The sequence below is a fragment of the Hymenobacter sp. FMD4 genome (genome assembly GCF_058932745.1).
Genome location: NZ_JBZYWH010000009.1, coordinates 57,672 through 114,410, shown reverse-complemented (window position 1 = coordinate 114,410; position 56,739 = coordinate 57,672). Strand labels below are relative to the sequence as shown.

The window sequence follows — 56,739 nt, the reverse complement described above, 5'->3', positions numbered from 1 at the left end:
ACCGCCGCCGACTTCGCGGGCGACTTTCGCAACCATCCGAACGAGGCTATGCTGCTCGGGGCACTGGCCATGGTAGCGGAAATGGAGGACGATGAGCTCATCGACGCCAATGATGCCAGCGAAGCACTGGCGGCGGCGGAAATTGTGGCAGCTATCCTGGGCAAACCCACGCGGGACTTCCCGGCCGACGTCATTCCGGTAATCGTGAAAATGAACCCCGGCGAAAGCGAAGACCTGCGCGAGCTGGCGCAGCAAGCCGTGACGGCCGTGCTGCGCAAATCGGCGCTACAAGAGCTGTGGGCCAAGAAGGGCGAAGCAGCCGAAGGTTGGCAGCAGGTGCAGCAGGAACTGCTGGAGCGACTGAAAGAACAGGAGTAGTTATGCATTGGCTTGCACTGGCGCTGCTGACGGCTTTCGCACTGGCACTGTACAACTTCTTTATCAAGCTGGCCTCGGAACACGTACCCGCGGCCGTAGGCGCTGTGGTTCTGCAACTCGTGGCTGCTGCCCTGGGAGCAATGTGGCTGCTGAAACTAAAGCTGCAGGGGCAGCCATTGCCGATGTCCAGCAAGGGGCTGTGGCTAGCGGCGCTGGCGGGACTGGGCGTTGGCCTGGCCGAAATTTTGACGTTCGTTGTGTTCAGCCGCGGCGTGCCGTCGTCGGTGGGTACACCCGTGATTGTGGGCGGCTCGGTACTGCTCACCGCGCTGCTGGGGCTGGTAATACTGCGCGAAGCCCTGACGGTGCCTCAGGTGCTCGGGCTGCTGCTGATTGTGGGCGGTATTGCACTGCTGGCGCGCGGGCACTAGGTCGCGCCTTCCGGTCCTGTGCAACTGCTGGTAACCTCAGACCCCATGTAAGCAGGTGAAAAGGATGAGTCTATCCAGCTTTTCAAGGCCACTTGCACTATTCCTGTTCGACCGTCAACTTGCGGTGCAGGCGGATGACGGTGATGATTTCAAAGAAGCCAGTGGAAATGGCCCACAAAGTAATTAGGTACAGCAGCAGGAGCGAGGTTAGGCCCGACCATGCCATCGCTGCAACACCGGCCACGATACTGATTACTTGCTAGATGAATAGAATCTACTCTGCGCGTGGTATTTGAATCGTAGGCTTGCGTCCAGAATGGAGCCGAGCATCAAAGTAGAATTTTAGCATAGGCATAAAAAATAACCAGATTTGGATTGGAAAGGCGAATCGGTTATAAAAGCACTGTGTAGCGTTTTTCTTTCAAAGTCATGAGTGTCAGGTATCGATGCTGAGCGCCTCATCAATAACCCGTTACAGGCCTAGGCCGTACCTTCGCCGCACCGCTCCTTTCTTTCCCACCCACAAAGCTCCGGCGCCGTTGGGCGCTTTTGTCTTCAGCCTTTGACTGGGTAATTGCATATGCTTTCGTTGACTTTACCAGGGCAGCTTGCCCCGCGCACGCACCGCTTAGCGGTAGCGGCTTGGTTTTTTTTGCAAGGCCTCATTTTTGCCAGTTGGGCATCCCGTATCCCAACTATTCAGCAGCGCATGGGCATCACAGATGCCGCGCTCGGGCTTATGCTGTTGTCGTTGCCGCTGGGGCAGTTGCCTTCGCTGCCGTTTTCGGGTTGGCTGATCCATAAGTTTGGCAGCCGCCGTACCGCGATTGTGGGGGCACTGCTATACAGCACTTGCTTGGTGGGCTTGGGATGGGCTCAGCAGCCATGGCAGCTAGCGGCTTTCCTAGTGATATTCGGCTTCACGAGCAACCTGATGAACATCTCCATTAACACCCAAGCGGTGGGAGTGGAGGCTTTGTACCAACGGCCCATCATGGGCTCATTTCACGGTATGTGGAGCCTCGCCGGCTTTACGGGGGCAGCCATCGGTACAGCCATGATTGGCTGGGGCATTGTGCCGCAATATCACTTTCTGCTAATTCTGGGGCTGATTCTGCTTGGGGTGGTGTTGAGTGCGGGGGCCTTGCTGCCGCCCGCGGAAAGCGACGACGCGGAGGAACAACCTTTGTTCGTGCTGCCCGACCGCACTTTGCTCGGCCTAGGGGCACTGGCTTTTTGCGCGCTTATCTGCGAAGGTGCTATGTTCGACTGGAGCGGCGTGTACTTCAAGAAAGTAGTGCAGGCCGAAAAGGCTTGGGTAGGAGCCGGCTATACGGCCTTCATGAGCACCATGGCCCTCGGCCGCTTCGGTTCTGATTGGCTTACGGCGCAGCTCGGGGCCAAACGAGTGGTGCAGCTGAGCGGGCTGCTTATAGCGGCGGGCCTGCTGATTGCAGTGTTGTTTCCGTCGCTGTGGCCGGCACTGCTGGGCTTTATGCTGGTGGGATTTGGTACCTCGTCGGTAGTGCCGCTGGTGTTCAGCGCGGCAGGCCGCTCCCAGGTGATGTCGCCGGGAATGGCGTTGGCGGCGGTGTCTACCATTGGCTTTCTAGGCTTCTTGGTCGGCCCGCCCATCATCGGGCTGGTGGCAGGGGCTACCAGCCTGCGCATTTCCTACACTCTCATCGCGGTAATGGGCCTTTGCGTGGCCTTAGTAGCCTCGCGGGCGAAGCTTTGAGAATATAACATTGTCGTAATCAAGGCGTATGAAAGGTCGGGTTGGTAGCCCAGCTTTAACGCTTCTACCGGTTCTTTCGGAGAATTATTCTCCGAAAGCTCAAACCGGATAGGGGCTTTATGGGTATACATTAGGCAACCTTAACCAGGACGCCAATGGCTACCAACCAAACATCACCCCAAGAAAATGGCCACAAGGGCCCCCAGAACGGTAATGGGCACACGCCCGCCGACGGCACCGGCACCGCTGTGACGGGCACTGGCTCCTCGCACGATCAGCGTACGACGGAGGGCGAAAATGCCCAGACGCTGACCACCCGTCAAGGCCACCCGCTCACCAACAACCAGAACATCCGGACCCTGGGAAACCGTGGACCGGCCACGCTTGAAAACTACGCCTTCATTGAAAAAATCAGCCACTTCGACCGGGAACGGATTCCCGAGCGCGTAGTGCATGCCCGTGGAGCCGGCGCCCACGGCGTATTTGAAGCTTATGGTACCGTAGGCAGTGAGCCGGTTGCAAAGTATACCCGTGCCAAGCTGTTTCAGGAAAAAGGCAAGCAGACGCCCGTTTTTGTGCGCTTTTCCACGGTAGGTCACGGTGGCCACTCGCCCGAAACCCTGCGCGACCCGCGCGGCTTTGCGGTAAAATTCTACACCGAAGACGGCAACTGGGACTTGGTGGGCAACAACCTTAAGGTGTTCTTCATCCGCGACGCGATGAAGTTTCCGGACCTGATTCACTCGCAGAAACCTGACCCGGTAACTAACCGTCAAAGCGGCGAGCGGATTTTTGACTTTATCTGCAACACCCCGGAAGCCATGCACATGGTGGCTTTCCTGTTTTCGCCCTGGGGCATTCCGGCTAACTACCGCCAGATGCAGGGCTCGGGCGTGAATACCTACAAGTGGGTAAACGCACAGGGCGAGGCCGTGCTGGTAAAATACCACTGGGAGCCGCTGCAAGGCATCAAGAATCTCACGGCTGCTGAAGCCGAAGCCATCCAGGCCAAAAACTTCAACCACGCCACCCAGGACCTGTTCGAGGCCATTGAGCGCGGCGATTTCCCGCAGTGGGAACTGTGCGTGCAGATCATGTCTGACGACGAGCACCCGGAGCTTGACTTCGACCCGCTCGACGATACTAAGATCTGGCCCCAGGATCAGTTCCCTTTCCTGCCCGTGGGTAAAATGACGCTGAACCGCAACCCCGAAAACTACTTCGCCGAAGTGGAGCAATCAGCGTTTGGTACCGGCGTGCTAGTCGATGGCCTCGATTTCTCCGATGACAAAATGCTGCAGGGGCGCACCTTCTCGTACTCCGATACGCAGCGCTACCGCGTGGGCACTAACTATCTGCAGCTGCCCATCAACGCTCCGAAAAAACACGTGGCTACCAACCAGCGCGACGGTCAGATGGCTTATCACGTGGACGCAGCGCCAGGGCAGAACAACCACGTCAACTACGAACCTAGCTCACTGAACGGCCTAAAGGAGGCGCCCCGCAGCGCCCCCGACCACATGCCGCAGTACAGCGGCCGCGTGATGAAGCAAACCATCGACCGGCAGAACAACTTCAAGCAAGCCGGCGAGCGGTACCGCTTACACGAAGACTGGGAACGTGACGACCTGATCAATAATATGGTGGGGGCCTTGGCCGATGCCAACAAAGTAATTCAGGACAAGATGATCGAGCTGTGCACCAACTGCGACCCTGATTGGGGTAAGCGCCTCGCCGACGGCATCAAGCAGGCCAGCAGCGGCAAACAAGCACAAGGCGGTAATCAATACAACGAAGGCCAGCAACTGCAGGCTGTGGAGCAAGCCGAGGTGCAAGGCCACGAAGCCAAGCCGTACTAACGGTTAGCTATTTTTTTCCACGAGTAGAAAAGGCCGGACAGAAGTCCGGCTTTTTTTATGTTGACAGGTCAAAGGAGCCTCTCCCTGATAACCAAACTTAAAAGGGGTTGCATCACGCCTATCACATAAAAAAGTGGGCTGAATGCTGAACACAGGTGCGTGCATACATGCATGTGCGATTGTGGCTCGTGTGGTTTTGGCGGTCCTTTGGTATGGTCTTCGCCCAAGGTGTAAGAGCCTTGATTCCACTCCTCCTCGTACCGCACTGCCATGAACCAGGTCGCACTGATTTTACTGCTGCTGTTCTTCGCTAGCCTTCCTTATCAGCAGTCATCGGCTCAAACCGGCTCGGCTGGAAGCCAACACGCCACATGCGTCCTGCTTGCGGCTGAAGCCGAGCCCTCACCACTAGCGGTGGCGCTTGGGTCCATTGCGCGGCGCATCCCCGGTAGTGCGCGGGCGTCTGCTGTGCGGGCACTAGCTCGCTTGCTGCGGGCTTACACCGAGACTCCCCAGCCGCTGATCGTCAACACGCAGATTGCAGCCATCGGACCACGCCCTGGAGGGTATAGCGCTTAGGGTTTGCAGTTGAGTAAATAAAACGTCAAGCTGTTCCCCGGCGATGAAAGAAACTTTCATTTGGATACGAGCAGCTGCAGCCAAGCTGGCTATAGGCTAGCCAAAGGAACAGCGCGTCAAAAGCACCCCAGACGAGTTACTCTTTTCACTGATTTCGCTTATCAGCCCTGCACCCCAAAGCCAAGTTTCTCCAACTCTTCATACACCCGGTGCACCGGTAGGCCCATTACATTAAAGTAAGAGCCTTCCAGCCGCGTCACGGCTACCAGACCTATCCAATCCTGCGCTCCATACGCACCAGCTTTATCAAGCGGGCGGTAGTTGCGCACGTAATAGCAAATTTCAGTTTCGCTGAGCGGACGAAAATGTACACGGGTCTGATCGGAGAAAATTACTTCCTGGCCTTCGCCGGTGAGCAGGCACACGCCGGTGTATACATCGTGGGCGCGGCCTTGCAACAGCGAGAGCATTCGGATGGCTTCGTCCTCGTCGGCGGGCTTGTTCAGCACTTGCTCATCGAGGCACACAATGGTGTCGGCGGTCAGCAGCACGTCGCCGGGTTGAAGCTCGTCGCGGTAAGCACTGGCTTTGTGAGCGGCTAAAAACTCAGCTATTTCGGCTCGCTGCAGGTGCGCCGGAAAGCTTTCGTCGACGTCCTTCAAGCGCACTTCGTAAGCGAGACCCAAATCGGTGAGCAACTGGCGCCGACGCGGGGAGTTAGAGGCTAGGAGTAAACGGGGCATAGGGCACGGGCTCGTTGTCGTGGATGCTGGTGAAGAGCAGGCCACCGAGGGTTTTGGGATAGAAGAAGGTGGATTTGGGCGGCATCACGGCGCCGGAATGGCACACGCGTTCCACTTCATCCATGGTCACTTCATTGGTGATAAGCGCGGCGCGGGCCTCACCGGTGTCTACGCGCTTCAGGCATTCCGCAAAGTTGCGCACGTATACCACGCCCGACCAATGGCGTTGAGCCTCGGGGCCAACTATGCCCAGTGCCCGCTCCAGCACGAAGTAATGCATTACCGTCAGGTCAAGAGCTTTGACCTCCGGAGTGGTGTCCCAAGCGAGCAGGGCGTGCGCTTCGGGGCGCAGCCGTAGCTTGTACGGTTGCCCGTTCAGGTACAGGCCAAAGGCCCATTGCTTGCCCGCAATCAGTTCGGGTAAGGCGAAGGCATCTTCCCGCTCCGTCACCACAAAGTAGGGGACTAGGCGCTCCAGAAACTCCCCATCGGTCAGGCCCGCGGGAAAGTCCAGCAGCAGTCGGTGCGTGGGCAGAATGCGCAGGTCGTCGGACGCCGCGTTGGTGAGGTACATGAGATGGTAGTGCCAGGGCTCGTGGCCGTTGTGATGCGGATCGGCGCTCATGCGCGACTGGCGGTATACCAAGGAGCCTTCGTAGCGGTGATGCCCATCGGCCAAGATTATCTGCTTCTCGGCGAGCACCTGCTGAAAGCGCCGAATAACCGCGGCATCCTGAATGACGGCCAGCACGTCGCGGGCGCCTTGATAATCTTCTTCCGTTTGGCAGAGCGGGTCCTGAACTGCCTCGTCGAGGTAGCGTTCCAACTCGAAGGTTTCGTCGCGGTACAGGCCGTGGGTAGCGCTGGTCTGAAACTGCGTGCGGGCCAGCAACTCCGCGCGGTCGTTCACGGCACCGGGTAGGGTATTTTCGTGGCGTAGCACCACATTATCGGCCCAATCATAAGCCCGGATGTGGCACATAAAGCCTTTCCGACAAAACTCGCGGGTGCTCCCGGGCAAACGGAAATACTGATAATACACATAGATACCCGGCAGCGCATCCTGCTCCACCACACCACTCTGTTGCCACTCGGTAAGGCGGCGTAACGCTTCCCCGGTCGGGTCGGCGCCTTCACGCGGCACCGAAAGATGAATGCTGTTCAGCGGGTTACGGTACAGCGCCTCCCGCTGCTTCGCCGATACCACGTCAAACAGCGGCGAGACATAATCATCAATGCGTTGGCTTAACTCGGGATTGTAGCGCCAAGCCCGTACGGGTTGTATTTCGGCCATTTATTCTATTGGAAAGGAGAAATCAAAAATTTAAAAATGAAGCAAGGTTGACCCTAACTGGGCTGGCTCGACCTTTTTAACTGCTCACTTTTGAATTTTTAGATTGACTCAGGGAGCTAAGCGGCTGCGCTGCCAGCCGTCATCGGTGCGTTCGTACAGCAGTCGGTCGTGCAGGCGGGAGGGGCGGCCCTGCCAGAATTCCACGCGCGTTGGACGTAGCACGTAGCCACCCCAGTGGGGCGGGCGGGGCAGTGGTTCCTGATCGGCGAAGCGTTCGGTGATTTCCAGTTCGCGCTGCTCCAGTTCTTCCCGGCTGCTGATGGGCTGGCTTTGCGGCGAGGCCCAGGCCCCAATTTGACTGCCGCGCGGTCGGCTTTGGAAATATTCCGTCGACAAGGCTTCCGAAGCCTTTTCTACTAGGCCCTCTACCCGAACCTGCCGTTCCAAGCCAGGCCAGAAAAAGGTTAGGGCGGCATTGGGCGCCTGCGCCAAGTCCTGGCCTTTGCGCGAGTCGTAGTTGGTGTAGAACAAAAAGCCTGCATCGTCGGGCAGGCCTTTAAGTAGCACCACCCGGGCAGAGGGCTGGCCCGCAGTACTCACGGTGCTGAGTACCATGGCTGTCGGCTCGTCCACTTGCGCTTGTAAGGCTTCGTCGAGCCAACGGCGAAACTGCCGGAGGGCATCGGTATCGGCAGCGACTTCGCTCAGAGCTTGTTGGGCGTAGGTTTTGCGCAAATCGGCCAAGTGTTGGTCTTGCATAGTGCAGGTGGGGATGGACGTGCAAAAGTAGCGGCAAAATCCGGCCTGGCACATTCGGCATTGCGTCACCGAGGGCAGCAATTTTGAGGAAATTTTTTTCGCCCCTGACAGAACATTCAAGTGGTAAAGCCGGTCACAGTTGGAACCTGCAGCACCCTTGCCAACGTAAGTCAAAAACGGCTGGGACTTGCGGGACATGGTTCTTCGTTCATCTTTGCGGTGCACCCAGGCGCCAGTGCCTTTCTTTGTTTCACTTCAAACCCTGCCCCGACATGTCTACTCTGCGCAGCGGCAGCCTCCTGATTTCGCAACCCTTTCTGGGCGACCCCAACTTTGAGCGGTCGGTGGTATTGCTGTGCCGCCACGACGAGGAGGAAGGGTCTTTCGGCCTGATGCTCAACCGGCCTACTACCGTCAACCTGGGTGATGCCATGAGCTTGCCCGGCGAAGACGAACACCCCGCTGCTGGCTTGACCTTGCACGTGGGCGGGCCCGTGCAGCCCGATACATTGCATTATCTGCACCGCCGAGCTGATATTCCCGGCGCCGAGCCGCTGGGCCCGGATGTCTACTGGGGCGGGGACTTTGAGGTATTCCTGGGCCTGATAGCGTCAGGGGAGTTGACCGAAAATGATTTGCGCCTGTACGTGGGTTATTCCGGCTGGACTGCAGGTCAGCTAGCCGGCGAAGTGCAGGAAAATACTTGGATTGTCCATCCAAATGCTGCCGGGAAAGTGTTTACTTTGACTACTGATGCTTTCTGGCAGGCTATCTTGCGCGAAAAAGGCGGGCGCTACCGCGTCTTGTCCAACTATCCCGTTGATCCGCGCCTAAACTAACCGACCCCACGCCTGCCCGGCCCGATCCAATTGCGGTCAGCCGGGCTGCTTTGTTGAGAGAAACATGCTACCTGAGAACGAGAATACCGCCCCCAACCGCCCCGATGAGAATTCAGATTCGCCCATGAGCATTCTGGAACGTCGGCTGGCCGAAATCGCGCAGACGCGTCAACAACCTGACGCTTCCGCTGCCGATGCTGCTTCGCAACAACCCGCTACCACGCCGCCCGCCGCTGCTGAGCCCTTAGTGCCCCAACCCGCTGAGGTAGGCATGGCGGTGCCCTCGGCTGCCGATGTTCCTGTACCGAGCATAGCCAACCCCGATATTGAAGCCGATGCCTCGCCTTCGGCCCAGCCCGCTGTGGCCTCGGTAGGAGGCTCCGAAGTTCCGGCCGAGCCATCGGCCCCTGTCGAAACGTCGGCGCCCAGTGCCGCGGAGCCTACAGCGCCTGCCGGTACCATCTACACCGAATCTACTCCCGTGCTGCCTGCCCCCGGCGCTGGCTTGGAAGCTTCCCTTGAGGCTACCACCCCAGAGGCCCATTCGTCGGCCTCGCAGCAGCGCGCCGAAGCGCATTACGGCCACGAAGGCCCTGGAGCGGTAGCACATGCTACGGAGTCAACTGAAGCTCAACCGGAACCTGTCGCGGTAACTTTACCGGCTCAACCCTTGGCCTCTGCAGAGGATTTGGAAACCAATCCGGCTCCGCTGGCGGCTTTACCGACTTCGAACAACGAATCGGCTTCGCAAGCGGCGGCATCTGCTGCGCACGAAGACGAAGAAGAGTACGTTCCCGAAACCCCGGCTCCGGATTTTGCCACGCTAGATATTGCGGCTCAAGGAACGTACATCCTGGAATTGCTGCGCCGGCCCGATGCCCGTCAGAACCGCAAGCAGATCCACGACTTGCACCGGCAATATGAGCAAGGCGTAAACACCGAGCGTACAGCTGCCCGGCAGCGTTTTGCGGAGGCTGGCAACGAGGCAGATACGTTTGACTTCAGTGGGCCGGAGGGCTACGCCGAGGTAAACAAGGCCATGCAGGATTACCGCGAAGCCCGCGTACGCGACGCCAAGCAGGAAGACGAGCAGCGCGTCCAAAACCTCGTGCACAAGCAGAACCTGCTGACACAGCTGCGGCAGCTCGTGGAATCGGCAGAAACCAAAGACAGCTCTGCTCGCATCAAAACGCTGCAGGCCGAGTGGAAATCCACCGGCCCCGTGCCGCAGCAGCAAGCACAGGAATTGTGGAACAGTTACCACGCCCTGCTGGACATCTATTACAACAACCGCGGGCTGTTCTTCGAAATGAAGGAGCTGGACCGTCGGCGCAACCAGGAAGCCAAGGAAGCCCTGATTCAGCGCGCCGAAGCTCTTTCGCAGCAGCCCAGCATCAACAAAGCCCTAACAGAGCTGCGGCAGCTGCACGAAGACTGGAAGATCGTCGGCCCAGTGCCCAACGAGATGCGTGAGCCGCTGTGGCAGCGTTTCTTGCAGGCTTCCGAAAAGGTGCATGAGCGGAAGCGTTCCTTTATGGATGCGCGCTCGGCTCAGGAGAATGCCAACCTCCAGCGCAAGCAGGAACTGCTAGCGCAGATCATCCCGTATGGCGACTTCAAGACGGAGCGAGTAAACGAGTGGCGCGCCAAAACCGACGAGCTGCAAGCGCTGAAGGAGCAATGGGATGCCGCCGGCCTTGTGCCGCGCAGCCAGGCCGAAACCATGAACAAGCAGTTCTGGGGCGCCTACAAAGGCTTCTTCCAGCACAAGAACCAGTTTTTCAAAGCTCTCGACGAGGAAAAAGCTCGCAACCTGAAAGCCAAAATCGCGCTGTGTGAGCAGGCCGAAGCGGCGCTCGAAAACCCGAACTGGGAAGAAGGCCGCGAAACGGTGATTCGGGTGCAAAAGGAGTGGAAAGGCATTGGCCGAGTGCCTGAAAAGCAATCAGACAAGATCTGGCACCGCTTCCGCACTGCCTGCGACGCGTTCTTTGAACGCAAGCAGCAGGAGTCACGTCAGCGCGAACAGCACATCCAGCAGTTGTCGCAGGAGCAGACGGCCCGTCTGGACCGCATTGCCTCCCACGTAGGCTCGCTTACGGCCGACAACCCCGGTACCCTGGAAGGGCTGCAAGCCTTGGTAAGCGAATGGAGCGAGGGCGATACGCAGCAAGGCGGCCGTCGTGGCAGCGCACAGGCCGAGGAGAAATTCCTCGATCTGATGGGCAAGTACATGAGCACCATTCCCGGGCTGTCTTACCAGGAGCGCGAAGATCAGCTGTTCCAGTTGCAGGTGCAACGCATGAAGTCGAATCCCGACGCGCAGCAACTGCTGTACCGGAAGGAGCAGGGCCTACGCCGCGAAATCAACGAGCTCGAAAATGATGTGGCTACGTTGCAGACCAATCTCGACTTCTTCGCTCGCTCGAAAAACGCCGGGCAGTTGCGCGAGGAGTACCAAGGTCGCATCGACGAGACCAAGCAGCGCATCGAGCGGCTAAAGCGCCAGCTGCGCGTGGTACGCAGCTAGTCTGGCCAGTCCGAAAACGACAAATGCCCAGCCATGAGCTGGGCATTTGTCGTTTTCGGACTGGCGATTTGCAAGCGGCTTGAAACATGAAAAAGCTCCGCAGTTTAGCTGCGGAGCTTTTTCGGTTGCTGAATCTAGGCAGCGCTACTGCTTCACGATCATGCGGGTAGAAGTGTGCTGGCCATCCGTGGCGCGCAGAACATAAGTGCCAGCGGTAAGACCTTGCATATCCACAGTAGTGCGACGGCCGGGCTGCAGCTTGGCTTGGCGCACCGGGCGGCCCAGCAGATCGTACAGCGTGGCTTCGGCGGCGGCGTCAGCCTGCACAGTGAGTTCTTCGCGGACAGGGTTGGGGTAAGCTGTCAGACCTGGTAGGGCCGTTTGCGCCGATTCTTTTGCTGCGGTTATCACCCGTTGTCCCTGGGCATACCATATGCCCCATTTGGCATCAGGAATGAGCACGGTGGCAGTGCCCGAAGGGGTTAGTTTATCGGAGTTCAGGTTGGTCACCGCAACCACCGTGTCGCCGCTGCTATTGAACGCTGTAAACAGCATTTTGTCGTCGAGCTTGCTGTAGTTAGGCGTGCCCGGAATGGCTGAATTGCTAAAGATGGTGCCTTCGTCGCCGGTTTCCAGGTTTACTGCCAGTACTGAGAAGGGGTGAGTGCCTGCACTTATGTCAAGCATGTCGAGCGCCATGATGTTGGGCGAATTCTTGGACAAGACCGGGTTGCCGATGCTGATGCCCGTGGGCAGATTCTGCACCAGCTTCTGAATCTGGCCATCGCCCCAAGTATTGCCGGTGCGGTTCCAAGCCCGCAGGAAGCCGATGTCCCAGAAGTCGATGGACTGGCCTTGCGAGTTGCGAATCACATTGTAGGAGTCATACAACAGGTATTCGCCAGAGTAATCCCATTCCAGGGCATCGGCGTACAAAACGCCGGTGCCGCGCGTACCGGCCGAGGTGGGGTTGTACAGTTGGTACTTTACACTTTGGCCATTGACGAGGTTGAACACGTAGATGGCCGTATCTTGGGCCGTGGTTACCGCCGCTAGCTTGGTGCCGTCTTTGGAAATGGCCACGTTGTGCCACACGGGCTGATTTTGTAGCACCGTTTCGCTAACGTTCGGGCTGAGCTGCAGCAGCCGCAAGCGGTTTTGCGCATCCACGAACACGGCTTTATCACCGGCATCGGTTACGCTGGGTTTGGACTTCGCTTCGGTATTTGACAACCGCAGGAAGTTCTGGCCCGCGGTGTTGCTGCGGTAGAACGTGCCGGGTACGGTGGGGCTGGTGTCGTAGGAAAGAATGTAATCCTGGCCGGGATTGGTGGGCAGCGTGTTAGTGGGGGGCTGCGAGGTGCCGGCCGTGATGCCCACCGCATCAAAGGCAGCTTGCAGCGCGGCTACATCGGCCGAGCTGGCGCCGTAGAGGTCGGTAGCGGCCTGAATGGTGCCCAAGCGCAGATCCAGAAACTGCGACGAACGCGTGAGGTAAGTAGTGAGGGCTCGGTACCAGACTTGCTCGGCATGCTCGCGGCCCATGGCCGTGGCAAACTTATAGAACGCCCAGTTCACGATGCCGCTGTTGATGTGCACCCCGCCGTTGTCCTGGGTGCCGGTGTACAGCTCACTCATATGGCGGGGCTGGTAGCCATTGTCTGCCAAGCTGCTGCCGCCGTTGTGCGGGTCTTGCATGGAGCGCAGGGCACCGCTGCGGAAATACGAACTACGCACCACATCTTCGCCGATCAGCCAGTCGCTGCGGTCCAGCATCGAACCGAACACATCGGCCATGCTTTCGTTGAGCGCCCCGCTTTGGCCCTGGTATACCAGATTGGCCGTTTTTTCCACCACGCCGTGGGTCATTTCGTGGCCGGCCACGTCAAGGCTGCCAGCTAGCGGGGTAAAAGCAAGGTTGCCCTCACCGTAGGCAATAAAACGTCCGTTCCAGAAAGCGTTGTCGAGACCCGTGCCGTCGTCGTCGGCCAAACGCACGATGCTGATCATGGTGCCACCGTTGCCGTCGAGGGAATTGCGGTTGAAGGTGGTGCGGAAGTAATTGTAAGCTACCGAGGCGTTGTAGTGAGCCGACACGGCCGAGCGGTTATTCCAGCTGTTGTTGGTACTGCCGACGTGGGTAATGTTTGGGCTTGTGGGGCGAGAGTTGTTGGCATCCAGCGTGAACAGAGCGCCTACTGGCTCATCGGGCATGGTTGAGCGCCCGAGGTTGAACATCGGCTGGGCCCCATCGATAAAGTAAAACCGGTTGTTCCACTCGTAAGTGTTGATGGTGCGCGTCGTGCCGCTCAGGTCCTGGGCCTGGGCCGTGTGGGGGCCGTTGGCAGAGCAAGACGTTTCGTGCTGCCGCAGCACAGTGCCGGTACGAGCATCAACCAGCGTTTCCCAGCGTTCCAGCAGCGTCGGGCGGGTGGTTACGTGCCAAGCTAGAATGGGGGCTGCGTAAGGCTCGGGATGGTACACTACCAGATCCGTGATGGGAGCCGAATAGTCGAGCAGGCGTTTTGCATCGGCGGAAAGCTGCACGACGTGCGTTTTGCTTCGCAGCGCTGTTTCAGCATGTGCTGCCGCACTGGTGTTGCTTATGGCAGGAGTGAGGTCGGTAAGCGAAGAGGGAGAACGATAATGCCGGCCCGAAAACCGCACCGGCTGGCCGTTGGCATCCAGGTGAACCACTACTTCGGAGCCGTAAACGGGTACTCCCCGCCAATTCTGGCTTAGGCGAATGTGGGTTTGGCCCAGCTGGTCGCGCTCCACATGACTTACCCGAAACTCCTGGTCAGGCTGCTGCACCTGCAATTCGGCTTTCAAGTCAGTCAGAAAGGCTAGGCTACTGGCCTCCGGCGTTTGACTGTTGCGCTGCTGAGAGTTACTGGCTTGGGCAGTAGCACTGATAAAAACAGGCAGCCCCGACTCCAAGTCGCGCCACAGCCGAATGGGGCCGAGGGCGCTGCCAGAGGCGGTAGGCCGGGCCAGCGAGTGCAGCCGGGCCGACACATCAGCCCGCGGACCGGTACTGCGTTCCAGCTGCGCTGCGCTGGCCCCATTTAGTTTGCCGGTGGTACGCAGCACAGCCGTGGGCGTAAGTGTTCGGTTGGTTGCTTTCAGACGGGCAGCGGATGTTTGGCCATAGGCCACACCGAGCACGCTGCTGGCCGACAGCAAGCCGGCCAACGCTAAGGTTGGTTTCATAGGTAGTAGGATTGGGAGTAGAAAAAACGCTATGGATGCGGCGTTAGGGCTGTTTTTCGGGTAACAAGGCCTGTAGGTCGCGGTAGAGTAGGCGTGCCTGCTTTGGAGCTACGAAGCCTGCCTGACCCCAGGCAATGTGCACCTGACGCCCCGCGGCTGTACTGCTTTCGATGAAGGAGTAGTAGTTGCCCGGTTGCACGAATTCCAGGCTGTCGGCCGGCAGGCTATCTAAGCGGCTGAAACAAGCCCGAACCTGATCGGCTGTGGGTGCGGGCAAATTCCGCTCAGGTTGGGTGGTATCCGATAGCACCGTCACACGCCGCGTCAGCTGACCCTTGCTGGTGAGCATGTAAGTAGTAACTGCGCCTGTAATGCCGCCGCCCTTGCCGAAGCGCAGCGTGCGAATACTCGTCGGCGGAGTAGCTACCGGTCTCTGTCTCGTAGTTTGGGGAAGTTGCTTGCAGCTGCAAGCAATGAGTAGGAGCGTAGCCCCAATCGGCAACAGGAGTGATGATTTCATCCGGACGCGAAGCAAAGAATGGGTATGACAAAGATTCGCGGTTAACCGGCGGCTCACAATCGCACGATGATGTGAGCAATCGATGTGGCTGGCAAAGTCAACCTTTGGTCAGCGGGAAGTCTGCTGCGCCAGGGTTCCGGCTTTTTCCTGGATTGGCACCAGATCTTGCAGCTGCTGGTAAAGTATGCGCACACTGTGCGCAGCCGTAGAATCGCGCCCGCCCCATACCAAGCGCACTCGTTCTCCACCGGAGTTGTACCCTTCCAGGAAATAGTAATGACCACCTGGGTTGAAGAAGCGTAGGCTGTCCGAAGGCAGTTTATCAATGCGACGAAAGACTGCTCGTGCTTGCCGTAATCGTGCTTTGGGCAGCTCGGTTTCGGCCGTATGTTGTGAGGCTAGCCCGGAGCGTTGCAACAGGTTACCCTCGGAATCGAGCGAATAAATGACCCGGTGAGTTGTGTACGAGTTGCCGCTACCGAAACGTAGCGTACGGGTATCGGGCCCCTTGGCTACCCGAGCTTCTGAAGGGGGTGTCGGGCCCGTAAAAGCACGCTGACAACTAGCGGAGGTGCTTAAGCATGCGCAAAACAAGCTGAGGAGTACGAAACGGGTTTTCATAGCGCAGAAAGGTCGGGAGCAGGTTTGCCGCTATGATTTGCGGACGGTACAAAGCTCTGGCGCTCATTCAGCTATTGCAATACCATGATAATGTGCTGATTATGTCTATAATATATAACTCTTCCCAGTGCTGTGTCAGTAGCGGCTGTATTAAAAATGAAGGCCCGCCTCTAAACGTTGGCTTTCAGGAGGCAAGTGTCTTACAATTTTTGAACTGACAAGCGTTACTGAAGATCAGCAGCGTAACGAATAGTGGTTAAGGTCTTTATAAGCCTAAAATGCACAGGATAGGCCCTATTTAGCCCGTTCGAAAGCAACAATCACCAATAAAAAACACGTGCGGGAGTTGCGCTTTTAACTGTGATGCATTAGGTTTGCGCCACAATTAAGGCCTCCTTAGCTCAGCTGGTAGAGCAACTGACTTGTAATCAGTAGGTCGCTGGTTCGATCCCGGCAGGGGGCTCACGCTTTCTAAACGCCCTTGTAAATCAACGATTTGCAAGGGCGTTTTGCTTGGTGTGCCTATCGGTCGTTTTTCTCCCGCGTTTGGCCGTATTTTCGTGCCTATGGCCAACATCAACCGCGTCGAGTTCACCGCTACTTCCATCTACGTGCACCTGTCGGACGGCACCATGCGTTCCGCCCTCTTCACGCAGGCCAACGTGGCATTCCTCTACCACGCCACGCCGCCGCAGCGGGAAAACTGGTCGCTGGAAAATCGAGACAAGGCCATTGCGTGGCCAAGCCTGGGCGAGACGCTGCTGCTGGGCGACAAAAGCGGCCTGGTGCGCTACGTTCCCGAGCGTGTGGCAGCAGCCATCGCCGAAACGGAACTGGTGTAACAGCTGACTTGCTGTTTCCTATTCACATTGCTTTGCCAGCTACACTAAGCCCCTTAACCGCGTTTTGGGCTTGGTGCACCTTCCTGTTTCTACTACGTTCTAACCCGGCTTATGCCTGCTTCTTCCACGCCCCGCCTGTATTTCGAAAACGCCACCGGCCGCTTGCTTGAGCACCCGGCTGGCTACTTGGTAGTCGAGTATAAAGCCGGCCTGCGCAGCCTCCCCGATTTGCAGGCGTTCCTGCGCCACGCCACAAACTTCGTGCAGTTGCGCGGCCTGACCAAGATGCTCAGCGACCAGCGGTACATGACGCCCTTCACGGAGGCAGAGTCGCAGTGGATCGTTGAGTTCTGGTTGGATGCCTACCAAAAGCAAGGGGTGAGTCTATACGGCGCCGTGCTACTGCCGCACGATGTCTTCGCCCGGCTGGCGGTGAACGCGCTGATGAACGACGCCAAAGCCGCGTCCTTGACCTACCGCATGTTCGACAACGAAGCGGCCGCAGTAGCTTGGCTGCAGCAATATTAAGCGCCGAATACAACACTAGAACGGGCTCCTTCGGCCTATGCGTGAATTCGTTCGCCGGCTGCTATGGGGTTGCTGCTACTTGCATCGACCAGCGTAGCCGATAGGCGTTGGCGGGGTGAGCGGCTCACGTCTCGCGGGGGCAATAGCTTAGCACGGGAAATACACTCGGAAGCAGGAGCCTACCCCAATTTCGGTGTCGACTTCGATTTTGCCGCCGGCGTTTTCCACCATTTTCTTCACCATGTGGAGGCCCACGCCCGAACCTTCGACGTGGGAGTGGAAGCGGCGAAACATGGTGAAGAGCGCTGCCTTTTGGTCAAGCGTCAGGCCCAAGCCGTTGTCTTGCACCGCGAGTACGTAGTAGCCGGGCGTAGCTTGGCAGTTGATGCGCACGTGAGGCGGGCGGTCAGGATGGTGATACTTGAGGGCGTTGCTGAGTAGGTTATACACCACTGAGCGAAGGTTCTTGAGCGAGAAGCGGACGGCAGGGCAAGTGGCCAGGTCCACTTCCAGCTGCGCACCCGTCGATTCAATCTGCGGCGCCAAATCCAGGCGTACGTCCTGCACCACATCGGCCAGATTGACCCTTATGGCTTCGCCTTCGAGTTCCTGCTGGAGCTTGGCCACGTCGGTAAGGGTAGCAATGGTTTGGGTAAACCGCCCCGCTGCCTGCAACATCAAGTCCAAGATAAGCAACACCTGCTCACTGGCTAGTGCGTTGGCGGGCAGCTCGTGCCGCAGCGCATGCAGCAGGCCTTCAATGTTGGCGATGGGCGCTTTTAAATCGTGCGAGGCGGTGTAGACGAAGTTGTCCAGATCGACGTTGGTACGGCGCAACTGCTCGTTGGTGGCTTGCAGCTCCGCGTTCAATGATTCAGCCTGGTCTCGGGCCACGCGCAGTTTTTGAGTTAGGCGCTGTAAGGCTTGCTCGGCTAGCTGCCGATCGTGTATGTCGAGCACGGTGCCCACCAAACCCTCGTACTCGCCGGCGGCGTTGAAGCGCGGCAGCGCCGCATCAAGGGCCCAGCGGTACCGGCCGTCATGGCGGCGCAGGCGGTACACGCTCCGGAACGGCACCCGATGGGTGTTGGCGTTGTGAAAGGTGGCGCCAACGGTTTCTGAATCGGAGGGATGCACGGCGTCGAGCCAGCCCAAGCCGAGGGCATCGGCTTCCGTCTGTCCCGTGAACTCATACCATTGCTGGTTAAGGTAGGTGCACTGGCCCTGCGGGTCGGTAACCCAGAGCATAGCCGGTACGTGGTCGGCCATTTGGCGAAAGTACTGCTCGCTTTCCAGCAGGGTTTGCTGCAGGTGCTTGAGCTCGTGAATGTCGATGGCCGCGCCCACCCACTGCGTAATCTGCCCGTCGGTGTCGCGCACGGGTACGGCTCGGTCGAGGTGCCAGCGGTACTCGCCGGTAGCGGCCACGCGCAGGCGCATGTCGGCCTCGAATGGCTGCCCAGTGCTGACGGCAGTAAGCCAAGTCTGCAAGAAGGACGCTTGGTCGTCGGGGTGCACAAACTCCTGCCAGCCCAGGCCCTGGCCGTTGGCCGCGGTGGTGAACCGCTCCCAGTTAGGACTCAAGTACGTGGTGAGACCGGCGGCATCCGCTTCCCAGACCACCATGGGCGTGGTTTCGGCCAGGCGGCGGAAGCGGGCTTCGCTTTGTTGTGCCTGCTGGCGGGTCCGCACTTGCTCCGTCACGTCGGTGGCGAAGTACACCAGCCCGTCAATTTCCCCGCGTGAGTTGCGGCGGGCCTGGCACGTAAAGGAACCGTAGATTTCTTCCGGGGCTTCGTTCTCGTGACGGGCCATGAACAGGGGCATTTCCTGGGCCGAAAACGTTTCGCCGGTGCGGTACACTTGCTCTAGAATGGCAGGCAGGGGCGAGCCGGCCAGCTCGGGCATGGCTTCGAGCAGCGGCTTGCCTAGCAGCTCCCGTCCCGGAAAGACGCGCTGGTACGCCGTGTTGACTAGCTGGTATTTCCAGTCAGGGCCGTCGAAAACGGCAATGGGCAAGGGCGCTTCGGTGTAAAGCGTGTGCAGGAGTTGTCGCTGTTGCTCAGCGGCTTGGTAAGCCCGCACTTGCTCGGTGACTTCGACGGTAAAGGTGATGACGCCGTCGACGCGGCCTTGGGCGTCGAGGCGGGCTTGCTGGATGTAGTTGAAGTATCGGTCTTCAGGTGCTCCTTCCGGGTGGTAAGGCAGCGAAATGCAAACTTCGGACTCCTGGTGAGGTTGGCCGGTGTCGTACACGCGGCGCAGGGTGCGGTAAGCATCGAGGTGGGCTAGCTCGGGCAGGGCCTCCAGCAGCGGTCTGCCCAGCAACTCCCGACCGGGAAACAGGCGCTGGTAGCTGGGGTTGGCCAACTCGTAAACCAGTTCAGGTCCGTCGAGAATGCAGATGGCAATGGGCGCCGCCTGGTAGAGCTGGTGTAGCTGCTGGCGCTGGCGCTCGGCCTGACGACGGTTGCGAACGGCCTCCGTCACGTCGTAGGCAAAGACAGAAATACCCACCGTCTGTCCCTGCTCTTGATAGGCTTGGTAAGTGAAATTAAAGAAGTGCTCCTTAGTCTGGGAGCCGTTGCCTTGGTTGATTTCAAAGCGCATCTCTTGCCCGAAGTAGGTCTCGCCGGTGCGGTAGACGCGGTCGAGCAAGTCTACAAACCCCTGCGCCACGGCATCGGGCTGAACCTCGGCTACTGTGCGCGCGTGCAGCTCGCGGCCCGGAAACAGGGCTGCGAAGGCACGGTTGTGGTAAGCGAAGCGGTGGTCAGGCTCACGCAGCAGGCAGATAGCAGCCGGGGTGTGCTCAAAGATTTGAAACAAGGCCTCGGCAGTCGACCCTGAGGAAAAGTTGGGAGCAGCTGGGGGAACGTGCGGCGGGGGGAGCATGGCAAAGGCGAAGGCAAGCAAGGTACGACGCTCGAATGGCACCCGGGCGAAGTGGTTTCAAGCGCGGGCAATTTTCCCATTGGGAATACGTGACGAAGCTAGGTCAGAAAATACTAGCCTGTTCACATCGAATTCCTGAACAGCTTCGGAGGTACGTCAAACATAGGCACGCAACGCAGGGTTTTCCGCTGCTGTAGATGAGGCGTCACAAAACTCATGGTACGCAAGGTCCGTCTGCAGGGTGGTGGTGGCGCGCATTGTTTCGCTGGCGGAAGGGCCTATCTCTTGGCGATGTACCCGGTGGATAAGACGGGCCTGGGTGCCCTCGGGAGCGGTTTGCGCTGTTGGACTAGCCCAATGGGGGCAGCTGCAGGCCGGACAGACCTTTATTTGCAGGGTGGTTTTGGATGGCTATGGGCGTTAGCTCGGTCGTACAGTGGTGAGCGAGCAGGTCGCGGCAATAATGCTGCTGGTGGCGCACCTGGGCTGCAGTTCAGTCGTCCGTAAGAAGATCTTTCTTACGGGTATCCAATGCAAAAGCCCTAATCTAACCTCGCCCATTCGCGTGGTTGGGTCCGGGCTAATAACGCTAGATGCTGAGCATCGGCAATTATCAGGCAGAAGCCGCTTACGCTCAGGCGGCCACCGGTAACGCACCTCCCGGCTAATGAGGGCGTCGGTACCGCGCTGCTAAGGATGGCGCTTTTAATAGCAGCGGCTGTGGAGCCCGGGCGCGTGGTGGCGTAGGGTGCTACGCCGCTGGGTACGTGCGGTTTCGCCATCGAGGTGCCGTTGTAAGACGAATATGTGTTGTGGGCCGTGGTCGAGTTGATGCCCGAACAGGGGCTCCGATATCGAAGGTGGTAGCACCGTAATTAGAGAACGATGATTTAGCGCGGGAACCTCACTAGCTCATGCTTATCATGTTCGCTTCATGTACGCAGGGTAGGTTTAGGCATCAGCTTTCGGAAGCACCGGGCTACCCATTGCTTTATGAACACGTTGCTGCTCCTGCCCGCCACCCGGCCTGCCCACTGCCAAACCCTGCGGTTTGCGGACCCGGAACCCGCTGCGCCGTTACGTAATCCACTAACACTGCGGTCCGCCGGCGCAGTGCCGCATTCTTCACCGCAAGGCTTGGCTGCCTAATTTCAGCAGGATATGTAACATGTGCTTTCGACGCGCAAATACGGACTGCTGCTATGGCGAAGTCGCTGCCGGTGGCTACGCCGGCAGCAGGTCTGTGGGCTGCCGAACCGCCGATCTAGCCCGGCCTACCTAGGGCACGCCTATCATGTTCGCATCATCTTGGCGCCCTAGGTTTGATTTACTCTTTCACCTCGGCTTTCTAGCAACCAACCTTTTATTCTCACCTCCTTCTTCTTTCATTCCTATGAAAAAGCTCCTCTTCTCCGCCGCCCTGCTGGTCTCCAGCTTACTCGTCTCGGAAGCATCTGCCCAAGCCCCGCAGGCCGATGCCGGCCAAGCCAAACGCGCCGCCCACGCGTCAGCGCCCGGCACTCCGGCCACCAATGGCCAGGTGCAGACCGCCGGCGCCAATCACGGCCAGACTGTTAGCGGCGTAGCTCAGTCCACCACGCTCACCGGGGCTGACAAAGGTGCAGCCGTAAGTGCAGTAGCCAGCCAGGGCCGCGCGGCAGCCCGTGCTCGGAGCACCGCCCGCCGAGAACGCAGCGCACGCGGCGAGCGTACCCGCGGCGGCTCGGCCGGTCGCGGCGCACAGGCCGCCAGCCATGCGGGCCGAGGCCAGCAGCGCGGCCGCTAAGCCCGCAGTCAGGGCCCGGCTGCCCCACGAATTCCACCTATTCGTATGGCAGCCGGGTCCGTTGGCTGGGGTTGACTTGATTGGGACACCCAAATGGTAGTAAATTAGAAGCCAACGCGTAAAAGAGCTTCTTTACGATAATGAAAATTGTATTTTCCCTGTCTCTACTTGTCTTGCCGCTGCTGACGGCGCAGGCGCAAACCCCGGCGGCAGAGCCTCGCGGGGCGGTAGCGCTGCAGCTGCCCACTACTGCACAGCCAGGCCCAGTATTCGCCACCGACCAGCAAGGGCCAGCCACCGAAGCGCCCGTCAAAGCCGTGCCGCAAACCGCTCGCAAGCGCAAGCCGACCCGCGTCGACGAAACCGCTGCCACCGAGCCCGGTGCCACAAGTGAGCCAGCTGCGGCCGAAGCCCGCACGGCCCGCGGGGAGCGGGCAGAACGCAGTGCCCGAGGTACGCGGGGTGGCGTGGAAGCAGGCCGCGGCGCCCGCGGCGCAGCCTCGGGGCGCGCGGCCGGAGCCGGACGCGGCCGGGGCAACTAAGGTCTTTGACAGCTTACTCAGCTTTACTTAAGAAACAGTGATGACACGGTTGGGGGCCCTGCGGGCAGGGTGGAGGGGAAGTATGGTGCTGCTAAGTCTGCTGGGTCCGCGGTGGGCCGCGGGGCAGCAGGCTGCTACGGGCGGCGACTCCAGTGCCGCCGCGGCGGCACCCGCAAGCGGAGCTACGGCCGCTGCCCCGCGCCGGGGCAGTTTTACGGTTTCCTTGAGTGCCGGTAACAACTCGTCTTTTTTTGGCCGCACCCAGGCCGAGCGCTACCCATACGCCGCTGCCGAGGCCACTTACACCAGCCGCTTCGGCGTGTGGGGCTCGGTGGTAAGCTACAACCTGTTTGATACCAGCAGCTTCGTGGACGAGACGGACGTTTCGGTGGGCTGGGACGGGGATTTGTCGAAGAAAGTTGATGCCTCCCTTAGCTACTCACGCTTTCTGTTCGCGGCCAACAGCCCACTGGTGAAGTCCAGCGTCACCAACTCGCTCGACGGCTACGTGGGCTGGGACTGGGGCTACGTGTACTCGCGCCTGAACGCGGCCTACGTGTTCGGCGAGTCCAGCGACCTGTTTCTGATCCTGGACAACTCCCGTTACTTCGAAATCGACCAAGTGCTGGGCGGTTACATTGCCATCGAACCCCGGCTGAGCGCGACCATGGGCACGCAACGCTTTGCCCAAACCAGCTTGGTGCAGCAGCAAACCCGTGGCAACATTCCGGTGGGGCCCGGCCGGGGCAACGCCCCGGGTAACCCTGGCGGCGCGGGTGGAGCCCGAACCGAAACCACCGAAACCACGCGCTTCCGCCTGCTCAACGCCGAGTTGCGCGTGCCCGTGACCTACACCCGCGGCAAGGTGGCCGTGCAGGGTGCGTGGCGCTACGCCGTGCCCCTGAACCTGCTGCCCGAGGACGTGACGCGGCCTCAATCCTTTCTGACGGCCAGCGTCTCGCTGACTTTGTAACCCCGACTTCCGCATGACTGCCCTCATCGTCGAAGACGAACGCACGCTGGCACGGGAGCTGAGCTTGTTTCTGCACCAGCAGAACTTCGCCTGCACCGTGGCCCGCACCGCCCGCGATGCCCGCACGGAGATGGCCGACAACGTCTTTGATTTCGTGCTGCTCGACTTAGGCCTGCCCGACGGCGACGGGCTGCAACTGCTAGCCGAGGCCAAGCAGAATGAGCTGACGGCAGCCGTCGTCATTCTCACAGCCCGCGGGGCCGTCGAAGACCGCATCCGCGGCCTGGAGCTGGGCGCCGACGACTACCTGGCCAAGCCCTTTTCGCTTCCCGAACTGCTGGCCCGCATGCACGCCATCACGCGGCGGCGCTTCGGGCTGCACAAGCCGCTGGTGGCCTGCCACGCCTTTGAACTGGATTTGCAGGCGCGGCGGGTGCTGTTTCGGGGGCAGGAAGTGGCCTTGTCGGTTAAGGAGTTCGATATTCTGAGCTACCTGCTGCTCAACCGCAACCGCGTGCTCACCCGCCTGCAGCTCACCGAGCACATTTGGGGCAACCTGCCCGATCTGGGCTTCGACTCCAACTACATCGACGCGCACATCAAAAACCTGCGCAAAAAGTTGGGCAAGTACGCCGACGTGGACTGGCTCGAAACCGTGCGCGGCGTGGGCTACCGGGTGGTGCTGTGAGGGAGGTAGGCTTGCGGGTGGTCAGCTGCAAGCGAAAGTTTTGGGCGTGCTGCTGAGCGGGACGTTATTATTTCTTCAAGCTTACTCTTGCTCAAATCATAGCCTCGGTGGCCGGCTGAGGCTTTCTGCTACTTTTTTGTTTTTTGCCCGCGTGAAGCTCGTCGCCAAGTTCTCCCTCTTCAATGCCCTTTCGCGGGTGGTGATTTTGCTGCTGCTGGTGGGCGTGCTGCCGCCGGTGATGAGTCGCCTGGCGCTGGTCAGCACCGATCAGCGCCTGCAGCAGAAAAAAGAGAAAGTGCTGCGCCTGCTGCGGCGCACGGGCATCTCCACGTTTTTGGACGCCGGCCAATCCTCGTACGGCAGCTACAACCTGCTCAAGGAGGAGTTTATCTCGCTGGAGGAAATCCAACCGGGCCCCACCATCGACGTCATCGAAGACGCAAAACGGGCCGTGGAGGACGAAATCGTGGACTACCGCGTGCTGAGCTACTCCTTCGCGCAGGACGGCCGGCACTACCTGCTGGAAGTGGGACGCAGCACCGGCAGCATCGGCGAGACCGAGCGCAATTTCCGCCACTACGCCCTCTACATCTTGGTCGTGGCCATCGGGCTGACCACGCTGGCTGACCTGGCCTACTTCCGCTACCTGCTCCAGCCGCTGGGCATCATCATCGGCCGCCGCCTGCGCGACGTGCGCCACCCGGCCTCGTTCAACTTTGAGCCCATCGCCACCAGCACCGACGACTTCCGCCACCTTGACGAAAGCCTGCGCGCGATGATGCGCACCGTGCAGGCTTCCTTTGAGAAGGAGCGCCGCTTTATCGCGGAGGCCTCGCACGAGTTGCTCACGCCCCTGGCCGCGCTGCAATACCGCTTCGACAACATGCTCAGCGACGACAGCCTGACGGAAGAAAACTTGCTGCGCGTGGTGGAGTCGCAGCGCACGGTGCACCGGCTGCGCACCATCATCAAGGCGCTGCTGATGATTTCCAAGATCGAAAACGACCAGTTCACCCGCACCGACACGGTGTCATTACAGGAGCTGACGGCCGAAATAGCCGAGGAGGTCCACGAACGGCTGGACGTGCGGGGGCTGACGCTGCAGCGTGCAATGGAGCCCGATTTTGTGGTGCAGCGCTGCAACCGCGGGCTGCTCTTTACGCTGGTGTTCAACCTGGTGAGCAACGCCGTGAAGTACAACCGCGAAGGCGGGGAGATTCATGTGCTGGGCCGGCCGGCGCCCGACGGCCAGGGCTACGTGCTGGAAGTGCGCGACACGGGCCGGGGCATCGCCAAAGCGCAGCTACCCCGCCTGTTTCAGCCCTTCGATAAAGGCGAAGCGGCCGATCAAGACAGCTACGGGCTGGGGCTGAGCATCGCCCGCACCATCGCCGAGTTGCACGGCATCCGCATCGAGGTCAATTCCATCGAGGGCCTGGGTTCGTCGTTTCAGCTGCTGTTTCCGGCGGCGGCGTGCGGTTAGGCATAGGCTTCACATCTCCTAGGCTCCCGGAGATTAGCTTGGCGATACGAGGGGCCGGCAACCTCAAAATAGAATAACTGCAACGCTGGCTGGGTGAATAGTATAAAGCCCGTAGCTCTTGCCGCTGCGCCTACTGTATGGGTAGTAGCATCTTCAGCTGCGACAACAGACTGAGCAAACTGGTTTCGCCACGGCTGGCGGCCTTTACTGCTGGCTGTTGCCACAAACCCATGTATTGGCTAAAGCACTGGGAAAGGCTCTTCCCAGTGTTACCGTAAAAATTCCCATTCAGAGCAGTGGACTTGTACGCCTCAGGGAGTCAGGTAAAACAAACAGCCCGCCAGGGCGCAACTCGGTGGAGTTGCATCCCAGCGGGCTATTGTGAGCAAAGTGAGGTTACTGCTTGTCCTTAAGCTGCTGCAGGCGCTGATAAGTTTTCTGAGACTGCGCATACTGGCGCTCTACCTCGGCGCGTAGCGTGCCCGTCAGCGTTTGGTCGCTGAGCGCATCTTCATAGGCTTTCAGGGCCCATTCTTCTCCGTAGATGTTGGAGCCGAGGATAGCCTCTTCGTTGTAGCCCGTTACCAGGGCTTTGGTTTCCATCCAGCCACGGTACAGCTTGCCCTTGAGCGTAGTGCCGGTTTCGCGGCCGCCACCTTGCTCGCGCAGGTGCGCATTCAGGTCGTTGGCGAAGCGCTGGCTTTGGCTGACCAGTTGCTTGTAATACCCGCGCAGTTCGGGGTCTTTGCTTTCCTCCACGGCGCGCTGGTAGCCTTCGATGCGGTCATTTACAAAGAGCAACAGCTCATGGAGCGTGTTGGTCTCGGCATCGTTGGAGCGGCTCGAACCCCCAAAGCTCATCTGGCCGGAGCGGCTCAGCAAGTACCAGCCGCCCACGGCTAGCACTGCGCCACCCAAGATTTTCTGGGTAGTAGAAAGCTGGCGCCAGCGGCTCATGGTTTGGCCTGCCACTTGTTTCAGCGACTCTGGTACCTGGTTTAGGCCATCTTGCAAACCACTGCCTTGCAGCCATTGCTGGGCCTGGCCTAGAAGTGCCGAAGCCTGGTCAGAGGATGCGTTGCCGCTGTTACCATCTTTGCTGGCTGCCGAGCCAGCGGCATTAGTGCCTGATGCGCTGTCGGCGTTGGAGGTAGCATCAGGGCTGAACTGCGGAATGTGCAAGTATTTCATCGGAAGGAGATTGATGATTGATGGATCAGTAGAACAAGTGTTAAGTTTCTCTTTCGCGTAAGGCGGAGGGAATGTTGCATGTTTTGAAAAAACAATGAAAATCAAGGTATTGTAGAGCTTCAGCCACGGTAAGGTATTCGTGGCTCTTTCTGGCGCGTATAGGGCTTGCTTGCTAACCTCTTCGGTAAGTCCTTTGCACCTTATTTTGCCTCTTCAGTATGCCCGACATCCGAACTGTTGATGTAATGCGCTACGTCACGCCGTTGCGAGAGGGAGGCTCGTTGCCGGCCCTCGTGGAGGCCGACGACGGCTTTCTCTACGTTCTGAAGTTTCGCGGGGCTGGCCAGGGCAATAAGGCTCTGATTGCCGAGTTGATAGTGGGGGAGTTGGCCCGGGCAATGGGGTTGCGGGTACCCGAACTGGTGTTTTGTGAGCTTGACGAAGCTTTCGGCCGCACCGAACCCGATGAAGAAATCCAGGACCTGCTGCGAGCTAGCACCGGGCTGAACCTAGGCCTGCATTATCTATCTGGCGCCAGCACCTTCGATCCGCTGCTCAATGACTTGGATGCCACGCTGGCTTCACAGGTAGTATGGCTGGATTGCCTGACACTCAACGTCGACCGCACCGCCCGCAATACCAACATGCTCATGTGGCACAAAGAACTGTGGCTCATTGACCACGGCGCGGCGCTTTACGTCCACCACGCCGGTGCGGGCTGGCAGCAGCCTAGCCGGCGTACCTTTGCCCAAGTAAAAGACCACGTGCTGCTGCCCCAAGCCAGCGAGCTGCCGGCAGTGGACGTCGCCGCCCGGGCCTTGCTTACGGCGGAGCGGCTGCGCTCTATTGTGGAGTTGGTACCCGATACCTGGCTCACTGAGCCGGAGGTATCCGCGGCCGATCAGCGGACAGCTTATATCCAGTTTCTGGAGGGCCGCCTGGCCGCGTCAGACACTTTTGTTCAGGAAGCGCAGCATGCCCGACAAGCACTTATTTGAGTACGCCATTCTACGCGTGGTGCCCCGCGTGGAGCGTGAAGAGTTTATCAACGTGGGCGTGATACTGTATTGCGCCTCGCACGGCTTCCTGCAGACGCGCTGCGTTTTGCCGGAAGCGCGCCTGCGGGCGGTGGCAGGTGAGCAGCTCGACTTTGCCGAGCTGGCGGAGCGGCTGCAAGCGTTTGAGCGCATCTGCCAGGGCCGAAAAACCGGCGGGCCCATCGGGCAGTTGCCGGTGGCATCGCGCTTTCGTTGGCTTACCGCCGCGCGCAGCACCGTGGTCCAGACTTCACCCGTGCACCCTGGCTTGTGCGCCGATCCCGCCGAGACGCTGGAGCAGCTTTATACTCAGCTCGTCCTGTAAGACCGCTTGGGCTTAGGGCTACAGCGGGTGCGCGTCGTTGTTGCGGCTGGCTGACGGATCGGTCTCACCGCTGGTATCGGGCGCTACGCGCGCAGTACCTGGGTCGGTAAGCGTATTGTCAGGTTCCGCATAAGTCTCCGGGCTGGGCGTCGACTTGTGATTCTCTTCTTTAGGAGCTTGCTGATTCGGGGTTCGGGTAGCCGGGTTAGGATTAGTCGAATTGGTTGTGTCATGATCCGGTTGGGCATCCGACGGGTTGCGGGGCTGCGGCGCGTGGGGAGTGGCGTGAGGTGACGTCGTTGCGGGGTTATGATTCGTATTCATGGCTTTGGTGTGGGTTTTTGGCTTGGCAATCTTATGAGGGCTTTCTGTTGCTGGTTTACGCAGAACCCTGCTTAATGGCCCGGCATCTGAGCCTTGCGTATACCAAATTATCAGAACGACAAACGTTTGTGGATCAGCTAGAAAATTCTAAGTCAGCTAAACGACAAAGCATGTTTAAGGTACCCCGCAAACCGGAATTACCCATCTGGTTCTTTGTCGCGTTGCGCTTTCTAGCGTTCGGGTTGGTAGGCGTTGTGGTATGGTTGGTTTCACGTTGTGGAACCTGATTTACGCCTTCTCAATCCTGGGTAATTAGGCTACAATCGGTATTGGTGACCATGGGCGAAAGAGGAGCTCAAGCATAACATTCTTGTCAACAGGCTAGTATCTCCTCTATTGCATTCTAGTTGATTCACAACCCAAACACATTCCCACCATGGCTAATTACGATCAGTACCGCGACGACGAACGCAACGACCGGAACCGTAATCAGTACTCGGACCATCAAAACCGGGACCGGAACCGTTTCGGCGACGAAGACAACAACCGGCGGGGACAAAATCAGTACGGCAGCAACCGTTACAGCCAGGATGATGACAACACCCGTGGCGTAAGCGGCCGATACGGCTACAGTGGCTCTTCTTCGTCCTCTTCCGGGCAAGGAAACTATGGCAGCAGCCGTTCGGGCATGGGCCATGATTATGATGACGACCGTTACGGTAGCCAAGGCCGTATGGGTACCATGGGTGACTCCAGCAGCATGGGCCGCAACCGTTACAACGATGATGACGACCGCCGGGGCCGCATGGGCGGCTACGGTTCGCAAGGTGGCTATGGCCAAAGCGGCTCTCGTGGCAGCTATGGCAATTCGGGGTATGGTAGCTCCGGCTCCAACTACGGCAATTCAGGCTCCCAAAACCAAGGCTATGGTTCCGGCATGAACCGAAACTCCGGAAGCTCTGGCATGGGTCAGGGCGGCTATGGTTCGCAGGGCGGTTACGGGCAAGGAGGTTCGCGTGGCGGCTACGACCAGGACAGCTACAACCGTAGCAACATGAGCAGCCGTGGCATGGGCAACTCCATGGGCGGCAATAGCAACCGTTCGGATTACGGCGGCGACTTTACCGGCGTGCGTTACGACGAAAACAGTCGCTACCGCATGAACCGCAGCCATGAGGACCACGACGATGACCGCGGAGAAAACCGCGGCTTCTTTGATCGGATGACCGACCGTATTTCCGATTGGTTCGACGATGATGACCGCAATGACCGTGGCCGTCGGCGCTAACTCGAATTGTACAAACTATAAGCAACAAGGCCCGGGCAATGTCCGGGCCTTGTTGCTTATAAGCTGAATACGGGCACTGGCTTTGGTTACCCATTCATTACATGCGCGGAACATTGAGGTAATGGCCTCCTACGACCTTTGTCGGGTCAACTCCATAAACCATGTTCCCTATGAAAGCCAATCAAGTAGTGCGGCTCTGCATTCGCCGATTCGCCCAGTTCCTCCGTCCAGCCACGTCGGCCTCAGTGCCGGTTCACGCACAAATTCTGTTTGTATGAAGCGCTCTGTGTCTGCCTTTGGGTACCGCCGCGGGCGCTTATATTACCGCTCGATGCCAACGCCTTCTGAACAGCCTCTGAAACAGAAGTTAGCAGTCAGCCCTGCGGCCTCGGCCAGCAGGGCTAGTGTTCATGACGAACAGCGGTGGTTAACGGAGCCGCAATTGCTCGTTGCTTGAGCGCAGCATGTGTTCGTCTTACTCTGTGATGTAGCTCTGTATGTAGCCCGGGCCCGCGCCGGGTTTTTTTGTGCCTAAAGGGCTGAAACCAAAAACGCCCCATCGGCGGAAGCCGACAGGGCGCGAAAGAATAGTTTTGGTGCGACAAATATAGGCGAAGAATTTTAAGGAAGGGTTAGGCAGGGCTTTTCATGGCGGCTTCGGAAAGCCAGGCATTGCATTACTTCACGGTTCATTCCATTGACCTGCGTCTCCACATGCAGCTAATTGAAGTTACCTCGGCCGCTCATGCCAGGGAGTTTTTAGAACTTCCGCCCCGAGTTATTTATCCCAACGGCCCGAGCTATATCCGCCCGTTGGATCTAGATGTGGAAGCCGTTTTGGCCGTAAAAAAACAGGCTTTTCGAGAAAGGTAACTGCACACGCTGACGCTGGTTGTTGCTAAACGAGCAGGTGCATACCATTGGGCGCGTGGCCGTGGAGTGGGAGCTGCCATGGTGTATGCCTCGTCCCAGGTGATTCAAAAGCCCGGTGGCGTGCAATACACCCAAACGGTGATGAATTGGATTGGCGACTTCAATCCCAAAATGATGAATGTGGTAGAGCTTATCGGGGCTAAACCGTGGCGTGAACACCAAACGCTACGTTACTTGTTTGACCGTAGCCGCGAGTTCGAACGGCATCCCCTAATCGACTAGCAATGCTGCCCAAGACATCTGACCAATCCAGAGGGGCACGCTGCCACGTAGATAAGCATACTCATCTCACCGAATCACTTACTGCAGCTATGGGTCAACCCCTGCTAACGGCTCTTGGCCTCATCTTTTTCGTGCCGGGTTCCTACGGCCTCACAATGTCCGCGGAGCCAGTACAAGCAGTATCGCACGCAGCATGGGATACACAGCTTCGACGTTACGTTTCGCCTGCCGGGGTAGTTGATTACGGAGCATGGCGCCGCGATACAGTCCAGCTGAACTCTTACATCAAAGCCCTCAGCGCGGCCACGCCAAATGAGAAGTCTTGGTCAAAAGATGAACAGCTCGCTTACTGGATCAATGCCTACAACGCCGTAACTATTCGGCATGCTTTGCGCCATTACCCGTTGAAAAGCTTTAAAGATCTGGGCGGCGCCATTCCCTTCGTCAACAGCGTGTGGGACAAGAAGCTGGTCGTGCTCGGTGGTAAGCAGTACACCCTAAATGACATCGAGCATAAAGTAATCAGGGACAAGTTTCAGGAGCCCCGCATCCACTTTGCCTTGGTATGTGCCGCTGTATCGTGCCCGCGCCTGCGCAACGAGGCCTACACTGGCCCGCAACTGAATCAGCAGCTTGAAGACCAAACCCGCGAGTTTATTAACGACCCCGCCAAAAATCAGGTAGCAGCAAACCAAGTGAGGCTTTCTAAAATCTTCAGCTGGTACAAAGGCGACTTCACCAAGAACGGTCAGACACTCATTGGCTTCCTGAATCGATACGCCAAAACAAAGGCTTCAGCCAATGCCAAAATCGACCACCTTGATTACGATTGGGCGTTAAACGGTAAGTAACGATTAGGCTAGAGTTGTGTAACGGGCGCCGCTAAATAAGCGGCGCCCGTTGCATTTTTGCGCCATGTCTACCGTTGCTACACCCACTGCCGATGAGCTGATTCAGCGCACGGCGGCTTTCGTTGAAGAAAAATTCGCTCAGGAAGGCTCCGGCCACGATTGGGCTCATATCCGCCGCGTGTGGTTGGCCGCTCGGGCTTTTGCCCAAGCCGAAGGTGCCGATATGCTGGTCACCGAGCTGGCCGCCTTGCTGCACGACATTGCTGACTGGAAATTTCACAAAGGCGACGAGGAGGCCGGCCCACGGGCGGCGCGCGCCTGGTTGGCCAGTCAGGGAGCAGGAGATGACTTGATCCAGCAGGTAGAGACCATTATTCGGGAAGTGTCCTTCAAAGGCGCCGGGGTCGAAACGCCCGTCAGCAGTCCGGAAGGTGCCTGCGTACAGGATGCCGACCGCCTGGATGCCATCGGTGCTATCGGCGTAGCACGGGCCTTTGCCTATGGCGGCCACAAGGGGCGCCCCCTGCATGATCCTAACATCCCGCCCATGCAGCATGGAACTTTTGCTGCCTACAAAACCAACGCCGGGCCTACCATCAATCACTTCTACGAGAAGCTTTTGCACCTGCGCGAGCGGCTTCATACCCCAGCTGCCCGGCGCGTGGCTGATGAGCGCCACGCTTTTATGGAGCAGTTTCTGACGCAGTTTCTGCGGGAGTGGGAAGGAACAGACCTTCGCTAGGCCAATGAGCGTGCTACGGCACGAAACCGGCGGTTTTTGCGTTGTTTTGTAGCAAGATGAAGATGCAAGTTCCTTTGTTACGGCTTGGCTGGTTGCCCGGCGTTTTACTGCTTGCGGCGCTAGTTAGCTGCCGTACTTGCCCGATGGGGTCCTGTCATGTGCGCAAAGTGCACGTGCACAACCAAGTCAAATATCGTGGGCAACCGCTCTGGAAAAAACAGAACCCAGAAATCGGGGAAAAGGTCAAAATTCACGGTCAGCCCGACGGTAAAATGCACAACAACCGTAGCAAGGGAAAACCGTGATTCTGCTAGGAAAAACGGCATTTTTCCGGTATCTTGCCCTCTTAAATCCAACTTTTTAACCCTGGCGCCACAAGCCCTGAATAGGGGCGTAGTGGCCTTCCGTTTTGTCTAATGGCTGAAGGCGAAAAGATTATTCCCATCAACATTGAGGACGAGATGCGCGGCGCGTACATCGACTATTCGATGTCCGTCATCATCTCCCGTGCTCTGCCCGATGTGCGCGACGGCCTCAAGCCCGTGCACCGCCGCGTGCTGTACGGCATGAGCGAACTGGGCGTATCATACAATAAATCATACAAAAAAAGTGCCCGTATCGTAGGGGAGGTGCTCGGTAAGTACCACCCGCACGGCGACTCCTCCGTGTACGACACCATGGTGCGTATGGCTCAGGATTGGTCCCTGCGCTACCCACTCGTAGATGGCCAAGGCAACTTCGGCTCTATCGACGGTGACTCGCCGGCCGCTATGCGTTACACTGAGGCCCGCCTCAAGCGCCTCGCCGACGAACTGCTAGGTGACCTCGACAAGGACACGGTAGACTTCCAGCCCAACTTCGACGACTCGCTGGAAGAGCCGTCGGTAATGCCGGCGAAGTTTCCGAACCTGTTGGTGAACGGCTCCTCCGGTATTGCCGTGGGCATGGCCACCAACATGGCCCCGCATAACCTGAGCGAAGTAATCGACGGCATAGTGGCGTACCTGGCCAACCCCGACATTACCGTGCAGGAGCTGATGGAGTACGTTAAAGCTCCGGACTTCCCGACGGGGGGCGTGATTTACGGCTACGAGGGTGTGCGTCAGGCGCTGGAAACCGGCCGTGGCCGCGTAGTAATGCGCGCCAAGACGCACTTTGAGACGCTGCCTTCTGGTAAGGAGCAGATCATCGTGACTGAGGTGCCGTACATGGTCAACAAGGCGGCCATGATTCAACGCACGGCCGAGCTGATCAACGAGAAGCGCATCGAGGGCATTTCCGACCTGCGTGACGAGTCGGACCGCGACGGTATGCGTGTGGTGTATGACCTGAAGCGTGACGCGGTGCCGCAGGTGGTGCTGAACAACCTGTACAAGTACACCCAGCTCCAGTCGACGTTTGGTGTCAACAACGTGGCCCTGGTCAAAGGCCGCCCCATGACGCTGAACTTGCGCGATTTGATCGTGCATTTCGTAGACCACCGCGGCGAGGTTATCATCCGCCGTACCAAGTTTGAGCTGGCCGAAGCGCAGAAACGCGCCCACATCCTGGAAGGTCTGCTCATCGCGCTGGACCACCTCGATGAGGTTATTGGCATCATCCGTGGTTCGCGTGACCCAGAAATTGCTCGCGGGCAGTTAATTGAGCGTTTCGCCCTGAGCGACGTGCAGGCTCGTGCTATTTTGGATATGCGTCTGCAGCGTCTTACCGGCCTGGAGCGTGACAAGATTGTCAACGAGTACCAGGAGTTGATGAAGCTCATCGACCACCTGAACGCTGTTCTAGATTCGCCCGAAATGCAGCGCGATATTATTCGCACCGAGCTGCAGGATATCCGCGACCGTTACGGCGATTCGCGTCGCACCGAGATTGAGTACGCCGGCGGCGAGATTGACTTCGAGTCGCTGATTGCCGAGGAGTCGATGGTTATTACCATCTCCAACGAAGGCTACATCAAGCGTACTGGCCTCGATGAGTACCGGGCCCAGGGCCGCGGCGGTCTTGGTTCGCGCGGCGCCTCCTCGAAGGAGACGGACTTCACGGAGCACATGTTCGTGGCTTCCACCCACGACTTCCTGTTGCTGTTCACCGAAGGCGGGCGTCTGTACTGGATCAAGGCTTACGAACTGCCGGAAGGCGGTAAGGCTGCTAAAGGGCGTCCAATCCAGAACTTGATTCCGGAACTGGCCAACGACCCGGTGCGCTCCGTGCTGAACGTGCGTGACTTGCGCGACCCTGACTATGCTCAGAACAACTACCTGATGTTCTGCACCGAGCTGGGTACGGTAAAGAAAACCACACTGGAAGCTTACTCGCGTCCTCGTGCGGCCGGCATCAACGCAATTACCATCAACGAAGGCGACCGTCTGCTCGACGTGCAGCTCACAACCGGTAGCAGTGAAGTTATTCTTGCTTCCAAGCTCGGCCGAGCCGTCCGCTTTAACGAAGCCAACGTGCGTCCCATGGGCCGTACGGCCGCCGGCGTGCGTGGAATCACGCTTTCTGAGGAAGGCGACGACCGCGTAGTGGGTATGGTTTGCTTAGCCGACCCGAACAAGGAGCTGCTCGTTGTGTCGGAAAATGGCTATGGTAAGCGCAGCCCGATCGATGATTACCGCATTACCAACCGTGGTGCCAAAGGCGTAAGCACGCTAAAGGTGACGGACAAAACGGGTGCGCTGGTGTCGATCAAAGACGTGAACGACGACGATGATCTGATGATCATCAACCGTTCGGGCATCACCATTCGCATGCGCGTGGCGGAGGTTCGGTCTATTGGCCGGGCTACGCAGGGCGTGCGTTTGATTAAAATCAACGAAGGCGACGAAATCTCGTCGGTAGCCAAAGTAGCCGCCGATGATAAGGAACTGGACGCCGCCGTTTTGGAGGCTGCTCAGCAGGAGGGAGGCGCAGTAGAAATTGCGGCTGCCCCCGATCAACTGGATAACGTAGACACCCTGAGCGCCGAATGAACCCGGCGCCGGGGTTTCCCGTTACCTCGGAAACTTCTCTCACCCTAGTTTTTTCTTCACATCCATCCCCATGAAGAAGACCTTTCTGACGATTTTGACAGCGCTGGCGCTGCACACCGTTTCGGCACAAAACTCGGCCGTTACCAACGCCATCCTGATGCAAAAGCAAGGAACGCTGGACAAGGCCCGCACGGAAATCGACAAGGCAACTCAGCATCCGAAGACTTCCGGCAAAGCCAAAACTTGGTATACGCGCGGCGAAATCTACGAAGGCATCGGGCAGAGCCCCATTTATGGCAAGCTGTTGCCTGCTGGCGAAGCCAATCGTACGGCTTTCGAGTCATATCAGAAAGCAATAGAGCTAGAAGGCAAAGACAGCGACTACGCCAAGCAAGCCACGCAGCGCCTCGACAATATTTATGGCATTGCTTTGAATGCCGGCGTAGAAAGCTACAACGCTCAGAAATACGATGATGCCTTGGCTTCGTATCGTATGGCGCAGCAGATCAAGCCGCAGGATACTACCGCTTTGTTGTACGCTGCCTACGCTGCCGAAGCCAAGCAGGACATGGGTCAAGCTAAGGATACGTACGCTAAGCTGATGGCTATCAACTACAAGTCGCCGCAGATGTACGGCCGCTTGCTGCAGATTGCCCGTCAGGAAAACAACGAGGCCGAAGCGCAGAAAGTCCTTCAGCAAGCATTGCAGGCTTATCCTAAAAATAAGGCCTTTATGCTGGAAGAGCTTAATATGTATCTCAGCGCTGGCCGTGGCACCGAGGCCCTTGACAAGATCCAAAAGGCCATCGAAGTCGACCCGACGAACTCCAATCTGTACTCAGTTCTGGGCTCAGTTTACGACCAGAACAAGCAGCCGGAGCAAGCACTAGCTGCTCATAAGAAAGCGCTTGAACTGGACCCCAAGAATTTCGATTCTCAGTTCAACGTGGGCGTTTATTACTACAACAAGGGTGCGGACATCTTCAAGACCGTTAATAAAATGGACTTGAAATCGTATCAAGCGCGCGGTAAGAAGATGGAAGCAGACGGTAAGAAGTTTATGGAACAAGCTATTCCATACTTCGAAGCCGCTAACCAGTTAAATCCGAAAGAAGCTGCCGTTCGCAATGCTTTATCAAAAGCTTACACGAGCGTTGGTCGCAAAGCCGATGCTGAACGTTTGATGAAGTAATAGAGTAGGAGTTGTTGCTTAATAGATCGGCCCGCAAATTAATGCGGGCCGGTTTTCAATGTTACTACTTAACATAATATAAATTATAACACATAAGCATCTGCTTGGTTTGTTCCGGCTTTGTATCTTAGGTTTGTTTGTACGGTTATGCTTTTTATTGTCTTCCTTATTATAGTGTACTGTGGCTGTGGATCTAGCAGCTTTGGCTACGGGATAGTTTGTTTGCTTCATGCTGCTATTGTGTATTGATCGTACTGAGTTGGTTTCTATTCTTTGTCATGCTCGCTTATTTGATCTTGTTGTATTGGCTCTTTATGTATTGTAAATGCCTTGTCGCGTTTTTGCTTCAGGTGCTTTCAAACTTGATTTCTGCTTTGGCTTATTCGTTTTAATTCTGTTGGATTTGATTATTGCGCTTCTCCTAACTACGTTGCGGGTTTGGATTGTAGTGCTCTACATTTTTGCCTGCGCTTTTATTTCATTTACCTCAATTATGCGCACTTTGCTGTTTAATCGGTTTTAGAACCCTTTATCAGTATCTATATTCTTATGGCGCTTCGTCTATCAATGTTTGTTTTGCTACTGCTGTAAGGGCCGTATTTGCTTACTGGTGCTCCTCTCCTTCTTTACGCCCAGCCTCTCCCTTTTATTAGATAGATTTTTTAATACTTGTTGTAGGTTAGTTGGGTGGAAATTAAAAAACATTGCATAACAGTATAAAAAGGTAAAAAAAGTTTTAAATAGCACTTACTAGCATAAACTATTTAATACTTTTGTGTGCTTTATATACTTAGTTATGCTATTATTGCTTGTAGTTTCGCCCTTGTACCCGTATTCCATATATGCCAAAAACAATTGAGTACCCTCGCACTACATACCTTTCTGCTTGGGAGGTTGCTGAAGTTGTAGATGATACAGGTGGTAAGTGTTCCATTGAAGCCTGTGCTAGGAAACTTAACCGTAAAGTGAGTGGCAGTTTCAAAGCCATTCTGGGTTCAGCCGTCAAGTTTGGCTTGCTTACAAGCAAACGCGAATTGCTTACTACCACTAATCTGTTCAGAAGAATTAAGAATGCTTATGACAAACAAGAAGAGGTAATCTATCACCGTGAGGCATTTTTGCACCCCCCACTGTTCTCACACATATGCCGGAAGTTCCGCAACCGGGAATTGCCGGTGCATATGTTCGATGTGATGTTGGTGCGCGAATTCGGGGTTGAAGAAATTAACGCCCAAAATGTCGCTCGAGCCTTTGTTGAGGGAGCACGCATGGTTGGGGTCATTGATGAGCGAAACATCATTGCCGACATAGATCAACTGGCCCAGGCCGTACCACGCCGGGATATTGCCAGCCCTGAGATGAATCTCAATTTGTTTCGAACTGATGCTAGTGAGCCAAGCGTAGTTCAACTCAAACCACCTGTTAGCATTTCTCAGCCAGCAAGCGTTGTACCTCCCGCAACGCCACCATCCTTTACGGACGATGTAATCACCAACCTCTTTGGACTGTCTACCCCTGCAGAATCACATCCACATCCCACAGCTGAAGACAAGTCTATTCCTGCAGCAGCTTATGTACCGCCTGTACCTTTAGTACAGCCGACAGCTTTGCCACAGATGCAGGCAAGCCCACCACCGATGCGGGAAAAACCAATTTCTTCACCTGTGGCTTCGGTAAAAAACGAAAGCCCGGACGCCGTTTATACCATCCGCATCAGTGGGCCTGGCCTTGATACGCAGCTCAGCATCCAGGACGAGTCTGATTTGGTGATTGTACAGGCGTTGCTTGAAAAAATACGCAAGCACTTAACCTAAGACTCAAAACTTCTTAGACCAGCTTCGGCCCTACTCCTAAGACGTTATGCTTTTGCTCAGCGGAACATTATTATGTTAAGCTATGATATTCTACGACCTGAACATGTGCTCGGAGCGCCTGTTAGATTAATTGCAAACAAAGCCTACTGGCTATCCACCCCTGATTGTTCTACATGCATTCCGTTCTAGTTACCGGCTGCGCGGGTTTTATTGGTTCGCACCTCTGCGAACGGCTACTCCATGATGGGTACCGGGTTCTTGGGCTAGACAATTTTGATCTTTTTTATGCACGGGAAATAAAAGAACAGAACCTTAAGCCGCTGCAGACTCACCCCCACTTTGTGTTTCGGGAAGTAGATCTACGTGCGGGCACACACGGCCTGGACGAAGCCTGGCCGGACGAAGAACCCGAAGTAATTGTGCACCTGGCGGCCAAAGCTGGCGTCAGCCAGTCGGTGACTTCGCCGGTAGCATACATTGAAAACAACGTAATCGGGACTACCCACCTGCTGGAATGGATGCGCCAGCGGACAATACCTCGCCTATTGTTTGCCTCCTCTTCTTCGGTATACGGCAATACGCTGCACCTGCCCTTCAGAGAAGATGAACCGTTGCTGGCCTCTTGCATCTCGCCCTATGCGGCTTCAAAGCTCGCCGGCGAAGAACTAACCCACACCTACCACCACCTCTACCGACTGAGCGTACTCAACGCCCGGTTCTTTACTGTATATGGACCGCGCCAACGCCCCGACTTGGCCATCCATAAGTTTGTGAGGCTGCTGCGGGCTGGCCAGCCCGTATCGGTATACGGCGACGGTTCAGCCGCCCGGGACTATACCTATGTAGCCGACACGGTGGAGGGCATCGTACGGGGCATACGCTACTTAATGGCGCACGAAAACGTGTACGAAACCGTCAACTTGGGCAACAACAACCCGGTGACGCTGCTGCAACTCATCTCATCCATAGCGCAGGCCCTCGGCGTAGAAGCCCAACTGGAATTTCAGGAGATGCGGGCGGGCGATGTAAACCTGACAGCAGCGGATATCAGCAAAGCCAGAGCGCTGCTGGGATACACCCCCCGTACCCCCCTTGCTGCCGGCTTGCAGGAGTTTGTGAAATGGTATGAAAGCGCCGAACAGCTTTTGCCTACGGAGGCTTAGCAACTATAACAGGGCTTGCTAATTGGGCTCAGGGGCTGCCGTGGCGTCCTGTACCCGTTGCTGCTCGCGGCGCAACAGCACCAGGTTTCGGGCATATACCACCGTACCAAACACGTTACCCACCATCAGAACAGCATCGCGACGCAAGCCTGCATACACAAGTATCAGCACCGAACCCAACAAACTCACCACCCAGAAGCCTAAGGGTAATACCGACTCACCTTTGCGCTCGGAGTATAGCCACTGGTGCACGAAGCGCAGCAGAAATGCGGCCTGCCCCACAGCTCCTAATAGCAACCACCCACCCGGGATACGCGAGGTAAGCATGGTGCGCAGACTGAAATGCGAACTGCCGGCGACAAACCAACTCAGCGACGCCATCGGCAACAAGTAGGCTGCAGCGCGGTAACCACCCTGGAGCTTACCCCACTCCCCCAGCAACTGCAGATTGCGGATGTAAATGGCATAACTGATGAGCTGCGCGCCCAGGATGATGGGGTCGTGGCGAAGCATGCCGTACATGATCATCAGGAAAGACGACAGCAGGCTGATCTTCCAGAACAGCGTGGGCACCAGCACGCGCTTAGCCCGCTCGCTCTGCACCCATTGCAGCAGAATGCGGCTGGAAAACAAGAGCTGGGAACTAAGCCCAATGAGCAGCGCAACGGTTTCCGTCGTCATGGCGAGTAGGCCCTACGCCGTGCGGTGATGCTTCTCTCCCACCTCGTAGTTCTTCCAGCGCGAGCGAATCCAGCGGTAACCTAAAGTGTCGATCAGGGGCTTCCAGAGGCGGTTCCAGAGGTTGTATTTAGCCGTGCCGGCAAAGCGGGGGAAATGCCGTACCGGCAGTTGCTTCACTTTGCCACCCTGCAGCTGTACCAGAGCCCCTAGAAAGCGGTGCATACCGTGAAAAAGTGGAACCCGCCGGGCATATTCTGTTTTTAGAATTTTCAATGGGCAGCCGGTATCCACGATGCCGTCGTTGATCATCAGCCGGCGGAAGGTGTTGGCAATTTTGGACGAGAGCCGCTTCACCGCTGAGTCCTGCCGTTTGGCCCGAATGCCGGTGACCATATCGTACTCCGGTAAAAAGGGCAACAACTCCAGAAAATCCATTGGTGTCGTCTGAATATCGGAGTCGATGTAGCCGACGAGCGTGCCGCGGGCGTGGTCGATACCAGCCTTGATGGCCGTGGACAAGCCCCGGTTGTGAGCTAACGACACGAACTCATAGCGGGGGTCGTGGCGGCAGATGCCGCGCAGAATGGTTAGAGAGCCGTCGGTGGAACCGTCGTTGACAAAGAGTACCGTGGTCGGCACCGGTGTCACGTCCAGAAATTTGTTCATCTCGACCACAAACTGCCGCAAGCTCTCTTCCTCGTTGTAGACGGGAACAAGCACGGTAAAAGATTGAGTGGACAGATAAGAAGCGTCAACAGAGGGCATACAGTTAGCTAAACCGGCACGCAAAGTAAACCGAAATACCGGCCTGCAGGACTCCAAGGCGCAGCCGAAACCAAGGGCTTTGACAGCCCCTAAGCCGCAGCCTTGCAACTATGGACGTGCCCAATGGCCTCATGGGCTCAGTTAACCCTCATCGCTCTCCATTTAACTTTCTTATTCATGCGCCACCGTTCGATGCTTTCCTTTTGCCTAATGGCACTATGCACAGCCCCCGCTGCCATGGCCCAAACCATCGTTGCTGCCGACCAGCCCACGCCCCAACCCCGAACGCAGCAGATCAAGCTGGGTTTGCGCAACGCTGGTTACGCCGGGTCGTTGCCCACGATATCCTGCGAATGGCAGGTGGCCCCGAGGCTAGCCGTTGAACTTGGGGGTGGCTTGCTGGCTGGCTCCCACACCACCGGTTGGTCTTACGTGGATTACTCCGGAGAAATTCTTTCTTACCGCCAGAGAAGAAATAATCTGCGGGCGGTAGCCTTCGGGGAAGCGCGCTACTATCTGCAATCGGGCAAAGCCCCGCTCACCGGCTGGTACGTAGGCGCTGGATTGGAAAGCACCCTCACCCGCTTGCGCACCACCTGGCTGGAAGGTGGCACCGGTTCCAGCATCTTTACCCGGTTGAGTCTGAATCCACAGCTTCGGATTGGCAGGCAATGGGCACTGGGCAAACGCCTCGCCCTGGATACTTACGCTGGCATGGATTTAAGCCGGAATTATTGGAATCCGACGCTGGGCCTGAAGCTCGGTTATCGATTCTAATCCCCGGCAGGACTAGGATTTGCTACTCGAACCGCACCCCTCCCGCAAAGCCAAGCTTTGCGGGAGGGGTGCGGTTTATCGTTTTATTGATAAGCTCTAGTCACGGCGAAGGCCCGCCGAAATGGTGGTATGCCGCTGGCGCAGCACCTGCATTATATCGTCTATGGTAAGCCCTGAGGCCGTCAGAAGCACGAGTAAGTGGTACAGCAGATCGGCAGCTTCGCCCTTTAGCCCTTCGGTGTTGCCGGCTACAGCATCAATTACCGCCTCTACGGCCTCCTCGCCTACTTTTTGGGCAATCTTGGGCATGCCCTTACCGAAGAGCTTTACGGTGTAAGAATCCGGCTCTTCTTCGGGGTGCTGCTGCCGGCGCTGCACCAGGCGTTCCAGCTCCGCCAGGAAGCTTACCGACGCAGTGGGCAAGGCCGTTTGCGACTCCTGCTCGAAACAACTTACGGTGCCGCGGTGGCAGGTCGGGCCATCGGGCCGGGCGCGGATCAGCAGCGCGTCGTTGTCGCAATCGGGGTGCAGACTGACCATGGTGAGGTAGTGGCCGCTGGTTTCGCCTTTGGTCCAGAGACGATTCTTGGAGCGTGAAAAGAACGTGACGCGTCCCTCCTGCTCGGTTTTGCGCAAGGCTTCCTCGTTTACGTAACCCAGCATGAGTACTTGCCCGGTGTCAGCATCCTGCACTACGGCCGGTATCAGCCCGCCCATTTTGTCAAAGTCGAAAGTCATCTGGTCAGTGGTTGTTGATTAGCAGTCCAGGCCTCGGGCTGATGCGACGAACGCCACCAACCAAAACCATAAACCCGCTTAGATGCGCACCGGTACGCCGGCCTGGCGCAAGTGCTGTTTAAGGTCAGCAATAGCTATTTCGCCGAAGTGAAAAATGGAAGCTGCCAGGCCGGCGTCGGCTTTGGCTTGCTGAAACACATCGGTGAAATGCTCCATTTTGCCGGCTCCCCCCGAAGCAATGACGGGCACGCTCACAGCCGCGCACACCGCCCCCGTTATACCAAGGGCGAAACCATCCTTGGTACCGTCGTGGCTCATGGAAGTCAGCAGCAGTTCCCCAGCGCCGCGGTCAGCTGCTTCGCGGCACCAGGCCACGGCGTCGCGGCCGGTGGCCACAGTACCGGCACGGGTGTACACCTGCCAACCGGCCTCATCACTATGCCGGGCATCCACAGCCACCACTATGCACTGCGACCCAAACCGGCGGGCCAGCTCGTCGATTAGCTCGGGGCGTTGCAGGGCGGCGGAATTGATGCTGACTTTATCGGCCCCATTGAGCAACAGAGCCTCCACATCGGCCACTGCCCCGATGCCACCACCGACGGTGAAGGGAATGTCCAGTTCCCGGGCCACGTCGCGCACCAGAGCTACCAGCGTTTGGCGCTTCTGATTGGTGGCGGTGATATCCAGAAAGACGAGTTCGTCGGCGCCTTGCTGCGCGTACTGCGCCGCCAGGGCCACCGGGTCGCCGGCGTCGCGCAGGCCTTCAAAGCGGATGCCTTTGACGGTGCGCCCATCTTTAACGTCGAGGCAGGGAATGATTCGTTTGGTAAGCATGAGCTTGTGAAGTGAGAGAGACAAGTCAAGCGGCGGCTGAGTACTGTACTACCCGACAACCGGATTTAAGCTCGGAAGGATGAATGATGATGCCGGGCTTACGCTATGAAGCGCACCAACTCTTCCAGCTTGATGGTACCCTCGTAAATGGCCTTCCCGATGATGGCTCCGTGCATTCCGGTCTCAGCCAGGGCTTCCACATCGGCAATGGTGGTAACGCCGCCGCTGGCCACTAGCCGCGCCTGGGGCAGTTCTATGCGCAGCAGCTGATAGGTGCTCAGTGCTGGCCCCTGCAACTTGCCGTCTTTGCTGACATCGGTGCAGATAAAGGTGTGCGCCCCAGCGGCTAGATAGGCCTCCACAAACTCCGCCAGGGTCCGCTCCGATTCTTCGGCCCAGGCGTTGATGGCAATGTGGTTGTTGCGGAAATCAGCGCCCACGATAATACGCTCCGCCCCGAAACGGTTAAGCCAGCCCTGCACCGTTTCCGGCTCCCGTACGGCAATGCTACCGGCTGTAATCTGGGTTGCGCCGGCATCGAAAGCCTGTCGCACGGCTTCCTCCTGCTGCAGGCCACCACCGAAATCAATGACCAGCTTGGTATGCCGCGCGATGCGTTCCAGCACCGGCAGGTTCACGGGCCGCTTGGCGCGGGCCCCGTCAAGGTCTACCAAGTGCAGGCGGCGCACGCCGTGCTGCTCGAAGCGCTGCGCCACGGCCAGCGGGTCGGAATCATAAGTGGTTTGCTGCGCAAAGTCGCCTTCGGTCAAGCGCACGCACTGGCCTCCGATCAGGTCGATGGCGGGAATGATTTCCATAATTAGAGGCTGAGGAAGTTTTGAAGAATGCGCGTGCCTACGGGGCCGCTTTTCTCGGCGTGAAACTGCACGGCGTAGAAGTTCTGGTGCTGCACCGCCGCGCTGAACGGAGCTGGGTAAGCCCCTTCGGCAATGGTATAGTCACCAACCGGCGCGTAGTAGCTATGCACGAAGTACACGTAGTCTTCCTCGCGCAAGCCAGCGAATAACGGCGAGCGAAGGTTCTGCATAGTATTCCAGCCCATGTGCGGCACCTTGTGCCCGGCATCGGGTACAAAGCGCTTCACCTCGAATGGCAGCACACCCAATAGTTGCGTGTCGCCTTCTTCGCTGTGCTGCCCGAGCAGCTGCATACCCAAGCATATACCGAGGAAGGGCTGCGTCAAGGTGGGAAGCAGTTGGTCTAATCCCTGAGCCCGTAATTCCTGCATGGCGGATGCGGCTTCCCCTTCGCCGGGGAACAACACTTTATCGGCCCGGCGCAGGGTCTCGTGGTCGGCCGTGAGCGTGGCCTGCACCCCCAAGCGCTCCAAGGCGTACAAGACCGACTGTACGTTGCCGCCTTTGTAATCTACGACTGCTATTTCCATTTGGGACAGCGTGTATTTACTAAAATGGTTCATGCAGGAAATCCGCCTGTTCTGCTTCCTAAACTCGTTTCCAAATCTCGCTTACTCATTTGTGTAAACATATGTTATAAACCTACAGTACCCCCTTAGTGCTAGGGATTTCCATTTTGGAAGCATCCCGTTGCAGTGCCATCTTGGTAGCTTTGGCTACGGCCTTGAATATGGCTTCGATCTTGTGGTGTTCGTTCTCACCTTCACACTTAATATTCAGGTTACAGCGGGCGGCATCTGAGAAGCTTTTAAAGAAATGGTAAAACATTTCCGTCGGCATGTCCCCTACTTTTTCACGCTTGAACGTAGCATCCCATACCAACCAGGGCCGGCCGGAGAAGTCAATGGCCGCCTGCGCCAAGGCGTCGTCCATGGGTAACAGGAAACCGTAGCGCGCTAGTCCCCGCTTGTCGCCGAGGGCTTGGGTGAAAGCTTCGCCAATGGCAATTGCCGTGTCTTCGATGGTATGGTGCTCGTCGATGTGCAAGTCTCCTTGTACCTCCACCAGCATATCAACGCCGCTGTGCTTGGCGAGCTGATCAATCATGTGGTCAAAAAACCCGAGCCCGGTTTTTATACTGTGTTGCCCGCTGCCGTCGAGGTTGAGCTCCACCCGAATCTTGGTTTCGTTGGTGTCGCGTTGTACCACTGCCTTGCGCGCCGGCAAACGCAGGAATTGGTAGATGGCATCCCAACTGGTAGTAGTAAGGACTGCGCGGGCATCGATCAGCTCGTCGCTGATCAAGATGGATTGGCAGCCGAGGTTCTCGGCCATCTGCACATCGGTAAGCCGGTCGCCGAGCACAAATGAGTTAGGCAGGTCATAACCGTTGGCCGGATCGAGGTACTGCGTGAGCATGCCGGTGCCGGGCTTGCGCGTCGGCAGGTTCTCGTGCGGGAAGCTACGGTCGACGTGGCTGGCCGCAAACTCCACTCCTTCCCCGCGCAGAATGTCGAACATCAGATTCTGGCAAGGCCAGAACGTATCCTCCGGAAAGCTGGCGGTGCCGAGGCCGTCCTGATTGGTCACGAGTACCAACTCGTAGTCCAACTCGCGGGCGATGCGAGCCAGATTACTGATGGCCCCGGGCAAAAACTGAAACTTATCAAAGCTGTCGACCTGCTGGCTGGGCTGCGGCTCTACGAGGATGGTCCCGTCGCGGTCGATGAAGAGTACTTTTTTCATGCGGTGGCGCGAAGCTCCGGCTTCGCGAGTCGTTGAATGAAGTGTGAGCAATCCGGATATGGCTGAGCCAGCCCAGGTTGCACGGTCGTTATTGATACTGCCGCAGCGCGGTCAGCAAATGTTCGTTTTCGGCGGGCGTGCCCACGGTCAGGCGGAGGCAGCCGGCGCAGCCGGGCTGGGTGGTACGGTTGCGCACCACGATGCCCAAGCCCAGCAGGTATTCATACACGGCTGTGGCATCGGGCCGAAAGCGCACCAACAAGAAGTTGGCATCGGAAGCAAATACTTTCTCCACGATGCCGAGCCCCGGCAGCTGCTCCTGCAGCCAGTCGCGCCCCGCGAGCAGTTCGCGGCGCATCTGCTCGAAGCGCTCCAGGTCTTGCAGGCCGGCCAGGGCGTGCTGCTGTGTAGCCTCTGATATATTATAAGGAGGCTTGATCTTGTTCAGGTACCCGATAATGGCCGGCGAAGCGAAGGCCATACCCAGCCGCAGCCCAGCCATTCCCCAGGCTTTGGAAAAGGTCTGGAGCACCACCAGGTTTTCAAACTCGTCGAGCCGCGTGGTCCAGCTGGGCGCATCGGCGAAGTCAATGTAAGCTTCGTCCACTACCACCAAGCCATCAAACCCGCGCAGCACTTGCTCGATTGCCGCCTGATGGAGCAGGTTGCCCGTGGGGTTATTGGGCGAGCAGAGAAAAACCAGTTTGGCCGACGAAGCCAACACCTTATTAATAGCGTCGTCCGAAAGTTGAAAATCGGGGGTCAACGGAATGCGCTCCACGGCCACGTCATTCAGGTTAGCGGCCACTTCGTACATGCCGTAAGTCGGAGGCAGAATGGCGATGCTGTCCTGCCCAGGCACGCAGGTCAGACGCAGCAGCAGGTCGATGGCTTCGTCGGAGCCGTTGCCGAGAAAGATCTGCTCGGGGCGCACCTGCTTGAGGCGGGCTACCTCCGCCTTGACCTGCCGTTGCAGCGGATCGGGGTAGCGGTTAAAGCTCTGGGGACCCACCGAGCCGATGCTGTTTTCGTTGGCATCCAGCATTACCTGCGCCGTGCCCTGAAATTCGTCGCGGGCCGAGGCGTAAGGCTTCATGGCCCGCACGTTGGGCCGGATGAGCTGTTCGAGATTCATTGGATTCAATGATCAGTTGTCAGAGTGCCCGATAAGCAATGCACGGGCGGCGCCGGGTTACCAGCGGCCCAGATTGCCCACGGCTCCTTATGTATTGATGGTTTCCAGGCGCAGCGTCACGGCGCGGGCATGCGCTCGGAGCCCTTCGGCTTCGGCCATGGTTTCGACGGCCGGGCCCACATTGCGCAGCCCTTCGGCGGTGATGCGTTGGAAGGTAATTTTCTTCACAAACGAATCAAGCGACACGCCGCTGTAGTTGCGGGCGTAGCCGTTGGTAGGCAGCGTGTGGTTGGTACCCGAAGCGTAGTCGCCGGCGGCTTCGGGCGTGAGGTGCCCCAGGAATACCGAGCCGGCGCTGGTGACGCCGGCAGCCAGTTCCTCGGCATTGTCCACGGCCAGGATCAAGTGCTCGGGCGCGTACTGATTTGAGAACAGCAGCATCTCTTCGGGCGTGCGCAACAGTATAGCGCGGCTTTCGCGCAAGGCCATTGCCGCCACGTCACGGCGGGGAAGCTCGGCCAATTGCCGTTGAACTTCCTTTGTCACCTGCTCGAGCACCGCCAGAGAATTTGACAGCAGCACCACTTGCGAATCCGGGCCGTGCTCGGCCTGAGACAATAAATCCGCCGCTACAAAGGCGGGGTTAGCCGATTCGTCGGCGATAACCAGTACTTCCGACGGGCCGGCGGGCATATCAATGGCCACCCCGCGCTGGGCCGCCAGCTGCTTGGCGGCTGTGACGTAACGGTTGCCGGGACCGAAGATTTTGTCGACGGCCGGTACGCTGGCCGTACCACCCGTGAGGGCCGCAATGGCCTGAGCGCCGCCCGCTTTTACAATCGTGGGAATGCCTAACAGATCCGCCGTAAACAGAATAACCGGGTTGATGGAACCGTCCTTAGCCGGTGGCGTGCACAATACAATATCGGGGCAACCCGCCAGCCGAGCCGGCACTCCCAGCATCAGCAAAGTACTGAAAAGCGGTGCCGTTCCACCCGGAATGTACAGCCCCACGCGTTGCACCGACACCGCCCTACGCCAGCATTCCACACCGGGCATGGTTTCCAGGCGGAGCTCCGTTTCGCGCTGGGCCGCGTGAAAGCGTTCAATATTATCCTTAGCCAGTCGAATGGCTGCCTGCAGTTCGGCCGGAACCTGGGCCACGGCAGCTGTGACTTCCTCTTCCGAAACGCGGAGTGAATTCAATTCAGCGCCATCAAGCACGGCTCCGTAGTGCAGTAGAGCTTCGTCGCCGCGCTGGCGCACATCGTCGAAGATTTCGCGCACGCGCTGCTCTACCTGCAGGGCTTCGCCCTGGGCCGGTCGCTGCTGCAGCGCTGCCCACTCCGCCGACAGGGGGTATTTAATGAGTTGCATAGTTCTTCAGAGCTAGACTCAGGAGCTGGGAGTTACTAAATCGGCAGGCAGAGCGTTATCCTTTTGCTTGCTTGCTCCCACTCCCAGATTCATTAGGCAATCATTTTTTCAATTGGCAGCACCAGAATGCCTTCAGCCCCGACGGCTTTGAGCTGATCGGTAATGTGCCAGAAGTCGTCCTCATTGACCACCGACTGCACCGACACCCAGCCTTCTTCGGCCAGCGGCGTCACTGTGGGCGACTTAATTCCGGGCAGCAACGCCTTTACCGCGTCGAGCGACGCTACGGGAGCGTTCAGCAGGATGTATTTGTTGCGGCGGGCGCGGCGCACGGCTTGCATGCGGAAGCGCAGCTGGTTTAGCAAGTCCTGCTTTTCCGCCGACAATTGCTGGTTGGCAATCAGCACGGCTTCGGAACGAAACACCGTTTCCACTTCGCGCAAGCCGTTGCCGAGCAAGGTAGAGCCCGACGAAACGATGTCGCAAATGGCATCGGCCAGCCCAATGCTCGGGGCTATTTCCACCGAACCGCTGATGGTGTGCAGGTGGGCCTTCACGCCTTGCCCAGCAAGGTAGTTGCCCAGAATCTGCGGGTACGAGGTAGCGATGTTCATGCCTTGCAGATCGGCGATGGAATCGTACGCCGCCCCGCGCGGCACGGCCAGCGACAGGCGGCACTTGCTGAAACCCAGCGGCTCGACTTCCAACGCCGGCAGCCCGGCCTCGATCAGCACGTTCTGGCCTACGATGCCCAGGTCGGCGACACCATCCTGCACGTAGCCGGGAATGTCGTCGTCGCGCAAAAACAGGATTTCGAGGGGAAAGTTGGTGGCTTCGGTCTTGAGCTTGTACGAGCTGCTCACGAAGCCAATGCCGCATTCGCGAATCAGCGAAAGAGAATCCTCGCTTAAGCGACCGGATTTCTGGATAGCCAGACGAATCATGGAAATAAAATCAACGGGAAACGATGCAGCGCCGGCGCTCCAGTAGAGCACGAACGTAGATGGCATCGAAAGAAAATTGAGAAGCTGGCCATACCGCCCGTCCTTGGGGCAGCGGATAAGACCTAAACCAGCGGGGGCGACGTAGGTTCGGACCGTAGCCGAACGCTTATACGTAGTTTATTCCTCTCCCGGGGAGGAATGGTGGTGATGATGACCGGCATGTCCGTGCGCGGCAGCCCCATGACAGGCAACCGGCAACAATTCAGGGCGCAACGAGGCGGCGAGGGACATTCGGTGAGGAATAGTTGACGCAAAGGTAAACACCGGAACGGTTTTCGCAAGGAATCGTTGCCGCGGTTCAACAGGAATTGACCTATCACATGAAAATGTGGTTTAATCCTTTTGCCACGGCGCTTGTCGTATCTTAGCAACCTTTCCACCGGACTGAGTTGTCGGCACCACACCCCTTGCACCCGCTATGCTCCGCTTGCTCTGCTTCTGCTTCGCGTTCTGTTTCTGCTGCCTAGTAGCCTCGGCCCAGCATTTTCCGATACCCCAAGCCAGCCCGCACGCGCTGGTCAGCCAGACAGTAGGCCTAACGGAAATTCAAGTGGACTACCACACGCCTGGCGTTAAGAATCGGAAAGTGTGGGGCAACCTGGTACCCTACGACCAGGTATGGCGCGCCGGGGCCAATGCAAACACCATCATTACCTTTTCGGATTCGGTGCGCATCGGAGCTTATGCCGTACCTGCCGGCAAGTATTCGGTATTTGTGCTGCCTTCGGCCGAGCACGAGTGGCAGTTTATCCTGAATAAGGTGACGACTCACTGGGGTGCCGAAGGCTACGACGCCAAAAACGACCAGTTGCGTGTGCCGGTGATGCCCGAGCAAACCGCCATGCGTGAATCGTTGGTCTACTGGTTTTCGGATGTAAAGCAGAGCTCTGCCAAACTTAACCTTTCGTGGGAGGAACGCACAGTATCGGTTACCATTCGGACTGACGTGCACGCCAAAGTGCTGGCCGGAATGCGCACTGCCCTGGAAGCCCGCCCCTCCGACCCGCAACTACTGGCTCAGGCCGCTGACTACTTGATTCAAAATAAAATCGAGGCCGAACTGGCGTTGAAGTATATCAACCGCGCCATTGAACTCAATGACAGCTACACCAACAACTGGCTGAAGGCCCGTCTGATGGCTCAGAAGGAAGACTACCTGTCGGCCGTGGAAAGCGCCCGCCGCGCCATCAAGCTGGGTGACAAAGACGACGAGTCGTTCAAGAACCAGCTGCCCAACATGCGCCTGGCCCTGACGCAGTGGCAATCGAAAGCGTATTAACCCCATGACGCCCGACGCAGCTTCGGTAGAGCCCGGGCCGGCCGCGTTGCTGCAGCGGTTGGCGGCCATTGCGCCGCTGTCGGAAGCCTGCCAACAAGCCCTGCGGCACCTGATGCGCCGCGAGCAGCACCCCGCCCGTTACCAACTGTTAGCGCCTGGCCTTGTAGCTGGGCGCATTTATTTTATTGAAACCGGGCTGGTTCGCGGCTATTACCTGCACGAGGGTCGCGAAGCCAACGCCTGGTTTATGCGCGAAGGCGACTTTATCATTTCCATCGTCAGCTTTCTAACGCGCACGCCTTCGCAGGAATACATCGAGCTTTTGGAGGATAGCGTGCTGTGGTCCATCAGCCACGAGCAACTACAGCAGCTGTACAGGGAGTTTGTGGAGTTCAACCTGGTGGGCCGCGTGCTGACGGAACATTATTATGTACTGAGCGAACAGCGCACGCAGCAGTTGCGGCTGTTGAAGGCGGACCAGCGCTACGCCCAGCTACTGCAGTCGTTTCCGGCTGCATTGCAGCGCATTCCTTTGAAACACCTGGCTTCTTACCTGGGCGTCACCCCCGAAACCATTAGCCGGATTCGGGCCCAGCAGGCCCAGGAGCGAAATTGATATTTATCAAGCGTAAGACGGCGGCACGGCGGGACTTTTGGCAGGTACTTACACCTCATCCTAACCGCCATGTTACCCATCATTTTCGCCGTTTTCGTCGGTTGCTTTATTCTCGAACGACTGTACCCCGGCTGGCGCCTGCCGGCCGTGCGCACCTGGCCCACCCGGGTGCTGGCCCTTAATGCAGTGCAGTTGCTGGTGGTAGTGGTGGCCGGCCTGAGCTGGGAAAAGTGGCTTTCGGCCTATTCCGTCTTTCACCTCTCGGCACACGTGGGACCGGTCTTGGGCGGCGGCCTGGCTTATCTCATTGCCACATTCGTGTTTTATTGGTGGCACCGCGGGCGCCACCGGGTGGATTTCCTCTGGCTGCATTTTCACCAGATTCACCACAGCCCGCAGCGGCTGGAGGTCATTACCTCCTTCTACAAGCACCCAGTAGAAATGGTGGTAAATTCCATTATCGGTACGCTGCTGGTCTTCACCTTTCTGGGGCTGAGCCCGGCCGCCGGCGCGGTGTATACACTATGCACGGCCCTGGGCGAGTTTTTCTACCACACCAACGTGCGCACGCCGCAGTGGATCGGCTACATTTTTCAGCGGCCCGAAATGCACCGCATTCACCACGAGTATGAGCAGCACTCCCATAATTACGGCGACATCGTGTGGTGGGACATGCTTTTCGGCACCTACCGCAACCCCAAGGAATTCCGCTCCACCTGCGGCTTCGACCCGGAAAAAGAAGAACGCTTGGTAGACATGCTGCGCTTTCGCGACGTGCACAAGCAGTAACAAGGACATACAAATGGCATCCACCCCTGATAGCCTTGACAATATGCTCTGGCTGCTCACAAAGCCGAGGCCCACCTGTTATCAGGTGGGCCTCGGCTTTATAACAACACAGTCGGTTGTGGTTCAGAACCGCGCAATAACCCGCAGATTGAACACCCGCTGCGACAAGTAATTCGGTACGCCGTAGGTCAGGCCGTTTAGGTCTTGCACGTAGCTATAGCCGGCCACGTTATTGGCAGCCAGAATGTTAAGCGCTTCCACGCCAATCCAGATGCTTTCCGGCTCGTAGAAACGGCGCTGCTGGTCGTTGCGCACGGTCACTACTTTGGAGAAGCCCAAATCCACGCGCTTGTAGCTGCGGGTGAGCTTGCTGGTGCCGCGCAGCTCGGGCAGGCCGGGCGGGCTAAACGGTAAGCCCGTGCCAAACACCACGTTCACGTAACCACGAACTGAGGGGTTGTTGGGCAAATGGTCCTGGAAAAACACCCCGAGGTTTAGTCGCTGGTCGCTGGGCCGGCGGATGTAGCCCTGCTCCTTGCGGCCGATTACGACCCCGTCGGAATTGTACACCGACACAGAGTCACCCTGCAGGTCTTCGCGGGTGGTGAGCACGCCCAGACTAAACCACGACTCGGCCCCGCGCACAAACTCCCCGCTGATGCGCGCATCGACGCCGGCCGCGTACGCTTTGGCGATGTTGCGGGCAAAGTAGCGCAGGCGCACGTTGTCGATGTCGTATGGGATGACATCGGTAAGATATTTAAAGTATACCTCGCCGCTGAACTGGAACGGGCGCCCGAAGTAATTGAAGCGGTACTCGGTGCCGGTGATGACGTGCACGGAACGTTGCGCTTTCAGGTCCCGGTTCAACAAGCCCTGCTGGTCGCGCAGCTCGCGGTAAAACGGCGGCTGGTAATACAGGCCGGTGGCGGCTTTGTACGACAGGCGCGGGTTGCGGCGGCTGGTGGCGGCATACTGCACCCGGGGGCTCACCGTGAGCTGATTATTCACGGACCAGTAGTGCATCCGCACCCCGTAGGTCAGCGTCTTGAGTGAATCGAGCCGCCAGGTATGCTGGCCGTAGCCTTGCACGCGGTTGGAATTCAGGTCCAGATCGGTGCGCAGACGCGTGAAGCGCTGCGCTGGCACGAAGTCGGCCGAATCGACAAAGGTGTATTCGTCGAGACGATCATTGATGTGCTCCATTCCGCCTTTCACGCCGAAACGGATGGTATGACGTGGTGTAGGCTCGTAGGCGGCACGGGCTTCCAAAGTACCCAGCCAGGCACCCAGGCGGTTGCGCGAATGGTCGAAGCGGGAACCTACGTCGCGCTGGCGCACGGCTTGGTTAAAATCGGGCGAGTTCGGGTCGCGGTTGATGTCGGACAAGCGGTAGGCCGCTTCCACGTCGCGGAATTCCCACTCGCGGGTAATCAGGCCGCCGCCGATCAACTCGCCGGTCAGCTTCGGGGTGAAATGATGCGTGAGGTTCAGCCCGCCTTGGTAGGTGTCGTACTGCATCCGCTCGCGGCCATCGTAGAAGATGAACAGCCGCTGAAATTGATTGGTACCGGTGCTGAAGGTCACCTGCCCGGTTTGGGGCGCGAAGCGAAAATCGTTGCGCGCGGCCGTGGCCAGTACGCCCAGGCTGGTGCGCTGCGGATCATCCTTGGGCCCGAGGCCGGCGCGGATGTACAGTTGCCCGTCGACGTACGTGGGGTCGTAAGCACCCTGGGCGCCCCGCAGCGAGCGAAGCACGTACTGCGCATTCTTGTAGCGCACGCCCGCCAAGTAGCTCACCCGGCCCGATTTGGACACCGACTCCAGGTGCGCGGCCCCGCCCACCAGGCTGGCAGTGGCGGAAGCGGCCCGGCGCACCGGTTGCTTGTATTCGATGCTCAGCACCGACGACAGCTTGTCGCCGTAGCGCGGCTGCCAGCCACCTGAGGCAAACTCCACGCGGTCGACCAGGTCGGGATTGACAAAGCTCAGGCCTTCCTGCTGGGCGGCCGTGACCAAAAACGGCCGGTAAATCTCGATGCCGTTGACGTAGACGAGGTTTTCGTCGTAGTTGCCGCCGCGCACCGAGTAAGTGCTGGTCAGTTCGTTGTTGGCTACCACGCCGGGCAGCGTGGTCAGAATCTTGTTGAAGTCGCCGAAAGCCGACGGAATTTCCTTGGCCGTTCGCGGGTCCAGCTGCGTCAGGCTAACCTGCTCGCGGGTGTCCTCCATGCGCTGCCCGCGCACGGTCACGTTGTCGATGGCCTTTTGATCGGCTTGCAGGGCTACGTCCACTTCCACACGGCCGGCAGCTAGCTCCCGCGCCGAGATGGTCCGCCGCTGGGTGGTGTAGCCGAGGCGGCGCAGCACCAGCACCAGGGGCCGGTCGGCGGCGGGGCGGGCCACCGAAAGGCGGAAGCGGCCCGCGTCATCGGTATTCACGCCGCCGGGCTGGCCTTCCACCGCTACTGACACTTGCTCCAGAGCAGTGCCGGCGGCATCGCGCACGGTACCGCGCAGCTCCACGGTGGCCGCTTGCTCCTGAGCATAACCCGGCGCTGAGACCAGCACCAACGGAGCAGGCAGCCACAGCAGCCCGCGCAGCGCAGCGGCTGTCAGCAAGTGAGTTCGATGTACGACCATTAATTGTCGGCGGCAATAACAGCGGAGAGTTGCGCCCGCATATCGGCCAGCGTGGCGATGGGGTCTGGGGAGTTGAACACGAATGAACCGGCCACCAGCACATCGGCGCCGGCTTCCACCAGCGGCACGGCATTCTCCTGGTTTACACCGCCATCTACTTCAATCAGCGCATCGGAGCCGCAATCAGTCAGCAATTCTTTCAGCTCGGCCACTTTCTGCAGTGTATGCGGGATGAAGCTCTGGCCACCGAAGCCGGGGTTGACGGACATTATGCACACCAAGTCAATATCGGCGGCAATATCCTGCAGCACCCAGGCGGGCGTGTGCGGATTCAATGCCACGCCGGCGCGGCAGCCCAGCTTTTTGATTTGCTGGATTACACGGTGCAGGTGAGGGCAGGCTTCGTAGTGCACGGTCAGGATTTCGGCGCCGGCGTTGCGGAAGGCCTCCAGGTAATTCTGCGGGTCCTCGATCATGAGGTGCACGTCCAGCGGCTGCTTCGCGTGGCGCCGGATGGCTTCGAGCACCGGGATGCCGAAGGAAATGTTCGGCACGAAACGGCCGTCCATGATGTCGCAGTGCAGCCAGTCGGCGGCGCTGCCGGCGAGGCGCTGGGTTTCGGATTGCAGATTGGCAAAATCGGCGGCCAGCAGCGAGGGCGCCAGCAAGGGAGCAATACGGCGGGAGGAACTCATACCGCGAAGGTACAAAAAGGGCCCACCGCGTAACGCGGTGGGCCCGAGAAGAGAAAAAAGGTTATTGTTCGTTGCGGCGGTACGGCTGCCAGTCCAGCTCACCGTTGTCGCGGCGACGCAGGAACACGGTCTGGTCGTCGCGCTGCATTTTGCCGAAGGTCACGTCGCCGCGGCAGTCCAGGCATTTCACCGAGGTGTACTTGAACTTGTCCTGCGCCACGCGGGAAGACAGTTCCAGGTTATCGGAGCCGCACAGGCCACAGGCATGTACATCGGGAAAACTAAGGCGGTCGTACTCAGCCACTACTTCGTGAAACGAGCCGCCCTGCACTGTAAAGTGGAATTGGCGCCGGCCAATTCGCTTGGTTACCATTAATTGAAGCATAGTCAGTATTAACAACCCGCCAACGCGGAAGGTGCCGCTTTATTGCTGAACAAACCGCACCGTCCGGGACGGCAAATCGGCTCCGCCCTCTACCGTACAGGTATAGGTTCCGGGCTTGAGCCCGCCGAGTTGCAGTTCGGCTTTTTCGCCCGTTACGGGCTTCAATTCCTGCTCCGCTACCAAGCTTCCCGTCACACTGTGGACACGTACGCGCAGCGGCCGGCGGCGGTACGCCTCGGGTAGGTACAACGCCAATTCCTGTCCGGCCGGATTGGGGAATACACTCAGTTGATCGGCCGTTGGGCGCGCACTGCTAGAGGAAAGCGGCGTATTGGGGTTAACCAAGTTATAGGCCTGCACAAAGTTCGGAATGCCGTAACCCTTGAAATTGTCGGGGTTGTTGGCCTGCGAGCCGCTACGCTGAAGCCACTGAATAACCTGTTGGGCAGTAAGCGTGGGGTTGGCTTGCCAGAAGCCGGCAGCCATACCGGCCAGAATCGGGCAGGCGTAGGAAGTGCCGTTGCCGCGAATCACGGCGTTGCTCGGAGCCACCGCAGCCGACGCCACACCTTGCGCCGCCAGGTTGGGCTTGATGCGGTTATCGGCCGTCGGACCGATGGAGCTGAAGAACGCCTGGTTGCGCAAGGAGTCTACGGCGCCCACCGTCAGCACGGAGTCGGCATCGGCCGGGGCGCCGATGTAGCGCCACCCGTTGCCGCCATCGTTACCAGCCGAGTTGACTACCAGTATGCCCACGCGGGCGGCCATGGTAGCGGCGCGGCTGGAAATGGCGGTGCGCCCGTTCAGGTCTTGGTACGTGTAATCGCGCGAGGGAAAGTCGAAAGTAGTATAGCCCAGCGAGGAGCTAATGACGTCTACCCCTACCGAATCGGCGTACTCCGCCGCAATTAGCCAGTTGACTTCTTCCACCGGGTGCTCGGAGCGCACATCCTCCGTTATCATGAGATGGTAGCTGGCCTTGGGCGCCGTACCGATGTAATAACCCGACTGGCTGGCCGCCATAGTCGACAGCGTTAGCGTACCGTGGCTGTTCTTCTCGTACACCGTCCGGTCTTTGTCGACGAAGTCAAACGTGCTC

General features: G+C 58.1%; 53 protein-coding genes and 1 tRNA gene (2 of these 54 running past the window's edge). 29 read left to right on the top strand and 25 right to left on the bottom strand.

Annotated features, from left to right (window positions below; all coding sequences use genetic code 11):
• Together AC5FXY_RS10955 and AC5FXY_RS10950 are read left to right on the top strand one after the other, a co-directional pair.
• Positions 1-378: the 3' portion of a DUF4259 domain-containing protein gene (locus tag AC5FXY_RS10955; RefSeq protein WP_493556708.1), read on the top strand. Its footprint begins 36 nt before the window's first position; only the last 378 of its 414 coding nucleotides appear in the window; the start codon falls outside the window, past its left edge; the stop codon is at positions 376-378.
• A 2-nt stretch (positions 379-380) separates the two neighbouring features.
• Complete coding sequence (locus tag AC5FXY_RS10950; RefSeq protein WP_493556707.1) at positions 381-809, top strand: EamA family transporter; 429 nt, start codon at positions 381-383, stop codon at positions 807-809.
• Between the two features lie 97 nt (positions 810-906).
• Here AC5FXY_RS10950 and AC5FXY_RS10945 read toward each other — a convergent pair whose 3' ends face one another.
• Positions 907-1,053, bottom strand: coding sequence for a DUF308 domain-containing protein (locus AC5FXY_RS10945; RefSeq protein ID WP_493556706.1), 147 nt, complete (start codon positions 1,051-1,053; stop codon positions 907-909).
• Positions 1,054-1,389: 336 nt separating this feature from the next.
• On the opposite strand from AC5FXY_RS10945, the gene AC5FXY_RS10940 reads away from it, so the two are divergent.
• The 3 genes from AC5FXY_RS10940 to AC5FXY_RS10930 all read left to right on the top strand — a co-directional run bounded on the left by AC5FXY_RS10940 (position 1,390) and on the right by AC5FXY_RS10930 (position 4,985).
• Positions 1,390-2,547, top strand: a complete 1,158-nt coding sequence (locus AC5FXY_RS10940) for an MFS transporter (RefSeq protein ID WP_493556705.1) — start codon at positions 1,390-1,392, stop codon at positions 2,545-2,547.
• Between the two features lie 155 nt (positions 2,548-2,702).
• Positions 2,703-4,406, top strand: a complete 1,704-nt coding sequence (locus AC5FXY_RS10935; RefSeq protein WP_493556704.1) for a catalase — start codon at positions 2,703-2,705, stop codon at positions 4,404-4,406.
• 270 nt (positions 4,407-4,676) lie between these two features.
• Positions 4,677-4,985: a hypothetical protein gene (locus AC5FXY_RS10930; protein WP_493556703.1), complete on the top strand. Its 309-nt coding sequence runs from the start codon at positions 4,677-4,679 to the stop codon at positions 4,983-4,985.
• A gap of 161 nt (positions 4,986-5,146) precedes the next feature.
• On the opposite strand, the gene AC5FXY_RS10925 is transcribed toward AC5FXY_RS10930, so the two are convergent.
• The 3 genes from AC5FXY_RS10925 to pdxH all read right to left on the bottom strand — a co-directional run bounded on the left by AC5FXY_RS10925 (position 5,147) and on the right by pdxH (position 7,781).
• Positions 5,147-5,728: a Maf-like protein gene (locus AC5FXY_RS10925; protein ID WP_493556702.1), complete on the bottom strand. Its 582-nt coding sequence runs from the start codon at positions 5,726-5,728 to the stop codon at positions 5,147-5,149.
• Complete coding sequence (locus tag AC5FXY_RS10920; RefSeq protein ID WP_493556701.1) at positions 5,703-7,022, bottom strand: DUF1015 domain-containing protein; 1,320 nt, start codon at positions 7,020-7,022, stop codon at positions 5,703-5,705. The genes AC5FXY_RS10925 and AC5FXY_RS10920 overlap by 26 nt, the downstream gene beginning before the upstream one ends.
• Before the next feature lie 108 nt (positions 7,023-7,130).
• A complete protein-coding gene (gene pdxH / locus AC5FXY_RS10915) occupies positions 7,131-7,781 on the bottom strand; it encodes a pyridoxamine 5'-phosphate oxidase (RefSeq protein ID WP_493556700.1) in 651 nt (216 codons plus the stop codon).
• Positions 7,782-8,053: 272 nt separating this feature from the next.
• Here pdxH and AC5FXY_RS10910 point away from each other — a divergent pair, with 272 nt between their 5' ends.
• Positions 8,054-8,620: a YqgE/AlgH family protein gene (locus AC5FXY_RS10910; protein ID WP_493556699.1), complete on the top strand. Its 567-nt coding sequence runs from the start codon at positions 8,054-8,056 to the stop codon at positions 8,618-8,620.
• A gap of 64 nt (positions 8,621-8,684) precedes the next feature.
• Complete coding sequence (locus tag AC5FXY_RS10905; protein ID WP_493556698.1) at positions 8,685-11,150, top strand: DUF349 domain-containing protein; 2,466 nt, start codon at positions 8,685-8,687, stop codon at positions 11,148-11,150.
• A 144-nt stretch (positions 11,151-11,294) separates the two neighbouring features.
• Here the strand turns inward: AC5FXY_RS10905 and AC5FXY_RS10900 are convergent, their stop codons facing one another.
• The 3 genes from AC5FXY_RS10900 to AC5FXY_RS10890 form a co-directional block, all read right to left on the bottom strand.
• Positions 11,295-14,363 (bottom strand): M4 family metallopeptidase, encoded by a 3,069-nt coding sequence (locus tag AC5FXY_RS10900; protein ID WP_493556697.1) that lies wholly within the window; start codon positions 14,361-14,363, stop codon positions 11,295-11,297.
• A gap of 43 nt (positions 14,364-14,406) precedes the next feature.
• Positions 14,407-14,712, bottom strand: coding sequence for a hypothetical protein (locus tag AC5FXY_RS10895; protein ID WP_493556696.1), 306 nt, complete (start codon positions 14,710-14,712; stop codon positions 14,407-14,409).
• 279 nt (positions 14,713-14,991) lie between these two features.
• On the bottom strand, positions 14,992-15,504 hold the full coding sequence (locus tag AC5FXY_RS10890; RefSeq protein WP_493556695.1) for a hypothetical protein: 513 nt from the start codon (positions 15,502-15,504) through the stop codon (positions 14,992-14,994).
• Positions 15,505-15,894: 390 nt separating this feature from the next.
• Between AC5FXY_RS10890 and AC5FXY_RS10885 the strand changes: the two genes are divergently transcribed.
• From AC5FXY_RS10885 to AC5FXY_RS10875, 3 genes are all read left to right on the top strand, one after another.
• Positions 15,895-15,967 (top strand) — tRNA-Thr (locus AC5FXY_RS10885).
• Positions 15,968-16,022: 55 nt separating this feature from the next.
• On the top strand, positions 16,023-16,346 hold the full coding sequence (locus AC5FXY_RS10880; RefSeq protein WP_493556694.1) for a DUF2442 domain-containing protein: 324 nt from the start codon (positions 16,023-16,025) through the stop codon (positions 16,344-16,346).
• 111 nt (positions 16,347-16,457) lie between these two features.
• Complete coding sequence (locus AC5FXY_RS10875; protein WP_493556693.1) at positions 16,458-16,874, top strand: hypothetical protein; 417 nt, start codon at positions 16,458-16,460, stop codon at positions 16,872-16,874.
• A 147-nt stretch (positions 16,875-17,021) separates the two neighbouring features.
• Here AC5FXY_RS10875 and AC5FXY_RS10870 read toward each other — a convergent pair whose 3' ends face one another.
• Together AC5FXY_RS10870 and AC5FXY_RS10865 are read right to left on the bottom strand one after the other, a co-directional pair.
• On the bottom strand, positions 17,022-19,769 hold the full coding sequence (locus tag AC5FXY_RS10870) for a PAS domain-containing sensor histidine kinase (RefSeq protein WP_493556692.1): 2,748 nt from the start codon (positions 19,767-19,769) through the stop codon (positions 17,022-17,024).
• 542 nt (positions 19,770-20,311) lie between these two features.
• Positions 20,312-20,551, bottom strand: a complete 240-nt coding sequence (locus tag AC5FXY_RS10865; RefSeq protein ID WP_493556691.1) for a hypothetical protein — start codon at positions 20,549-20,551, stop codon at positions 20,312-20,314.
• Positions 20,552-21,162: 611 nt separating this feature from the next.
• Between AC5FXY_RS10865 and AC5FXY_RS10860 the strand changes: the two genes are divergently transcribed.
• The 5 genes from AC5FXY_RS10860 to AC5FXY_RS10840 all read left to right on the top strand — a co-directional run bounded on the left by AC5FXY_RS10860 (position 21,163) and on the right by AC5FXY_RS10840 (position 25,241).
• Positions 21,163-21,555: a hypothetical protein gene (locus AC5FXY_RS10860; protein WP_493556690.1), complete on the top strand. Its 393-nt coding sequence runs from the start codon at positions 21,163-21,165 to the stop codon at positions 21,553-21,555.
• A 140-nt stretch (positions 21,556-21,695) separates the two neighbouring features.
• Positions 21,696-22,097 (top strand): hypothetical protein, encoded by a 402-nt coding sequence (locus tag AC5FXY_RS10855; protein WP_493556689.1) that lies wholly within the window; start codon positions 21,696-21,698, stop codon positions 22,095-22,097.
• 82 nt (positions 22,098-22,179) lie between these two features.
• Positions 22,180-23,070: a hypothetical protein gene (locus tag AC5FXY_RS10850; RefSeq protein WP_493556688.1), complete on the top strand. Its 891-nt coding sequence runs from the start codon at positions 22,180-22,182 to the stop codon at positions 23,068-23,070.
• A gap of 13 nt (positions 23,071-23,083) precedes the next feature.
• Positions 23,084-23,758, top strand: coding sequence for a response regulator transcription factor (locus tag AC5FXY_RS10845; protein WP_493556687.1), 675 nt, complete (start codon positions 23,084-23,086; stop codon positions 23,756-23,758).
• Between the two features lie 151 nt (positions 23,759-23,909).
• Complete coding sequence (locus tag AC5FXY_RS10840) at positions 23,910-25,241, top strand: sensor histidine kinase (protein ID WP_493556686.1); 1,332 nt, start codon at positions 23,910-23,912, stop codon at positions 25,239-25,241.
• 396 nt (positions 25,242-25,637) lie between these two features.
• Here the strand turns inward: AC5FXY_RS10840 and AC5FXY_RS10835 are convergent, their stop codons facing one another.
• Positions 25,638-26,432 (bottom strand): ferritin-like domain-containing protein, encoded by a 795-nt coding sequence (locus AC5FXY_RS10835; RefSeq protein WP_493556685.1) that lies wholly within the window; start codon positions 26,430-26,432, stop codon positions 25,638-25,640.
• A gap of 218 nt (positions 26,433-26,650) precedes the next feature.
• On the opposite strand from AC5FXY_RS10835, the gene AC5FXY_RS10830 reads away from it, so the two are divergent.
• Complete coding sequence (locus AC5FXY_RS10830; RefSeq protein ID WP_493556684.1) at positions 26,651-27,430, top strand: HipA family kinase; 780 nt, start codon at positions 26,651-26,653, stop codon at positions 27,428-27,430.
• Positions 27,408-27,794, top strand: a complete 387-nt coding sequence (locus AC5FXY_RS10825; RefSeq protein ID WP_493556683.1) for a DUF3037 domain-containing protein — start codon at positions 27,408-27,410, stop codon at positions 27,792-27,794. The genes AC5FXY_RS10830 and AC5FXY_RS10825 overlap by 23 nt, the downstream gene beginning before the upstream one ends.
• Positions 27,795-27,812: 18 nt before the next feature.
• On the opposite strand, the gene AC5FXY_RS10820 is transcribed toward AC5FXY_RS10825, so the two are convergent.
• Positions 27,813-28,118: a hypothetical protein gene (locus tag AC5FXY_RS10820; protein ID WP_493556682.1), complete on the bottom strand. Its 306-nt coding sequence runs from the start codon at positions 28,116-28,118 to the stop codon at positions 27,813-27,815.
• A gap of 436 nt (positions 28,119-28,554) precedes the next feature.
• On the opposite strand from AC5FXY_RS10820, the gene AC5FXY_RS10815 reads away from it, so the two are divergent.
• From AC5FXY_RS10815 to AC5FXY_RS10780, 8 genes are all read left to right on the top strand, one after another.
• On the top strand, positions 28,555-29,406 hold the full coding sequence (locus AC5FXY_RS10815) for a hypothetical protein (RefSeq protein ID WP_493556681.1): 852 nt from the start codon (positions 28,555-28,557) through the stop codon (positions 29,404-29,406).
• Between the two features lie 951 nt (positions 29,407-30,357).
• Positions 30,358-30,561, top strand: a complete 204-nt coding sequence (locus AC5FXY_RS10810; protein ID WP_493556680.1) for a hypothetical protein — start codon at positions 30,358-30,360, stop codon at positions 30,559-30,561.
• Positions 30,562-30,650: 89 nt separating this feature from the next.
• Positions 30,651-31,412, top strand: a complete 762-nt coding sequence (locus tag AC5FXY_RS10805) for a DUF547 domain-containing protein (RefSeq protein ID WP_493556679.1) — start codon at positions 30,651-30,653, stop codon at positions 31,410-31,412.
• A gap of 64 nt (positions 31,413-31,476) precedes the next feature.
• On the top strand, positions 31,477-32,154 hold the full coding sequence (locus tag AC5FXY_RS10800) for an HD domain-containing protein (protein ID WP_493556678.1): 678 nt from the start codon (positions 31,477-31,479) through the stop codon (positions 32,152-32,154).
• A 416-nt stretch (positions 32,155-32,570) separates the two neighbouring features.
• On the top strand, positions 32,571-35,126 hold the full coding sequence (gene gyrA / locus AC5FXY_RS10795; RefSeq protein WP_493556677.1) for a DNA gyrase subunit A: 2,556 nt from the start codon (positions 32,571-32,573) through the stop codon (positions 35,124-35,126).
• 70 nt (positions 35,127-35,196) lie between these two features.
• A complete protein-coding gene (locus tag AC5FXY_RS10790) occupies positions 35,197-36,318 on the top strand; it encodes a tetratricopeptide repeat protein (RefSeq protein WP_493556676.1) in 1,122 nt (373 codons plus the stop codon).
• Positions 36,319-37,160: 842 nt separating this feature from the next.
• On the top strand, positions 37,161-38,132 hold the full coding sequence (locus AC5FXY_RS10785) for a hypothetical protein (RefSeq protein ID WP_493556675.1): 972 nt from the start codon (positions 37,161-37,163) through the stop codon (positions 38,130-38,132).
• A 173-nt stretch (positions 38,133-38,305) separates the two neighbouring features.
• A complete protein-coding gene (locus tag AC5FXY_RS10780) occupies positions 38,306-39,295 on the top strand; it encodes a GDP-mannose 4,6-dehydratase (protein ID WP_493556674.1) in 990 nt (329 codons plus the stop codon).
• Between the two features lie 18 nt (positions 39,296-39,313).
• Here AC5FXY_RS10780 and AC5FXY_RS10775 read toward each other — a convergent pair whose 3' ends face one another.
• Complete coding sequence (locus tag AC5FXY_RS10775; protein WP_493556673.1) at positions 39,314-39,976, bottom strand: lipid-A-disaccharide synthase N-terminal domain-containing protein; 663 nt, start codon at positions 39,974-39,976, stop codon at positions 39,314-39,316.
• 12 nt (positions 39,977-39,988) lie between these two features.
• The gene (locus AC5FXY_RS10770) at positions 39,989-40,696 is read right to left on the bottom strand and encodes a glycosyltransferase (RefSeq protein WP_493556672.1); all 708 of its coding nucleotides are present in this window, start codon (positions 40,694-40,696) and stop codon (positions 39,989-39,991) included.
• A gap of 222 nt (positions 40,697-40,918) precedes the next feature.
• On the opposite strand from AC5FXY_RS10770, the gene AC5FXY_RS10765 reads away from it, so the two are divergent.
• Positions 40,919-41,518 carry a hypothetical protein gene (locus AC5FXY_RS10765; protein WP_493556671.1) on the top strand — a complete coding sequence of 200 codons (600 nt, stop codon included), beginning with the start codon at positions 40,919-40,921 and terminating at the stop codon, positions 41,516-41,518.
• 96 nt (positions 41,519-41,614) lie between these two features.
• Here the strand turns inward: AC5FXY_RS10765 and hisIE are convergent, their stop codons facing one another.
• The 8 genes from hisIE to hisG form a co-directional block, all read right to left on the bottom strand.
• A complete protein-coding gene (gene hisIE / locus AC5FXY_RS10760; protein ID WP_493556670.1) occupies positions 41,615-42,256 on the bottom strand; it encodes a bifunctional phosphoribosyl-AMP cyclohydrolase/phosphoribosyl-ATP diphosphatase HisIE in 642 nt (213 codons plus the stop codon).
• A 78-nt stretch (positions 42,257-42,334) separates the two neighbouring features.
• Entirely contained in the window at positions 42,335-43,093 is a 759-nt protein-coding gene (gene hisF, locus AC5FXY_RS10755) for an imidazole glycerol phosphate synthase subunit HisF (protein ID WP_493556669.1), read from the bottom strand.
• Positions 43,094-43,191: 98 nt separating this feature from the next.
• Positions 43,192-43,911, bottom strand: a complete 720-nt coding sequence (gene hisA, locus AC5FXY_RS10750; RefSeq protein WP_493556668.1) for a 1-(5-phosphoribosyl)-5-[(5-phosphoribosylamino)methylideneamino]imidazole-4-carboxamide isomerase — start codon at positions 43,909-43,911, stop codon at positions 43,192-43,194.
• A gap of 2 nt (positions 43,912-43,913) precedes the next feature.
• Positions 43,914-44,501: an imidazole glycerol phosphate synthase subunit HisH gene (gene hisH, locus AC5FXY_RS10745; protein ID WP_493556756.1), complete on the bottom strand. Its 588-nt coding sequence runs from the start codon at positions 44,499-44,501 to the stop codon at positions 43,914-43,916.
• A gap of 112 nt (positions 44,502-44,613) precedes the next feature.
• A complete protein-coding gene (gene hisB / locus AC5FXY_RS10740; RefSeq protein ID WP_493556667.1) occupies positions 44,614-45,717 on the bottom strand; it encodes a bifunctional histidinol-phosphatase/imidazoleglycerol-phosphate dehydratase HisB in 1,104 nt (367 codons plus the stop codon).
• An 88-nt stretch (positions 45,718-45,805) separates the two neighbouring features.
• The gene (gene hisC, locus AC5FXY_RS10735) at positions 45,806-46,852 is read right to left on the bottom strand and encodes a histidinol-phosphate transaminase (protein WP_493556666.1); all 1,047 of its coding nucleotides are present in this window, start codon (positions 46,850-46,852) and stop codon (positions 45,806-45,808) included.
• Between the two features lie 87 nt (positions 46,853-46,939).
• Positions 46,940-48,229, bottom strand: a complete 1,290-nt coding sequence (hisD, locus tag AC5FXY_RS10730) for a histidinol dehydrogenase (RefSeq protein ID WP_493556665.1) — start codon at positions 48,227-48,229, stop codon at positions 46,940-46,942.
• A gap of 92 nt (positions 48,230-48,321) precedes the next feature.
• Positions 48,322-49,173: an ATP phosphoribosyltransferase gene (hisG, locus tag AC5FXY_RS10725; protein ID WP_493556755.1), complete on the bottom strand. Its 852-nt coding sequence runs from the start codon at positions 49,171-49,173 to the stop codon at positions 48,322-48,324.
• Positions 49,174-49,651: 478 nt separating this feature from the next.
• Here hisG and AC5FXY_RS10720 point away from each other — a divergent pair, with 478 nt between their 5' ends.
• From AC5FXY_RS10720 to AC5FXY_RS10710, 3 genes are all read left to right on the top strand, one after another.
• Complete coding sequence (locus tag AC5FXY_RS10720) at positions 49,652-50,512, top strand: DUF2911 domain-containing protein (protein WP_493556664.1); 861 nt, start codon at positions 49,652-49,654, stop codon at positions 50,510-50,512.
• Between the two features lie 4 nt (positions 50,513-50,516).
• A complete protein-coding gene (locus AC5FXY_RS10715) occupies positions 50,517-51,128 on the top strand; it encodes a Crp/Fnr family transcriptional regulator (protein WP_493556663.1) in 612 nt (203 codons plus the stop codon).
• A gap of 69 nt (positions 51,129-51,197) precedes the next feature.
• Positions 51,198-51,917, top strand: coding sequence for a sterol desaturase family protein (locus tag AC5FXY_RS10710; protein WP_493556662.1), 720 nt, complete (start codon positions 51,198-51,200; stop codon positions 51,915-51,917).
• A 123-nt stretch (positions 51,918-52,040) separates the two neighbouring features.
• On the opposite strand, the gene AC5FXY_RS10705 is transcribed toward AC5FXY_RS10710, so the two are convergent.
• The 4 genes from AC5FXY_RS10705 to AC5FXY_RS10690 form a co-directional block, all read right to left on the bottom strand.
• Positions 52,041-54,560, bottom strand: a complete 2,520-nt coding sequence (locus AC5FXY_RS10705; protein WP_493556661.1) for a TonB-dependent receptor — start codon at positions 54,558-54,560, stop codon at positions 52,041-52,043.
• The gene (gene rpe, locus AC5FXY_RS10700; protein WP_493556660.1) at positions 54,560-55,255 is read right to left on the bottom strand and encodes a ribulose-phosphate 3-epimerase; all 696 of its coding nucleotides are present in this window, start codon (positions 55,253-55,255) and stop codon (positions 54,560-54,562) included. Before rpe ends, AC5FXY_RS10705 begins: the two co-directional genes overlap by 1 nt.
• 61 nt (positions 55,256-55,316) lie before the next feature.
• Positions 55,317-55,640 (bottom strand): hypothetical protein, encoded by a 324-nt coding sequence (locus tag AC5FXY_RS10695; protein WP_493556659.1) that lies wholly within the window; start codon positions 55,638-55,640, stop codon positions 55,317-55,319.
• Between the two features lie 39 nt (positions 55,641-55,679).
• Positions 55,680-56,739, bottom strand: partial view of a S8 family peptidase gene (locus AC5FXY_RS10690; protein WP_493556658.1) — the 3' portion only. The gene runs 629 nt beyond the window's last position; only the last 1,060 of its 1,689 coding nucleotides appear in the window; its start codon lies beyond the right edge, outside the window; it ends in the stop codon at positions 55,680-55,682.

Coding starts and splice junctions, on each gene's coding strand:
- AC5FXY_RS10950 (WP_493556707.1), top strand. CDS start 381: ATGCATTGGCTTGCACTGGCGCTGCTGACGGCTTTCGCACTGGCACTG.
- AC5FXY_RS10940 (WP_493556705.1), top strand. CDS start 1,390: ATGCTTTCGTTGACTTTACCAGGGCAGCTTGCCCCGCGCACGCACCGC.
- AC5FXY_RS10935 (WP_493556704.1), top strand. CDS start 2,703: ATGGCTACCAACCAAACATCACCCCAAGAAAATGGCCACAAGGGCCCC.
- AC5FXY_RS10930 (WP_493556703.1), top strand. CDS start 4,677: ATGAACCAGGTCGCACTGATTTTACTGCTGCTGTTCTTCGCTAGCCTT.
- AC5FXY_RS10925 (WP_493556702.1), bottom strand. CDS start 5,728: ATGCCCCGTTTACTCCTAGCCTCTAACTCCCCGCGTCGGCGCCAGTTG.
- AC5FXY_RS10920 (WP_493556701.1), bottom strand. CDS start 7,022: ATGGCCGAAATACAACCCGTACGGGCTTGGCGCTACAATCCCGAGTTA.
- pdxH (WP_493556700.1), bottom strand. CDS start 7,781: ATGCAAGACCAACACTTGGCCGATTTGCGCAAAACCTACGCCCAACAA.
- AC5FXY_RS10910 (WP_493556699.1), top strand. CDS start 8,054: ATGTCTACTCTGCGCAGCGGCAGCCTCCTGATTTCGCAACCCTTTCTG.
- AC5FXY_RS10905 (WP_493556698.1), top strand. CDS start 8,685: ATGCTACCTGAGAACGAGAATACCGCCCCCAACCGCCCCGATGAGAAT.
- AC5FXY_RS10900 (WP_493556697.1), bottom strand. CDS start 14,363: ATGAAACCAACCTTAGCGTTGGCCGGCTTGCTGTCGGCCAGCAGCGTG.
- AC5FXY_RS10895 (WP_493556696.1), bottom strand. CDS start 14,712: ATGCTCACCAGCAAGGGTCAGCTGACGCGGCGTGTGACGGTGCTATCG.
- AC5FXY_RS10890 (WP_493556695.1), bottom strand. CDS start 15,504: ATGAAAACCCGTTTCGTACTCCTCAGCTTGTTTTGCGCATGCTTAAGC.
- AC5FXY_RS10875 (WP_493556693.1), top strand. CDS start 16,458: ATGCCTGCTTCTTCCACGCCCCGCCTGTATTTCGAAAACGCCACCGGC.
- AC5FXY_RS10870 (WP_493556692.1), bottom strand. CDS start 19,769: ATGCTCCCCCCGCCGCACGTTCCCCCAGCTGCTCCCAACTTTTCCTCA.
- AC5FXY_RS10865 (WP_493556691.1), bottom strand. CDS start 20,551: ATGGCGAAACCGCACGTACCCAGCGGCGTAGCACCCTACGCCACCACG.
- AC5FXY_RS10860 (WP_493556690.1), top strand. CDS start 21,163: ATGAAAAAGCTCCTCTTCTCCGCCGCCCTGCTGGTCTCCAGCTTACTC.
- AC5FXY_RS10855 (WP_493556689.1), top strand. CDS start 21,696: ATGAAAATTGTATTTTCCCTGTCTCTACTTGTCTTGCCGCTGCTGACG.
- AC5FXY_RS10850 (WP_493556688.1), top strand. CDS start 22,180: ATGGTGCTGCTAAGTCTGCTGGGTCCGCGGTGGGCCGCGGGGCAGCAG.
- AC5FXY_RS10845 (WP_493556687.1), top strand. CDS start 23,084: ATGACTGCCCTCATCGTCGAAGACGAACGCACGCTGGCACGGGAGCTG.
- AC5FXY_RS10835 (WP_493556685.1), bottom strand. CDS start 26,432: ATGAAATACTTGCACATTCCGCAGTTCAGCCCTGATGCTACCTCCAAC.
- AC5FXY_RS10830 (WP_493556684.1), top strand. CDS start 26,651: ATGCCCGACATCCGAACTGTTGATGTAATGCGCTACGTCACGCCGTTG.
- AC5FXY_RS10825 (WP_493556683.1), top strand. CDS start 27,408: ATGCCCGACAAGCACTTATTTGAGTACGCCATTCTACGCGTGGTGCCC.
- AC5FXY_RS10820 (WP_493556682.1), bottom strand. CDS start 28,118: ATGAATACGAATCATAACCCCGCAACGACGTCACCTCACGCCACTCCC.
- AC5FXY_RS10815 (WP_493556681.1), top strand. CDS start 28,555: ATGGCTAATTACGATCAGTACCGCGACGACGAACGCAACGACCGGAAC.
- AC5FXY_RS10810 (WP_493556680.1), top strand. CDS start 30,358: ATGGTGTATGCCTCGTCCCAGGTGATTCAAAAGCCCGGTGGCGTGCAA.
- AC5FXY_RS10805 (WP_493556679.1), top strand. CDS start 30,651: ATGGGTCAACCCCTGCTAACGGCTCTTGGCCTCATCTTTTTCGTGCCG.
- AC5FXY_RS10800 (WP_493556678.1), top strand. CDS start 31,477: ATGTCTACCGTTGCTACACCCACTGCCGATGAGCTGATTCAGCGCACG.
- gyrA (WP_493556677.1), top strand. CDS start 32,571: ATGGCTGAAGGCGAAAAGATTATTCCCATCAACATTGAGGACGAGATG.
- AC5FXY_RS10790 (WP_493556676.1), top strand. CDS start 35,197: ATGAAGAAGACCTTTCTGACGATTTTGACAGCGCTGGCGCTGCACACC.
- AC5FXY_RS10785 (WP_493556675.1), top strand. CDS start 37,161: ATGCCAAAAACAATTGAGTACCCTCGCACTACATACCTTTCTGCTTGG.
- AC5FXY_RS10780 (WP_493556674.1), top strand. CDS start 38,306: ATGCATTCCGTTCTAGTTACCGGCTGCGCGGGTTTTATTGGTTCGCAC.
- AC5FXY_RS10775 (WP_493556673.1), bottom strand. CDS start 39,976: ATGACGACGGAAACCGTTGCGCTGCTCATTGGGCTTAGTTCCCAGCTC.
- AC5FXY_RS10765 (WP_493556671.1), top strand. CDS start 40,919: ATGCGCCACCGTTCGATGCTTTCCTTTTGCCTAATGGCACTATGCACA.
- hisIE (WP_493556670.1), bottom strand. CDS start 42,256: ATGACTTTCGACTTTGACAAAATGGGCGGGCTGATACCGGCCGTAGTG.
- hisF (WP_493556669.1), bottom strand. CDS start 43,093: ATGCTTACCAAACGAATCATTCCCTGCCTCGACGTTAAAGATGGGCGC.
- hisA (WP_493556668.1), bottom strand. CDS start 43,911: ATGGAAATCATTCCCGCCATCGACCTGATCGGAGGCCAGTGCGTGCGC.
- hisH (WP_493556756.1), bottom strand. CDS start 44,501: ATGGAAATAGCAGTCGTAGATTACAAAGGCGGCAACGTACAGTCGGTC.
- hisB (WP_493556667.1), bottom strand. CDS start 45,717: ATGAAAAAAGTACTCTTCATCGACCGCGACGGGACCATCCTCGTAGAG.
- hisC (WP_493556666.1), bottom strand. CDS start 46,852: ATGAATCTCGAACAGCTCATCCGGCCCAACGTGCGGGCCATGAAGCCT.
- hisD (WP_493556665.1), bottom strand. CDS start 48,229: ATGCAACTCATTAAATACCCCCTGTCGGCGGAGTGGGCAGCGCTGCAG.
- hisG (WP_493556755.1), bottom strand. CDS start 49,173: ATGATTCGTCTGGCTATCCAGAAATCCGGTCGCTTAAGCGAGGATTCT.
- AC5FXY_RS10720 (WP_493556664.1), top strand. CDS start 49,652: ATGCTCCGCTTGCTCTGCTTCTGCTTCGCGTTCTGTTTCTGCTGCCTA.
- AC5FXY_RS10715 (WP_493556663.1), top strand. CDS start 50,517: ATGACGCCCGACGCAGCTTCGGTAGAGCCCGGGCCGGCCGCGTTGCTG.
- AC5FXY_RS10710 (WP_493556662.1), top strand. CDS start 51,198: ATGTTACCCATCATTTTCGCCGTTTTCGTCGGTTGCTTTATTCTCGAA.
- AC5FXY_RS10705 (WP_493556661.1), bottom strand. CDS start 54,560: ATGGTCGTACATCGAACTCACTTGCTGACAGCCGCTGCGCTGCGCGGG.
- rpe (WP_493556660.1), bottom strand. CDS start 55,255: ATGAGTTCCTCCCGCCGTATTGCTCCCTTGCTGGCGCCCTCGCTGCTG.
- AC5FXY_RS10695 (WP_493556659.1), bottom strand. CDS start 55,640: ATGCTTCAATTAATGGTAACCAAGCGAATTGGCCGGCGCCAATTCCAC.